At 72.0% G+C, this 54,999-nt stretch carries 53 protein-coding genes, 1 pseudogene and 1 riboswitch (2 of these 55 only partly in view); of the genes and pseudogenes, 22 read left to right on the top strand and 32 right to left on the bottom strand.

From position 1 onward, the window contains the following. Positions 1–720: the 5' portion of a magnesium chelatase subunit D family protein gene (locus ACTMTJ_RS36435; RefSeq protein ID WP_441223241.1), read on the bottom strand. Its footprint begins 1,101 nt before the window's first position; 720 of the gene's 1,821 nt are visible here — the first part of the coding sequence; its start codon is at positions 718–720; its stop codon lies off the left edge, out of view. A gap of 51 nt (positions 721–771) precedes the next feature. Beyond that, positions 772–944: riboswitch (cobalamin riboswitch) on the top strand. 34 nt (positions 945–978) lie between these two features. Here ACTMTJ_RS36435 and ACTMTJ_RS36440 point away from each other — a divergent pair. The 4 genes from ACTMTJ_RS36440 to ACTMTJ_RS36455 are packed head-to-tail and all read left to right on the top strand — an operon-like array spanning position 979 to position 2,638. Beyond that, the gene (locus ACTMTJ_RS36440; RefSeq protein WP_441223242.1) at positions 979–1,149 is read left to right on the top strand and encodes a CbtB domain-containing protein; all 171 of its coding nucleotides are present in this window, start codon (positions 979–981) and stop codon (positions 1,147–1,149) included. Between the two features lie 4 nt (positions 1,150–1,153). Then, a complete protein-coding gene (locus ACTMTJ_RS36445) occupies positions 1,154–1,879 on the top strand; it encodes a CbtA family protein (protein WP_441223243.1) in 726 nt (241 codons plus the stop codon). Beyond that, positions 1,876–2,232 (top strand): hypothetical protein, encoded by a 357-nt coding sequence (locus ACTMTJ_RS36450; protein WP_441223244.1) that lies wholly within the window; start codon positions 1,876–1,878, stop codon positions 2,230–2,232. The genes ACTMTJ_RS36445 and ACTMTJ_RS36450 overlap by 4 nt, the downstream gene beginning before the upstream one ends. A 4-nt stretch (positions 2,233–2,236) precedes the next feature. Further along, on the top strand, positions 2,237–2,638 hold the full coding sequence (locus ACTMTJ_RS36455) for a VOC family protein (protein ID WP_441223245.1): 402 nt from the start codon (positions 2,237–2,239) through the stop codon (positions 2,636–2,638). Here ACTMTJ_RS36455 and ACTMTJ_RS36460 read toward each other — a convergent pair. Further along, positions 2,627–2,974, bottom strand: a complete 348-nt coding sequence (locus tag ACTMTJ_RS36460) for an MmcQ/YjbR family DNA-binding protein (protein ID WP_441223246.1) — start codon at positions 2,972–2,974, stop codon at positions 2,627–2,629. The genes ACTMTJ_RS36455 and ACTMTJ_RS36460 overlap by 12 nt on opposite strands. Before the next feature lie 60 nt (positions 2,975–3,034). On the opposite strand from ACTMTJ_RS36460, the gene ACTMTJ_RS36465 reads away from it, so the two are divergent. The 3 genes from ACTMTJ_RS36465 to ACTMTJ_RS36475 are packed head-to-tail and all read left to right on the top strand — an operon-like array spanning position 3,035 to position 4,241. After that, positions 3,035–3,457: a hypothetical protein gene (locus ACTMTJ_RS36465; RefSeq protein ID WP_441223247.1), complete on the top strand. Its 423-nt coding sequence runs from the start codon at positions 3,035–3,037 to the stop codon at positions 3,455–3,457. Between the two features lie 5 nt (positions 3,458–3,462). Further along, a complete protein-coding gene (locus ACTMTJ_RS36470; RefSeq protein ID WP_441223248.1) occupies positions 3,463–3,807 on the top strand; it encodes an MmcQ/YjbR family DNA-binding protein in 345 nt (114 codons plus the stop codon). Between the two features lie 35 nt (positions 3,808–3,842). Next, positions 3,843–4,241, top strand: coding sequence for a DUF3224 domain-containing protein (locus tag ACTMTJ_RS36475; RefSeq protein WP_441223249.1), 399 nt, complete (start codon positions 3,843–3,845; stop codon positions 4,239–4,241). Positions 4,242–4,945: 704 nt separating this feature from the next. Here the strand turns inward: ACTMTJ_RS36475 and ACTMTJ_RS36480 are convergent. The 6 genes from ACTMTJ_RS36480 to ACTMTJ_RS36505 form a co-directional block, all read right to left on the bottom strand. Beyond that, positions 4,946–5,566, bottom strand: coding sequence for an SRPBCC family protein (locus tag ACTMTJ_RS36480; protein ID WP_441223250.1), 621 nt, complete (start codon positions 5,564–5,566; stop codon positions 4,946–4,948). Then, the gene (locus ACTMTJ_RS36485) at positions 5,563–6,420 is read right to left on the bottom strand and encodes an FAD binding domain-containing protein (RefSeq protein ID WP_441223251.1); all 858 of its coding nucleotides are present in this window, start codon (positions 6,418–6,420) and stop codon (positions 5,563–5,565) included. The genes ACTMTJ_RS36480 and ACTMTJ_RS36485 overlap by 4 nt, the downstream gene beginning before the upstream one ends. Further along, positions 6,417–8,804, bottom strand: coding sequence for a xanthine dehydrogenase family protein molybdopterin-binding subunit (locus ACTMTJ_RS36490; RefSeq protein WP_441223252.1), 2,388 nt, complete (start codon positions 8,802–8,804; stop codon positions 6,417–6,419). Before ACTMTJ_RS36490 ends, ACTMTJ_RS36485 begins: the two co-directional genes overlap by 4 nt. 11 nt (positions 8,805–8,815) lie before the next feature. Further along, on the bottom strand, positions 8,816–9,409 hold the full coding sequence (locus tag ACTMTJ_RS36495; protein WP_441223253.1) for a (2Fe-2S)-binding protein: 594 nt from the start codon (positions 9,407–9,409) through the stop codon (positions 8,816–8,818). A gap of 91 nt (positions 9,410–9,500) precedes the next feature. Continuing rightward, positions 9,501–10,679 carry a vWA domain-containing protein gene (locus ACTMTJ_RS36500; protein WP_441223254.1) on the bottom strand — a complete coding sequence of 393 codons (1,179 nt, stop codon included), beginning with the start codon at positions 10,677–10,679 and terminating at the stop codon, positions 9,501–9,503. Between the two features lie 28 nt (positions 10,680–10,707). Beyond that, entirely contained in the window at positions 10,708–11,586 is an 879-nt protein-coding gene (locus ACTMTJ_RS36505) for an AAA family ATPase (protein ID WP_441223255.1), read from the bottom strand. A gap of 96 nt (positions 11,587–11,682) precedes the next feature. Between ACTMTJ_RS36505 and ACTMTJ_RS36510 the strand changes: the two genes are divergently transcribed. Continuing rightward, positions 11,683–11,868: a hypothetical protein gene (locus tag ACTMTJ_RS36510; protein ID WP_441223256.1), complete on the top strand. Its 186-nt coding sequence runs from the start codon at positions 11,683–11,685 to the stop codon at positions 11,866–11,868. A gap of 45 nt (positions 11,869–11,913) precedes the next feature. Here ACTMTJ_RS36510 and ACTMTJ_RS36515 read toward each other — a convergent pair whose 3' ends face one another. Both ACTMTJ_RS36515 and ACTMTJ_RS36520 read right to left on the bottom strand, forming a co-directional pair. After that, positions 11,914–13,458: an LPXTG cell wall anchor domain-containing protein gene (locus ACTMTJ_RS36515; RefSeq protein ID WP_441223257.1), complete on the bottom strand. Its 1,545-nt coding sequence runs from the start codon at positions 13,456–13,458 to the stop codon at positions 11,914–11,916. Positions 13,459–13,623: 165 nt separating this feature from the next. Further along, positions 13,624–13,776: a hypothetical protein gene (locus tag ACTMTJ_RS36520; RefSeq protein ID WP_441223258.1), complete on the bottom strand. Its 153-nt coding sequence runs from the start codon at positions 13,774–13,776 to the stop codon at positions 13,624–13,626. A 148-nt stretch (positions 13,777–13,924) separates the two neighbouring features. Between ACTMTJ_RS36520 and ACTMTJ_RS36525 the strand changes: the two genes are divergently transcribed. Next, positions 13,925–17,347 carry an ATP-binding protein gene (locus ACTMTJ_RS36525; protein WP_441223259.1) on the top strand — a complete coding sequence of 1,141 codons (3,423 nt, stop codon included), beginning with the start codon at positions 13,925–13,927 and terminating at the stop codon, positions 17,345–17,347. A gap of 73 nt (positions 17,348–17,420) precedes the next feature. Next, on the top strand, positions 17,421–17,777 hold the full coding sequence (locus ACTMTJ_RS36530; protein ID WP_441223260.1) for a hypothetical protein: 357 nt from the start codon (positions 17,421–17,423) through the stop codon (positions 17,775–17,777). A 425-nt stretch (positions 17,778–18,202) separates the two neighbouring features. On the opposite strand, the gene ACTMTJ_RS36535 is transcribed toward ACTMTJ_RS36530, so the two are convergent. Genes ACTMTJ_RS36535 through ACTMTJ_RS36585 form a run of 11 tightly spaced genes read right to left on the bottom strand, consistent with a single transcriptional unit; the run spans position 18,203 to position 29,005 of the window. Continuing rightward, entirely contained in the window at positions 18,203–18,946 is a 744-nt protein-coding gene (locus tag ACTMTJ_RS36535) for a GntR family transcriptional regulator (RefSeq protein WP_441223261.1), read from the bottom strand. Beyond that, positions 18,943–19,950, bottom strand: coding sequence for a Gfo/Idh/MocA family oxidoreductase (locus ACTMTJ_RS36540; RefSeq protein ID WP_441223262.1), 1,008 nt, complete (start codon positions 19,948–19,950; stop codon positions 18,943–18,945). Before ACTMTJ_RS36540 ends, ACTMTJ_RS36535 begins: the two co-directional genes overlap by 4 nt. A gap of 11 nt (positions 19,951–19,961) precedes the next feature. Then, on the bottom strand, positions 19,962–20,732 hold the full coding sequence (locus tag ACTMTJ_RS36545) for an ATP-binding cassette domain-containing protein (RefSeq protein WP_441223263.1): 771 nt from the start codon (positions 20,730–20,732) through the stop codon (positions 19,962–19,964). A 2-nt stretch (positions 20,733–20,734) separates the two neighbouring features. Continuing rightward, positions 20,735–21,751 (bottom strand): ABC transporter permease, encoded by a 1,017-nt coding sequence (locus tag ACTMTJ_RS36550; RefSeq protein ID WP_441223264.1) that lies wholly within the window; start codon positions 21,749–21,751, stop codon positions 20,735–20,737. Further along, complete coding sequence (locus tag ACTMTJ_RS36555) at positions 21,748–22,752, bottom strand: sugar ABC transporter substrate-binding protein (RefSeq protein ID WP_441223265.1); 1,005 nt, start codon at positions 22,750–22,752, stop codon at positions 21,748–21,750. The genes ACTMTJ_RS36550 and ACTMTJ_RS36555 overlap by 4 nt, the downstream gene beginning before the upstream one ends. A 12-nt stretch (positions 22,753–22,764) precedes the next feature. Continuing rightward, complete coding sequence (gene iolD / locus ACTMTJ_RS36560) at positions 22,765–24,645, bottom strand: 3D-(3,5/4)-trihydroxycyclohexane-1,2-dione acylhydrolase (decyclizing) (RefSeq protein ID WP_441223266.1); 1,881 nt, start codon at positions 24,643–24,645, stop codon at positions 22,765–22,767. A 4-nt stretch (positions 24,646–24,649) separates the two neighbouring features. Beyond that, positions 24,650–25,420 (bottom strand): 5-deoxy-glucuronate isomerase, encoded by a 771-nt coding sequence (iolB, locus tag ACTMTJ_RS36565; protein ID WP_441223267.1) that lies wholly within the window; start codon positions 25,418–25,420, stop codon positions 24,650–24,652. 59 nt (positions 25,421–25,479) lie between these two features. Then, the gene (locus ACTMTJ_RS36570; protein ID WP_441223268.1) at positions 25,480–26,343 is read right to left on the bottom strand and encodes a Cgl0159 family (beta/alpha)8-fold protein; all 864 of its coding nucleotides are present in this window, start codon (positions 26,341–26,343) and stop codon (positions 25,480–25,482) included. Beyond that, the gene (iolC, locus tag ACTMTJ_RS36575; protein ID WP_441223269.1) at positions 26,333–27,328 is read right to left on the bottom strand and encodes a 5-dehydro-2-deoxygluconokinase; all 996 of its coding nucleotides are present in this window, start codon (positions 27,326–27,328) and stop codon (positions 26,333–26,335) included. Before iolC ends, ACTMTJ_RS36570 begins: the two co-directional genes overlap by 11 nt. Then, a complete protein-coding gene (locus tag ACTMTJ_RS36580; RefSeq protein ID WP_441223270.1) occupies positions 27,328–28,173 on the bottom strand; it encodes a TIM barrel protein in 846 nt (281 codons plus the stop codon). The genes iolC and ACTMTJ_RS36580 overlap by 1 nt, the downstream gene beginning before the upstream one ends. A 58-nt stretch (positions 28,174–28,231) precedes the next feature. Continuing rightward, complete coding sequence (locus ACTMTJ_RS36585) at positions 28,232–29,005, bottom strand: phosphatase PAP2 family protein (RefSeq protein ID WP_441223271.1); 774 nt, start codon at positions 29,003–29,005, stop codon at positions 28,232–28,234. A 120-nt stretch (positions 29,006–29,125) separates the two neighbouring features. Here ACTMTJ_RS36585 and ACTMTJ_RS36590 point away from each other — a divergent pair, with 120 nt between their 5' ends. After that, positions 29,126–30,313 (top strand): GNAT family N-acetyltransferase, encoded by a 1,188-nt coding sequence (locus ACTMTJ_RS36590; protein WP_441223272.1) that lies wholly within the window; start codon positions 29,126–29,128, stop codon positions 30,311–30,313. Here ACTMTJ_RS36590 and ACTMTJ_RS36595 read toward each other — a convergent pair. After that, the gene (locus ACTMTJ_RS36595; RefSeq protein ID WP_441223273.1) at positions 30,221–31,141 is read right to left on the bottom strand and encodes a cytochrome c biogenesis CcdA family protein; all 921 of its coding nucleotides are present in this window, start codon (positions 31,139–31,141) and stop codon (positions 30,221–30,223) included. The genes ACTMTJ_RS36590 and ACTMTJ_RS36595 overlap by 93 nt on opposite strands. A gap of 3 nt (positions 31,142–31,144) precedes the next feature. Further along, positions 31,145–31,702, bottom strand: coding sequence for a redoxin family protein (locus ACTMTJ_RS36600; protein WP_441223274.1), 558 nt, complete (start codon positions 31,700–31,702; stop codon positions 31,145–31,147). Between the two features lie 85 nt (positions 31,703–31,787). Here ACTMTJ_RS36600 and ACTMTJ_RS36605 point away from each other — a divergent pair, with 85 nt between their 5' ends. Both ACTMTJ_RS36605 and ACTMTJ_RS36610 read left to right on the top strand, forming a co-directional pair. Continuing rightward, positions 31,788–32,696 carry an aminoglycoside phosphotransferase family protein gene (locus ACTMTJ_RS36605; protein ID WP_441223275.1) on the top strand — a complete coding sequence of 303 codons (909 nt, stop codon included), beginning with the start codon at positions 31,788–31,790 and terminating at the stop codon, positions 32,694–32,696. A 27-nt stretch (positions 32,697–32,723) separates the two neighbouring features. Then, positions 32,724–33,527 (top strand): class I SAM-dependent methyltransferase, encoded by an 804-nt coding sequence (locus tag ACTMTJ_RS36610; protein WP_441223276.1) that lies wholly within the window; start codon positions 32,724–32,726, stop codon positions 33,525–33,527. 1,096 nt (positions 33,528–34,623) lie between these two features. Here the strand turns inward: ACTMTJ_RS36610 and gsmA are convergent. The 3 genes from gsmA to ACTMTJ_RS36625 form a co-directional block, all read right to left on the bottom strand. Then, positions 34,624–35,694, bottom strand: coding sequence for a sporangiospore maturation cell wall hydrolase GsmA (gene gsmA, locus ACTMTJ_RS36615; protein ID WP_441223277.1), 1,071 nt, complete (start codon positions 35,692–35,694; stop codon positions 34,624–34,626). Positions 35,695–35,750: 56 nt separating this feature from the next. Then, on the bottom strand, positions 35,751–36,533 hold the full coding sequence (locus ACTMTJ_RS36620) for a lytic transglycosylase domain-containing protein (RefSeq protein WP_441223278.1): 783 nt from the start codon (positions 36,531–36,533) through the stop codon (positions 35,751–35,753). Positions 36,534–36,686: 153 nt separating this feature from the next. After that, complete coding sequence (locus tag ACTMTJ_RS36625) at positions 36,687–38,054, bottom strand: DedA family protein (RefSeq protein WP_441223279.1); 1,368 nt, start codon at positions 38,052–38,054, stop codon at positions 36,687–36,689. 144 nt (positions 38,055–38,198) lie between these two features. Here ACTMTJ_RS36625 and typA point away from each other — a divergent pair, with 144 nt between their 5' ends. From typA to ACTMTJ_RS36645, 4 genes are read left to right on the top strand one after another with little or no spacing between them, the layout of a single operon-like run. Beyond that, a complete protein-coding gene (typA, locus tag ACTMTJ_RS36630) occupies positions 38,199–40,058 on the top strand; it encodes a translational GTPase TypA (RefSeq protein WP_441223280.1) in 1,860 nt (619 codons plus the stop codon). Further along, complete coding sequence (locus tag ACTMTJ_RS36635) at positions 40,048–40,806, top strand: serine hydrolase (protein ID WP_441223281.1); 759 nt, start codon at positions 40,048–40,050, stop codon at positions 40,804–40,806. The genes typA and ACTMTJ_RS36635 overlap by 11 nt, the downstream gene beginning before the upstream one ends. Continuing rightward, positions 40,803–41,885: a mandelate racemase/muconate lactonizing enzyme family protein gene (locus tag ACTMTJ_RS36640; protein ID WP_441223282.1), complete on the top strand. Its 1,083-nt coding sequence runs from the start codon at positions 40,803–40,805 to the stop codon at positions 41,883–41,885. Before ACTMTJ_RS36635 ends, ACTMTJ_RS36640 begins: the two co-directional genes overlap by 4 nt. After that, positions 41,875–42,777 carry a C40 family peptidase gene (locus tag ACTMTJ_RS36645; protein WP_441223283.1) on the top strand — a complete coding sequence of 301 codons (903 nt, stop codon included), beginning with the start codon at positions 41,875–41,877 and terminating at the stop codon, positions 42,775–42,777. Before ACTMTJ_RS36640 ends, ACTMTJ_RS36645 begins: the two co-directional genes overlap by 11 nt. On the opposite strand, the gene ACTMTJ_RS36650 is transcribed toward ACTMTJ_RS36645, so the two are convergent. Beyond that, on the bottom strand, positions 42,761–43,762 hold the full coding sequence (locus ACTMTJ_RS36650; RefSeq protein ID WP_441223284.1) for a TerC family protein: 1,002 nt from the start codon (positions 43,760–43,762) through the stop codon (positions 42,761–42,763). The two genes, ACTMTJ_RS36645 and ACTMTJ_RS36650, sit on opposite strands and share 17 nt — an antisense overlap. Positions 43,763–44,066: 304 nt before the next feature. On the opposite strand from ACTMTJ_RS36650, the gene ACTMTJ_RS36655 reads away from it, so the two are divergent. After that, positions 44,067–44,360: an antibiotic biosynthesis monooxygenase family protein gene (locus tag ACTMTJ_RS36655; RefSeq protein ID WP_441223285.1), complete on the top strand. Its 294-nt coding sequence runs from the start codon at positions 44,067–44,069 to the stop codon at positions 44,358–44,360. 83 nt (positions 44,361–44,443) lie between these two features. On the opposite strand, the gene ACTMTJ_RS36660 is transcribed toward ACTMTJ_RS36655, so the two are convergent. Next, positions 44,444–44,890: an SRPBCC family protein gene (locus ACTMTJ_RS36660; protein WP_441223286.1), complete on the bottom strand. Its 447-nt coding sequence runs from the start codon at positions 44,888–44,890 to the stop codon at positions 44,444–44,446. Positions 44,891–44,904: 14 nt separating this feature from the next. On the opposite strand from ACTMTJ_RS36660, the gene ACTMTJ_RS36665 reads away from it, so the two are divergent. Further along, positions 44,905–45,624 (top strand): TetR/AcrR family transcriptional regulator, encoded by a 720-nt coding sequence (locus ACTMTJ_RS36665; protein ID WP_441223287.1) that lies wholly within the window; start codon positions 44,905–44,907, stop codon positions 45,622–45,624. On the opposite strand, the gene ACTMTJ_RS36670 is transcribed toward ACTMTJ_RS36665, so the two are convergent. Together ACTMTJ_RS36670 and uvrB are read right to left on the bottom strand one after the other, a co-directional pair. Then, entirely contained in the window at positions 45,587–46,456 is an 870-nt protein-coding gene (locus ACTMTJ_RS36670; RefSeq protein WP_441223288.1) for a GNAT family N-acetyltransferase, read from the bottom strand. The two genes, ACTMTJ_RS36665 and ACTMTJ_RS36670, sit on opposite strands and share 38 nt — an antisense overlap. Before the next feature lie 66 nt (positions 46,457–46,522). Then, positions 46,523–48,652 (bottom strand): excinuclease ABC subunit UvrB, encoded by a 2,130-nt coding sequence (gene uvrB, locus ACTMTJ_RS36675; RefSeq protein WP_441223289.1) that lies wholly within the window; start codon positions 48,650–48,652, stop codon positions 46,523–46,525. Between the two features lie 206 nt (positions 48,653–48,858). Here uvrB and ACTMTJ_RS36680 point away from each other — a divergent pair, with 206 nt between their 5' ends. Continuing rightward, positions 48,859–50,469, top strand: coding sequence for a hypothetical protein (locus ACTMTJ_RS36680; protein ID WP_441223290.1), 1,611 nt, complete (start codon positions 48,859–48,861; stop codon positions 50,467–50,469). Positions 50,470–50,476: 7 nt separating this feature from the next. On the opposite strand, the pseudogene coaE reads toward ACTMTJ_RS36680, so the two are convergent. Next, positions 50,477–51,295 (bottom strand): annotated as a pseudogene (gene coaE / locus ACTMTJ_RS36685) (dephospho-CoA kinase); the annotation flags it as partial. Between the two features lie 467 nt (positions 51,296–51,762). Beyond that, positions 51,763–53,340 (bottom strand): 30S ribosomal protein S1, encoded by a 1,578-nt coding sequence (gene rpsA, locus ACTMTJ_RS36690; protein WP_441223291.1) that lies wholly within the window; start codon positions 53,338–53,340, stop codon positions 51,763–51,765. A gap of 264 nt (positions 53,341–53,604) precedes the next feature. On the opposite strand from rpsA, the gene ACTMTJ_RS36695 reads away from it, so the two are divergent. Together ACTMTJ_RS36695 and ACTMTJ_RS36700 are read left to right on the top strand one after the other, a co-directional pair. Continuing rightward, a complete protein-coding gene (locus ACTMTJ_RS36695; protein WP_441223292.1) occupies positions 53,605–54,693 on the top strand; it encodes a sigma-70 family RNA polymerase sigma factor in 1,089 nt (362 codons plus the stop codon). A 64-nt stretch (positions 54,694–54,757) separates the two neighbouring features. Further along, positions 54,758–54,999 carry the beginning of a methyltransferase gene (locus tag ACTMTJ_RS36700; RefSeq protein WP_441223293.1) on the top strand. 448 nt of this gene lie beyond the right edge of the window, so only the first 242 of its 690 coding nucleotides appear in the window; the start codon lies at positions 54,758–54,760; the stop codon falls past the right edge of the window.

The raw sequence follows: 54,999 nt of genomic DNA on the forward strand, positions 1-54,999 counted from the left end.
CGCCAGCAATGCGTCCTCGGCTGCCCACCGGGCCGCGAATCCGTCCGGGTCGGCGTCGTAGGCGAGGCGGCGCCGCACCACCTCGGCCCGAGGCGCGGGCTCGTCCGGCGACGACACGGACACGACCAGCCCGAAGCGGTCGACGAGCTGCGGCCGAGGCTCACCCTCCTCCGGGTTCATCGTGCCGACGAGCAGGAAGCGCGCCGCGTGTTTGACCGACACCCCGTCCCGCTCCACGTGCGCCCGGCCCATCGCGGCCGCGTCGAGCAGCAGGTCGACGAGGTGGTCGGGGAGCAGGTTGACCTCGTCCACATAGAGCAGTCCACGGTGGGCGGTGGCCAGAAGCCCCGGCTCGTAAGCCTTTACGCCCTCGGCCAGCGCCCGCTGGATGTCGAGCGTGCCCACCACCCGGTCCTCGGTCGCGCCCACCGGAAGCTCCACAAGGGACGATCGTCGATGGATCACCGCCGCACCGCGGGTGTGCGGGCCGTCGGGACACTCCGGGTCGGGAGCCGCCGGGTCACAGGCGAAGCGGCACCCGCCGACGGCGTCGAGCTCGGGCAGCAGGGCGGCGAGCGCACGCACGACCGTCGATTTCGCCGTGCCCTTCTCACCCCGCACGAGTACGCCGCCGATCGCCGGGTTGACGGCTGTGAGCAGGAGCGCGAGCCGCAGATCGGCGAGGCCGACGACGGCGGAGAACGGATAGGGCGCGGGCATGCGGGCCATGCTGACCCAGCCGGAGGGCTGGCGTCAAACACCAGTCCGGCGCTAGGCTCCTAACGCCACGGTGCTCGGGAAGCCGGTGAGATTCCGGCGTGGTCCTCGCCACTGTGACCGGGGAGTGCTCCCCCGCTGCACCACTGGGCCGGCGACGGTCTGGGAAGGTCGAGGGAGCGTGTCGATCCGGGAGCCAGGAGACCGGCCGTGGCAGTTCGACCGTATCGCCACGAGGCATGGACGAGAGAGGACCGCGCTGTGGAAGCGTCCGTCAAACAAATCCGTGTGCCCGCCGTCGCCTGGCTGCTCGCCGCCGCGGCGCTGGTCGCGGTCTTTGTGCTGCTCCAGCTCAATGGCACGGCCTTCGCGGAGCAGATCCACGAGTTCACCCACGACGGGCGGCACGCGCTCGGCGTTCCCTGCCACTAGCGCGATGACTCCGCTCACGCTCGGCGCGGTGCTGCGCCGGGCGGCGCTGGCTGGCGTCTTCGCCGGGCTGGCCGCCGCCATCGTCGCACTACTCGTCGTCGAGCCGCAGATCGACAAGGCGCTCCTCGTCGAAGAAGCACGCTCCACTTCGGACGACGAGCCGATTTTCGGCCGCCCGACACAGGTTTTCGGCGGCATGGTCGCGGCCGTCGCCGTCGCCGTCTGCCTCGCGCTCGTCGTGGGTGTGGTCTTCGCGCGCGTACGCCACCGGCTCCCGGGTGCCACCGACTTCGGCCGCGCGGTGGTCCTCGCGTCGCTCGGGTTCGCGACCGTGGCGCTGCTGCCCGCGCTCAAATACCCCGCCAGCCCGCCCGGCGTCGGCGATCCGGACACCGTGACCGAGCGCACCGTGCAGTACCTGACACTCATCGCCGCCGCGATCGCGGTGACCTGGCTGACGTTCCTCGTGCACGACCGGCTGGCCGCCCGCCCGTGGCCGCCGGCATACCGCGCGGCGATCGCCGCCGGGGTCGTGTTCGTCGGATACACCGCGCTGCTGACGACCTGGCCGGCCACCCCCGACAGCGTGCCCGCGGACATCCCGGCCGCGCTGCTGTGGGACTTCCGGCTGGCGTCACTGGCCGAGCTGGCGACACTGTGGACAGTGCTCGGGCTGGGCTTCGGCCTGCTGCTGACACCGCGCCGGGTCGCCACGGCCACGGTGGTGTGAGCACCGTCACGGTCACGGTGTGCCGCGGCTGCTGCTGCGGCACCGCCCGCAAGCACCCCGGCGTCGACCACGAAGGCCAGGTGGGTCGCCTCCGCACCGCGGCCGGCCACCAGCACCGGGTGCGGGTGAGCGGATGCCTCAACGTCTGCGGCGAGTCCAATGTGGTCGTCGTGCAGCCGACACCCGACGCCCGGCGCGGTGGCGCCCGCCCGGTGTGGCTGGGCAGCGTCCTCGACGGCGACGTCGAGGCGCGCATAGCCGCCTGGGTGACGGCGGGCGGTCCCGGCGTGGCCCCGATCCCGGCGACACTTCAGGCACACGCCTTCCCCGCGCCCCGGTGGAAGGCACACTGAGGCCATGACAGTTCGACAGCTGCGCCTCGCCGTGACCGCCGACGACTACGAGACCGCGCTCCGCTTCTACCGCGACGTGCTGGGCCTGACCGAGCAGGCGACCTACTACCGGCCCGACGGCACCGGCCGGGTGACGATCCTGGAGGCCGGGCGCGCCACGTTCGAGCTGATCGAGCCCTCCTACGCGGAGTACATCGACGAGGTCGAGGTGGGCCGCCGGGTGGCCGGGCACATCCGGGTGGCGTTCGAGGTGGACGACTCGGCGGCAGCGACCGCACGAGCGGCCGAGGCGGGCCTGGAGGTCGTGGCCGAGCCGCGCCGCACGCCGTGGGACTCGCTCAACGCCCGCGTCGAGGGCCCGGCCCACCTTCAGCTGACGATCTTCCAGGAGCTGTCAGCCGAGTGACGCCTCGTACTCCGCGATGACCTTCTTGGGCACGCACATCCGCCACGCGTCGACGACGAGCTCGCGCATCTCTTCCTCGTCGATCTTCGCCAGCCACACCTGCACCCAGTTGTAGCGCTCGTCCGACTTGCTCGGCATGAAGAACTTGTCGGGCTCGGCGGCGATTAGCGCGGCCCGCCCGTCCTTCGGATAGCCGAAGCCCATCGTCGTCTCGTCGCGGGAGAGCGCCACGAACACGATCTGGCCGACCCGAAACTTGACCCGGTCGCGCACGAGGGCCTCGTAGGCGCGCGGGAGGGAGAGCGCCACCCGGCGGATGTGGTCCGCGGTCACCATCGGCCTACCGTACCCCCGGCGTGCGTGCTATGGTCGGCCCGTAACTAGACACTGACTAGATTGCGGGAAACGACCATGGTGCTGAGCGACGAGAGCCGGTACGTCGCCGGCGTGATGCTGCTGACCATCGTGACGATCGAGTTCGGCGGCTGGTTCATGACGAAGATCGTGCGCGGCCAGGTGCCGATGACCGACTTCCAGAAGGCGTTCGCGCGGGCCGGCCACGCCCACGCCGGCGTGCTGGTCACGCTCGGCCTGGTCTGCCAGCTGCTGGCCGACGCCACCACCCTCACCGGCGTGGCCGACTGGGTGGCGCGGCTCGGCGTGCCCGCGGCCGCGATCCTCATGTCCGGCGGCTTCTTCGCGTCGTCCGCCGGCCGCGGCCTGGCCCAGCCCAACCGCTTCTTCTGGGTACTCTGGCTCGGCGCGGCCGCCCTTGCCGCCGGGACGCTCACACTCGGGGTCGGTCTTCTCATAGCCTGATGGTCATGACGTGGGATGAGCTGCTGGCATACTGCCTGGCAAAGCCCGGCGCGTGGCAGGACGAGCCCTGGGAGGGCGACGTCGTGGTGAAGGTCGGTAGCAAGATCTTCGCGTTCCTCGGCTCCGAGGGCCCCGGCGTCGGCCTGAAATGCGGCCCCAACCGCGAGGCCGCCGACGAGTGGCTGGCCCGCTACCCCGAAGACGCGTCGGTGATGCCCTACATAGGACGCTCCGGCTGGAACACCCTCCGCGTCGCCGGCAAAATCCCCGACGACGAGGTCCGCGAGGCGGTGGACGCCTCCTACGACGCGGTCGTCGCCAAGCTCCCCAAGCGCGAGCGCCCTACCTGACACGGGTTGTCAGCCTCGTGCGGCAAGCTGTGCTCATGACCGAGTACGCCAAGGGCACGTTCGCCATCGACGGCTGGGACCAGGAGACCTTCGACGAGGCGGAGGGCGCGACGCTGGCGCAGGCGAAGGTGACGAAGACCTTCACCGGTGACCTCACCGGCACCAGCGCCACCCGCATCCTCATCTGCACGACGCGGGTCGAGACCTCCGCGGCATACGTGGGCTTCGAGCGCTTCAGCGGCACCGTCGGCGGCCGGCCCGGCACGTTCGTGCTGCACCACAGCGCCACCGCCGACGCCGACGCGGGCCAGGCACTCCACTGGGCCATCGTGCCCGACTCCGGCACCGGCGAGCTGCGCACGATCCGCGGCACCGGCCAGATCACCGTCGACGCCGACGGCGGCCACACCTACACCCTGGAGTACACGATCTAACTCATCGCCCGGGTCCGCGTCACCTGCGGACCGCCGCTCCCGCCGGAGACCGCGCAGGCCGGCGGCTCGCTGACGCGAGCCGAAATCCCCGGCCTCCGCTGCCAGCTCCGCGGCGCAAGCCCACGGGCAAGACCTTGACCGGCGCTGACCCGGCGGGGCTTGTTTGTGGTTGCGGTTACTGCGCCTCCGGCGGGGCCTCGGGCTCCGGCCGGGCCGTCCCCGCCTTGCTTCACGTTGTTGGTGGGTGGTTGCGGTACTCGCCGTGCCGTATGCCGTCGTCCAGGCTGAGCCGAGGCTCGCCGGCCCCTCTTTCCCAGTGGTTAGGGATGTGGCTCGGCATGTGGGCGGCGTCATGATCGTTCGCCCGATATGGCTGTGACACGCCGATGACCACGCCCCTGTTGGGCTGACAATCATGGAAGCTTGCCGCCGCAGCCCTGCATCTCCCACGTGACGAGACAATCGGGTCAGGATTTGGAAGGCGTGGTGATCGTTAGCCCGGAAACCGGACGACACGCCGGAGATACTCCGGGTGTTGGGCTAACGATCATTGAAGCGCGGTGGGCGAGGCCGCGGGAGCGACGGTCTGGACCACGACGGGCCGCGGTAGCCCATCTCTATCTTCGATCGGGGATTTGACCGTGGACGGGCGGGCGAGGGCTCTGGACCTCCTGGACCGGATGGATCTCGAGGGATCCGTTGCGTCAGCGGCGGAGGGCGCGGATCACCAGCCAGGTGAGGACGGCGGCGCCGGCGCTAACGGCGATCAGCCCCGCGTAGCGGGCGGCGGCCGTGCCCACCGACAGCTTGAGCACGTCGATCGGCTCGACCTCGGCCTCCGGCTGGGTCTGCGGGGCCGGCGACACTTCCTCCACGGGTGGTGGCGTGGCCAGCTCGGCCGCCAGGCAGTCGGCGAACTGACCGATCAGTCGGCCGCCCACATCGGACAGCATGCCCCGGCCGAACTGTGCCGGCTTGCCGGTCACCGTCAGGTCGGTCGTCACCTCCACCCTCGTGGCGTCGCCCTCGGGCTCGAGCGTGGCGGTGACGGTCGCGGCAGCGGTGCCCGACGCGCGGGTGTCGCGGCCGGAGGCCTCCACCACCACGCGGCGGGCCGCCTCGTCGCGCTCGACGAAGCGGCCCTTTCCGGTGTAGGTCAGCACGATCGGCCCGACCTTCACCTTGACCGTGCCCGTGAACGCCTCGCCGTCGAAGTCGGTGAGCGTGGCGCCCGGCATGCACGGCGCGACCCGTGGCACGTCGAGCAGCACCCTCCACGCCTCGTCGACGGGGACCGGCACGGTGAAGGAGTGGTCCAGCTTCACGAAATACCTCCGGCGGCGAGCACCGCTCGCTTGGTCAGCACCGTCACCAGGTGCCGGCGGTAGTCGGCGGAGGCGAAGGCGTCGGACGGTGGATCCGTGCCCTCGCCGGCCCGCCCAGCCGCCGACGCCACCGCGTCCACTGTGGCCGGTCCGCCGGCAAGCGCCGCTTCGACCGCGCCGGCCCGCAGTGGGGTGTTGCCCATGTTGGTGAGCGCCACCCGGGCCTCGGCGATACCGCCGTTTTCCCGGCGCACCACCGCGGCGACCCCGGCGATCGCCCACGCCTGCGCCACCCGGACGAACTTCTCGTAGTGCGCCGTCCACCCCGGCAGCTTCGGCACGCGCACCGACACCAGCACCTCGTCCGGCGCCAGCGCAGTGGTGAGGAAGTCGACGAAGAACTCCGACGCGCTCACCGTGCGGCGGCCGCCCGGACCGGCGATCTCGAACGACGCGTCCAGCGCCAGCGCCGCGCCGGGCAGGTCGCCGGCGGGGTCGGCGTGCGAGAGCGAACCGCCGATCGTGCCCAGGTGACGCACCTGGCGGTCGCCGACCTTCGCGGCCGCCTGGGCCAGCAGCGGCGCGTGCTCGGCGACGAGCGGGTCGCGCAACAGGTCGGCGTGGCGGGTGGTGGCGCCGATGACCAGCGCGTCGCCGTCGTCGCGTACGCCACGCAGCTCGCCCACGCCGCCCACGTCGACCAGCACGGTCGGCGCGGCCATGCGCAGCCGCAGCACGGGGATCAGGCTCTGCCCGCCGGCGAGCACCTTGGCGTCCTCGCCGCCGTCGGCGAGCGCGCGCACCGCTTCGTCCACGGTGGACGGTCTGGTGTAGTCGAACGCGGCCGGGATCACGACCGGTCACCCCCTTGGATGGCCCGCCACACGCGCTCCGGCGTGCAGGGCATGCGGATGTCGCTCACCCCGTAGGGCCGCAGCGCGTCGACGATCGCGTTGACCACGGCCGGCGTGGAGGCGATCGTGCCGGCCTCGCCGACACCCTTGACGCCGAGCGGGTGGTCCGGCGCGGGCGTCTCGGTGCGGTCGGTCACGATGTCCGGCAGGTCGGCCGAGCTCGGCGGCGTGTAGTCGACGAACGTGCCGGTGAGCAGGTTGCCCTCCTCGTCGTACACGGCCTCCTCGAAGAGCGCCTGCGCGATGCCCTGCACCACGCCGCCGTGCACCTGGCCCTCGACGATCAGCGGGTTGATCACCTTGCCGACGTCGTCGACGGCCACATAGGACCGGATCGTCACCTGCCCGGTCTCGGTGTCCACTTCGGTCGCGCAGAGGTGGGTGCCGTGCGGGAACGAGAAGTCCGTCGGGTCGTACGTCGCCTCGGAGTCGAGCGTGGGCTCGGTGCCGCCGGGCATGTCGTGTGCCGCGAAGACCGCGAACGCGCAGTCGGCGAGCCCCTTGCCCTCGGCGTCGGACGGCGCACCCCGTACCCGGAAGCGGCCGCCGGTGAACTCGAGGTCGGCGACGTCGCACTCCAGCAGGTGCGCGGCGATCGGCTTGGCTTTCTCGACGACCTTCTGGCAGGCGTTGACGAGGGCGATGCCGCCCACCGCGAGCGACCGCGAGCCGTAGGTGTCGAGTCCTTTGTGGGAGGTGCGGGTGTCGCCGTGCAGCACCTCCACGTCTTCGAACGGCACGCCGAGCTGGTCGGCGGCGATCTGGCTCCAGGCCGTCTCGTGCCCCTGCCCGTGCGGCGACGTGCCGGTGAGCACCTCGACCTTGCCGGTGGGCAGCATGCGCACGCTCGCCGACTCCCAACCGCCGGCCGCGTAGCCGAGCGAACCCAGCCACCGGCTCGGCGCCAGGCCGCACATCTCGGTGTACGTGGAGACGCCGATCCCCAGCTGCACCGGGTCGCCGGACGAACGCCGGGCGGCCTGCTCGCGGCGCAGCTCGTCGTATCCGAGCAGGCTCATCGCCTTGTCGGTCGCGGCCTCGTAGTTGCCTGAGTCGTAGGTCAGCCCCGCCACGGTGTCGAACGGGAACTCGCCGTGCCCGATCCAGTTGCGCCGGCGCAGCTCGATCGGGTCCATGTCGAGCTCGGCGGCCAGGTCGTCCATCGCCCGCTCGATCGCGTAGGTCGCCTCGGGCCGCCCGGCGCCGCGGTAGGCGTCGGTGGGCGTGGTGTTGGTGAACACGCCCGTGCACTCGAACCGGTACGCGGGGAGCTTGTAGATGCCGTTGTACATGTAGCGACCGAGCAGCGGGATCGCCGGTGTGATCAGCGACAGGTAGGCGCCCATGTTGGCGATCAGCCGCACCCGCAGGCCGAGCAGCGTGCCGTCGCGGCGGGCGGCCAGCTCGACGTCCTGGTACATGTCGCGGCCGTGGTGCGCGGCGGCGAGGCTCTCCGACCGGGTCTCGGTGTACTTGACCGGCTTGCCGACCCGCCGGGCGGTCATGAACGCGAGCAGCTCCTCCGCGGTGAACGCCAGCTTGCCACCGAAACCGCCGCCGACGTCGGGCGCGATCACCCGGATCTTGTGCTCCGGCACACCGGTGATCAGCGTGAGGAAGATGCGCACGAAGTGCGGCACCTGCGTCGACGACCAGACGGTGATCTGGTCGGCGGTCGGGTCGACCACGACGCTGCGCGGCTCCATGAACGCGGGGATCAGGCGCTGCTGCACGTATCGCCGCTTGAGGACGACCTCGGCCCCCGCGAACGCGGGGTCGATCGGCTGCCCGGTGCCCGCCTCGGCGGAGTCGTAGACCCAGGTGTACGACTTGTTGGTGCCCTTGTCCGCGTGGACGAGCGCGGCGCCCTCTCCGAGCGCCTCGTCCATCTCCATCACCACCGGCAGCGGCTCGTAGTCGACGTCGATCGCGGCGAGGGCGTCGGCCGCGCTCGCCGCGTCACGGGCCACCACGACGGCGACCGGCTCGCCCACGTGCCGCACCTCGTCGACGGCGAGCGGCGGGCGGTCGGGGTGCACCATGTCCTCGGTGACGGTCCAGGCGCACGGGAGGGTGCCCTGGGTGTCGGCGACGTCTCGCCCGCTGAAGGCGGCCACCACACCCGGCTGCGACAGCGCCGGTGCGGTGTCGACACGGGTGATCCGGGCGTGTGCCATCGGGCTGCGGAGGATCGCTATGTGCAGCATGCCCGGGAGCACCAGGTTGTCCGTCCACATCGTCCGGCCGGTGATCAGCCGGGCGTCTTCCTTGCGCTTTCGCGGGGCGCCGATCTCGGCGGCCGGTCGCTCGTCCACAGTGGTCATCGATGCACCTCCTACGGGACCGGCCGCGGCACGGCGTCGGCGGGCAGGGACTCGGGCTCGGACGGCACGGCCGGCGGCGCCTGGGGCGTGCCGGGCATCGCCTCGTCGGCGACCGGCGACGGCTCGGGTGTCCCGGAGCCGCGGATGGCGCCGGCCGCGTCGTGCACGGCCCGGACGATGTTCTGGTAACCCGTGCAGCGGCACAGGTTTCCCTCCAGCCCCTCCCGTATCTCCTCGTCGGTGGGGTCCGGGTTTTCGGCGAGCAGGTCGACCGCCGCCATGATCATGCCGGGTGTGCAGAAGCCGCACTGGAGCGCGTGGCGGTCGTGGAAGGCCTGCTGCACCGGGTGCAGCTGCCCGTCCGAGCCGGCCAGGCCCTCGACCGTGGTGACCTCGAGGCCGTCGGCCTGTACCGCCAGCACGGTGCAGCTCTTCACGGACTCGCCGGCCATGAGCACGGTGCATGAGCCGCAGTTGCTCGTGTCGCAGCCGACCACGGTGCCCACCTTGCCTAGCCGCTCGCGCAGGTGGTGGACGAGCAGGGTGCGGGGTTGGACGTCGTCGTCGTAGCGGACGCCATCGACGGTAATGCTGATACGGGTCATCATCCCTCCCGTGCAGGAGCGGGAACCTCCCCCCAAGACAAGTCCTCCGCGCGCCCCGCCGCAAGAGGTTCGGCGTAACACGCCAGAAACATCATGATCGGCTGTGCCTACCGCGCTCCGCCGCTCGGCGCTCGTCCGCCGTCGTGGTGGCTGCCCGCAGCCTCACGGCTCCGCTTATGACGCGGACCAGATCCTCCAGGGCGGCGAGGCTGTGCCCCGCCACGAAGTCGTCCAGGTAGGGCAGGGCGGCCGCCATCCCGGCGACCAGCGGCTCGTACCCCGGCTTGCCGCGGTGCGGGTTGACCCAGACCACCCGGTGCGCCAGCCGCGCGAGGCGGGCCATCTGCGCGGCGAGCAGGGCCGGGTCGCCCCGCTCCCAGCCGTCGCTGAAGAGCACCACCACCGCACCGCGGGCGGTGCCCCGCTGGCCCCACCGGTCCAGGAACGCCTTGAGCGAGTCGGCCAGCCGGGTGCCGCCGTGCCAGTCCGGGATCGCCTCGCCGGCCGCGCGCAGGGCGCCGTCCGGGTCGCGGTGGCGCAGCGCCCGGGTCACCCGGGTCAGCCGGGTGCCGAGCGTGAACGCCTCGGTCCGCGTCGGCCGCCGCCGCACCGCCGCGTGCGCGAAGCGCAGGAGCGAGTCCGCGTACGGCGCCATCGAGCCGGACACGTCCAGCAGCAGCACCAGCCGGCGCGGCTTGTGCCGCCGCTCCCGCAGGGCCAGCCGGGCCGGCTCGCCGAGGTGGCGGAGCATCCGCCGGACGGTGCGGGGCGGGTCGACGGCGCCGCCCCGAGCCGGGCGGTGCCGGCGGCTGGGCCGGGCGGCGGTGGCCGGGGCCAGCAGCGCCACGAGGCGGCGTACCTCCTCCCGCTCGGCGGCGGAAAGCAGAGCGAGGTCGCGGCGGCGCAGGACCTCCGCGGTGCTGGCCGCGACCGCCAGGTCGTCGACTCCCGGCTCACCGCCGCGACCGTCGGGGTCGTCCCGCGCGAAGAGCGCCACCCCGCGCCGTTTCGCCGGTACCGACACGGGCGCCCGCGCGGGGTTGCGGCCACCGAAGTACGCGGCGAACGCGGCGTCGTAGACGGGCAGGTCGTCGGGCTCGCCGCAGAGCGTGAGGCGGCCCGCCCAGTAGGCGTCCTCGGGCCGGGTCACGTCGAGCGCGTCGACGGCCGCGACCATCGCCTCGACCCGCTCCCCCGTCGCCTGCACACCCGCGTTGCGCAGCGTGCGGGCGAAGCCGACCAGGACGCCGACGAGGTCGCCGGAAGTCATCCGCGGCGGCCGCCGGACAGCGGCCGGGTCAGGAGCGCCATGGCGCCGCCGCCTTGACCCGCTCCGCGTCCTCGCGGTACTTGAGCACCGCGCCGAGGGTGGCGGCGGCCAGGTCGGGGTCGAGCTCGCGGGCGCCGAGGGCGGCGAGCGCGCTGGTCCAGTCGAGCGCCTCGGCCACACCGGGCGACTTGATCAGGTCGAGCTCGCGCATCCGCTGCACCGCGCCGGCCACGTCCGCGGCCAGCCGGTCGGTCACCTCCGGCAGCCGCGACCGGATGATCGCCACCTCCCGGGCGAAGCTGGGGTGCTCGACCCAGTGGTACAGGCAGCGGCGCTTGAGCGCGTCGTGCACCTCGCGGGTGCGGTTGCTGGTCAGCACGGTCAACGGCGGTGTCTCGGCGGCGATCCGGCCGAGCTCGGGGATCGTGATCGCGGCGTCGGCGAGGATCTCCAGCAGGAACGCCTCGAACTCGTCGTCGGCCCGGTCGATCTCGTCGACGAGCAGCACGCACGGGCTCAGCTCCAGCGCCTGGAGCAACGGGCGGGCGACCAGGAAACGACGGTCGTACAGACTCGCCTCGAGCGCCGCGGTATCCGGTTTGTCCCCCGCTGCGGCAGCGGCCGCCTCCACCGTGCGCAGGTGCAGGATCTGCCGCGGGAAGTCCCAGTCGTAGAGCGCCTGCGCCGCGTCGAGCCCCTCGTAGCACTGCAACCGCACGAAGTGCGCTCCGGTCGCCGACGCCAGGGCCTGCGCGAACGCGGTCTTACCCACCCCCGCGTCGCCCTCCAGGAAGAGCGGACGGCCCAGCTTGAGCGCCAGGTGACCGGCGGTGGCGAGGCCGTCGTCGGCCAGGTAACCCACACCGGCGAGCGCCTCGGCCAGCGCGGCGGGAGTGGCGGGGATCACCTGGTCAACTATGCCACCGCCGCGGTGAGGGGTATCACGCCCGGTTGTAACTCCCTCGTAGCGAACACGCAGTGTCATGGGGGGTGGAGGTACCAGATGCTTTACGACTGCCCGGAGTGCGGGTTACCCGCGGAGGTGACCACGGTCGGTGACGCGCACGGGACGGACGGCCCGGTCGCCGTCGTGCGGGTGCGGTGCGCGGCCGCGCACTGGTTTCTCGGGCCGGACGAGACCCTGCGGCGGCTGCTGCCCGACCCACGATCGAGCAGCAGCCACCGCTGAGGTGCGGGCGCCGTCCGTTCGGGTCGAACGGCGCCCTTCGCCGGATCAAGCCACGAAGCGCATCCGGCGGCGCCGGGCGATCACGAAGCCGGCGGCGCCCGCGGCCAGCAGGAGCGCACCGGCGCCCGCGACAAGGCCGGTGGAGGCGCCGGTGACCGGCAGCCCGCCGCCGCCCCCGCCAGCGCCGTTGACCAGGATCTTCGCGACGTCGTTCGACTTGTCGAGGTCGTGCGGGAAGGTCGGGCACTGGCACGGGGCGTTGACCGTGATGGCGCCGGCGGCGTTCGCGATCACCTCGTCGATCCGGAACGCGAACGGGTACCTGAGCTTGTCGCCCGGTGCGAGGAAGAGTCCGGCGCCGCACAGATACGCACGGGCACCCGGCTTGCCGGGCTGGTCCCAGTCGGTGTCGTCCCCACTGGTCGGGAAGCAGTTTTCGGGCACCTCGACGGCGGTGGTGCCCGGCGGCACGTCGACCTTGATCCGGGTGATCTCCTCGCCGCTCCGGCCGCTGCTGAGCACCGCCGGGCCGTTGTTGACCACAGCGAGCTCGGCGTCATGGGTGCTGCCGGCGGCTCCGTCGAAGGTCGCGCCGACCGCCTCGAGGTCGACCCCGTTCGTGCCGGTGACCTTCACCTCCACGTGGCTCCAGTTGTTGAACGGGTCGGTGTCGGCCTGCGCGCCGCGCGCGGTGGCGCCGCCCATCTCGTTCAGCGCCAGCACCGCGCCGGTGCCCGGCTGCCCGAGCGAGAACCCGTTGTCCTTCAGGTATTTCGTGAAGTCCTCGAACTCAGCCGGCGTCATCCACGCGATCTCGGCGACCTCGACGCCCGGCGCGTACGTTGCCGGGTCGAGACGACTGGGGACCGACGCGCCGTACATGTCGCCCGGTGCCAGCTCGCGCGCGAACGTGCAGGCGTTGACGGCGTCACCGTCGTAGAGGCAGTTGCTGAAGCGCTCGGTGCCGGCCCGGATGCCGTAGTCGGTGAAGAACAGCGCGACCGCGCCCTTGGCGACGGTCTCGCCCGCGTTCCGCACCCGGGCGGGCGTGACGAAGGTGGCGCCGGGGGCCGCGGAGGCCGTCGCGTCCGGTCCGGCGGCGAGGTCGACGCCCTCGCCGACGCGCACTCGGGCCTGCGTGGTGGCGGAGTCGAATCCGGGCGCGCTCAGCGTGATCTTCAGGGTGCCCTCGGCGTCGACGTCCGCGCCCTGCGCCGCCGTCAGCTCGATGTCGAACGGGCCGTTCAGGCCGCCCTCGTCGATCCCGATCTCGTACGGCTTGTGGCAGACCAGGACCTGCTCGGACTCGGGCGTGCAGTCGTTGATTCCCTGGTCCTCGGCGATCGTGGCGACGTCCGCGAGGCCGGTCGCGTCGAACCTCATCGTCGCTTCCGGAAGGACGACCGGCTCCGACGCGTGCATGATCACGGCGTCGGTCTTGCCGGGACCGTCCGCGGCGATCGTGATGTCGCCGAAGTAGATGCTGAGCTCCGCGGCCGCGCGGGCGGCGGCCGGTATGGCGGTCGTGGCGACGAGCGCGCCGGCGACGCCGAGCCCCGCGACCAGGCGCAGAGCACTCTTGGCGTGCATGTGAGGGAAGCCCTCCCCGTGAGGATGCTGGCAAAAACCAGCGGAGGCTAGGACTGCCCCATGCCTGTGCGCGACCCCGTCCTGCGATAAGTCCGGGTTGCCCCAAACATTCGTACGCATGGGCGGGGATCCATACCTCTCGGCGTGGATCCCCGCCCGTACGCGCTACTCGTTGTCGTCGGCGGGCGGGGCGCTGACGCCCTTGCCCTTGCTCGGCGCGCTCACGCCCTTGCCCTCGGTGGTCGAGCTGACGCCCTTGCCGTGCGGGTCGGAGCTGACGCCCTTGCCCTGCGTGCCGGTCTCCGCCGGATCGGTCATGATGATCCCCCCTTGTGGACGAGAAACAGCTCTTCGCACCTTAGTGTCCAAAGTCGTTACTGGGCTGTCTCCCTTTGGACAGGCAAGGCTACCGTGTGACTGAATCCCCCTTGGCCCAATGGGCCGGAGCTGCGAGGATGGTCGCGGGATGGTCGACGTACCGGAGCGGCGCGGCACACAGCGAGTGTGTCTGAAGTGTGACGCCCCGGCCCACCCCGACCACCACTTCTGCGGCCGGTGCGGTGCGCCGCTGCACATCCGTTGCGGTTCCTGCCTCTCGCTCGTCGCGCCCGAGTTCACGTTCTGCACCAGCTGCGGCAGCCCGCTCACCCGCGACCTGCCGAGCGCGAGCGCACCGCGGGAGGAGCGGCGCACGGTCAACGTGCTCTTCGTGGATCTCAAGGGCTTCACGGCGATGGCCGAGCGGCTCGACCCGGAAGACCTGCGCCGCCTCCAGATGGACTACTTCAACACCGCGCGCGAGGTGATTCGGCGGTACGGCGGGGTGGTGGAGAAGTTCATCGGCGACGCGGTGATGGCCGTCTTCGGGGTCCCGGTGGAGACCGAGCACGACGGCTACCGGGCGGTGCTCGCCGGCCTCGACATGCAGCGGGCGCTCGACGGCAAGGCGCTCGCCGGGCGCTACACCATGCGGGCGCGGGTGGGCATCGCCACCGGCGAGGCGCTGGTCGACCTGGCCGCCTCCCGCAACGGCGGTGAGGCGCTGCTCTCCGGCGACGTGGTGGCCACCGCCTCGCGGCTACAGACGCACGCGCCGCCGGGCGGCGTGCTCGTCTCGGCCGCCACCCACCGCGCCACCGCCGGCTCCATCCGCTACGCGGACGAGCCCCTCCAGCTCGACCTCGCCGGCAAGTCACGGTCCGTCGAGGCCTGGCTGGCCCAGGCGTCGGTACGGCGTCCGCCGGTCGTCGACGACGAAGGCACCCCGCTGGTCGGGCGGGCCGCCGAGCTCGACCTGCTGATGGCGGCGGTACGGCGGTGCGTGTCCGAGCGGCGGGCCCACCTGGTGTCGGTGGTCGGCGCGCACGGCATGGGCAAGAGCCGCGTCATGCGCGAACTGTCCCGCCGCATCCGCGACGACGGCGACCTGTTGGTGCGGTGGCGGGTCGGCCGCTGCCTGCCGTACGGCGCGGGCGGCACCTACGACGCGCTCGCCGAGATCGTCAAGGCCGAGGCGGACGTGCTCGACACCGACGACCCGGCCAGCACCCGCGAGCGGCTCACCGTCGCGCTCGCCGAGGTGCTGCCCGCGCCGGAGGTGTACCGCCTGGCGGGCCTGCTGGGGCCGCTCGCCGGCCTGCCCGGGCGCCCGGTGCGCCCCGGCGAGATCGAGGCCGCCTGGCGCGACGCGCTGCTCGCGCTGGCCCGTCACATCCCCACCGTGCTGGTGATCGAGGATCTGCACTTCGCCGACCCGGCCATGCTCCGCTTCCTGGCCGACCTCGTCGAGGCCGGCGGCGACGTGCCGCTGCTGGTGCTCTGCACCTACCGCCCGGAGCTGCTCGACGAGCAGCCCACCTGGCCCTCCGCGCTGCCCGGCATGCTCACCGTCTCGCTGGCCCGGCTGCGCGGCGCGGAGATGCGCGGGCTGCTGTCCACACTCCTTGCCCGGCAGCACATGTCCACCGACCACACCGACCGCCTCACCCGGCTCACCGGCGGCAACCCGATGTACGCCGTGGAGTACGTACGCATGCTCGCCGAGCGCGGCGGCGCGGCGCTGGAGGCGGAGGGCGACGTCGACGTGCCGGAGAGCGTGCATGGCGTGATCGCCAACCGCATCGACCTGCTCGACAACGCCGAGCGCACCGTCCTCAACGCCGCCGCCGTCCTCGGCGACCGCCTCTGGCCCGGCGCGATCGCCGACATGCTCGCGCTCGACACGATCGGCGTGGCCGGCGTGCTGCGCCGCCTCCAGCGCCGCGACCTCCTCGTCGCCGGCACGGTGTCCACTGTGGCTGGTGAAGCGGAGCTGGCGTTCCAGCACCAGCTGGTACGCGACGTGGCATACCGCAGACTGCCCAGGGCGACCCGCGCGGCGCTGCACCGGCGCGCGGCGACCTGGCTGCTGCGCGTCTCCATCGACGGCCGCAACGACCTCGCCACCGCCGTCGCCCGCCACCGCATCCAGGCCCTCACCCTCGCCGAGAGCCTCGGCGAGGACACCGCCACCGACGCCGAGGCCGCGCGCACCGCACTGCTCAGCGCGGCAGAGGCCGCCTTCGCCGTGTACGCCGTGGACTCCGCGCTCGGCTACACGGAGGGCGCGCTCAACGCCTGGCCGGCCGACCACGAGCCGGACGCGCGGCGGCGTACCGAGCTCTTCCACCACCGGCTCCAGTTCCTGGCCGACGCCGACGGCTTCTACCGCGACGGAGTCAAGCAGGTGGGCCGCCTCGCCGACCGCATGCGCGAGGCCGGCGACCGCACCGGCGAGGCCCGCGCCGAGACGCTGCTCGGGCTCACCGAGCTGATGCGCGCCGAGCGCGACAAGGCCCGCGAACACCTCGACCGCGCCATCGCCCTCTTCGCCGACCTGCCCGACGACGCGGCCAAGGTCGAGGCGTACGCCGAGCTGGCCCGCCTGCACCTGCTGGAGTTCCAGACCGGGCCGGCCCTGCCCGCCGCCCGCGCCGCCCGCGACCTGGCCCACCGCCTGGGCCTCGCCGACGCCGAGGTGCACGCGCTGGTCACCGAGCACGCCACGCGGTACGTCGCCGGCGACCCCAGCGCCCTCGACGACCTGGAACACGTCATCGAGACCTGCCGTGCACAGGGCCTGCCCACGCTGCGGCGCGCACTGCACAACCTGGCCACCTTCCGCCAGGAGGAGGGCGACCTGGCCGGCGCCGCCGACCTCGAGCGGGAGAGCCGCGGCGTCCACGGTGGACAGGTCAGCCTCGTGCTCAGCCACTCGGAGGAGGCGGAGCTGGCCTACTTCAGCGGCGACTGGGTGGCCCTGCTGCGCGCGGCCGACGAGTACCTCGACCACGAGGGCGCCGACACCACCGACTGGGACCTCCAGCTACGCGGCCGCCGCGCCTGGATCGGCGCCCTCTGCGGCCGCCCCGCCGGTGAGGACATCGCCCGCGGCCTCGACGTCGCCCACCGCTCCGGCTTCGTGCGCCTGCGCTACAACGCCTACGCACACGGCGCCCTCGCCCACGCCCTCGACGGCGATGTGGACGGTGCCGCGTCCCTGCTGGCCGACCTGGCCGCCCTGTGGCGCGAGGCCCCGACCGCACTGACCCTGGAGTGGCTGTCCGCCGCCGCCCACGCCACCGTCCTCACACCACCGGCCGCCCCCGCGATGGCCGAGGTGATCCGCACCAGCCTGCGCCGCACCCGCTGGGTCGAAGCGGCCGACGCCCTGATCGGCGGCGACCCGGCGGCGGCGGTCACCCTCTACGACGAGATCGGGTGCGCCAGCGACGCCGCACTCGCCGCGGTCTGGGCCGCCCGCACCGACCCCGCCCACCTCGACCGCGTCCGCACCTTCGCCACCCGCAACCAGGCCGAGCCGCTCGTCCAACTCGCCCTGACTCGCTGACAGGCGCGAAACGCTACCCAACGCCGGAAGTTGCGGCATGTGAGTCCCATTTGCGAGATCACCGCTTGGCAACGTGACGCCAAACCAGCGCGACGTTCCGCCAAATGCATCGCACCTGCTCAAACATACGACCACCAAGATCTTTATTGGCAATAGCCGAGCTGGAATGCGCCTACCAATGCGTTTCGGGATAGCGCACCAACACTTTGGCGGCACTACCCCAACCACTGAAAACGACCGCACCAAGCATCCGACGGTCGACATCTCAAGCGACCAGCACGAGGAGCCGGAGGTCCGGGCCGCACGGATCACCGCCAAGGCAACCGTCGCGGCAGCGGTCCTGGGAGTCGTGATCGCGATCCTGGCGGCGTTGGCCACCCTGGTAGGGGCCGTCGCGACTATCGCAGAGGCCTGGTTGGCCACCCGATGACGGCGGGTCAGGCACAGTGGATCTAGACGACTTCGGCTTACCCCGACCTTCGCTGCCGCCTCCGCGCCGCAATCCCACAGCTGTTACCGGACGCGAGTGTCCGTGGCGAAAACATGCCCCTCCAGGGGCCAGAAATCGCCACGGACGCGCAGAGGGTCAAATCCGAGGCAGATCCCCCCGGGTGAGTTCGCGGACAGCCTCGGCGTGGGCGTCGGCCGGCCGCAACAGACCGTGGTTGCCTACTGTCCCGATAGGGGCAGCTAAATACCACGATCGTCAGGCTGATCCGTCGGGTTGGGCTTGTCGCGCGGACGCGGTAGTGGAGGTCGGGGATTTCGGCGAGTGCTAGCGAGCCGCCGACCGGAGCGGTGCCCGCGGGAGCATACGGTCCGCAGGTGACGCGGACCGGGGCGTATCCAACAGCGTCAGCGGGCGACCAGGGTGAGCTCGAAGGAGTAGAGGGACGCGCGGTAGGCGTGTTGGCCGTACTCGACGGCGCGGCCGGCGTCGTCGTAGGCGGTGCGGGCCATCGTCAGCAGTGGCGCGCCGCGCGGCTCGCCGAGCGTCTTGGCTTCGGCGGCGGTGGCGCGGCGGGCGCCGATGGTCTGGTCGGCGAGGCGGAGGTTGACGCCGGCGGCGCGCATCAGCTGGTAGAGGCCGCGGCCGCGCAGGTCTTCGGCGGTGACGCGGAGCAGGCCGGCGGGCAGGTAGTTGCGCATGAGCGCGAGTGGCTCGCCCTGGGCGTAGCGGAGCCGCTCGATGGCGAGCACCGCGGCGCCGGCGGGCAGGGCCAGTGCGACCGCCACCTCGTCCGGCGCGGTCGCCGGCGCCAGCGACAGCACGTCGGTGCGGGGCTGCTGGTGTGTCCGGTCGAGGTCCTCGTACAGGCTGGTCAGCTCGACGGTGCGGCGAACCCGCGCGTGCACGACCTGCGTGCCCACCCCGCGCTTGCGCACCAGCAGGCCCTTGTCGACCAGGTACTGGATGGCTTGCCGCATGGTGGGGCGGGAGAGGCCGAGCTGGTCGGCGAGGGCGACCTCGTTTTCCAGGCGGGTGCCGGGCACCAGCTGGCCGGTCGCGATCAGCTCCTCCAGCCCTTGCGCCACCTGGAAGTAGAGCGGCACGGGGCTGGAGCGGTCTATCTTGATCAGCTCGCTCACCGGGTTCACGGGGACGATTGTCCTTCGTAGAGGGATGGCCGTTCGGCCAGGTCCACCCTCATCCGAGTGCCGCGCGACGCCACGGCGGCCTCGGTGACGGCGGTGGCGGCGTAGCCGTCCCAGGCGCTCGGGCCCTCCGCGGTGCCGCGGCGGACCGCGTCGGCCCAGGCTTGCAGTTCGTCCACATAGGCCTGTGCGAAGCGGGCCTGCCAGTCCATCGCCAGCGCCTGCACCCGCCCGCCGTCCAGGGCGACCGCGCCGGTGCTGGGTGCGTCGAGCGCGACGGTGCCGGTGGTGCCGACGACCTCGCACCGTACGTCGTAGCCGTAGCGGGCGTTGACGAAGACCTCCGCGTCGACGACGATCCCGCGCTCGGTCTCCAGCAGCACCAGCCGCGGGTCGCGCAGCTCCGGGCTGGCGAGAGGGCTGTGCGGCACGTCGACGACGGTGGCGGCGACGATCTCCTGGCCGAGCAGCCAGCGGCAGGCGTCGACCTCGTGCACGAGCGAGTCGGTCAGCGACATGTCGCCGGTGAAGGTGGGCGGCACGCTCACGTTGCGGTGTACACAGTGGACGAGGAGCGGGTCGCCGATCCGCCCGCCCGCGAGCGCCGCCTTGACCTGGCGGTAGCCGCCGTCGTAGCGGCGCATGAAGCCCACCTGCACGAGCCGGCGCCCGTAGGTGACCTCGGCTTCGACCACCTTGAGCGCGGCGCCGGACGTGGTGGCGAGCGGCTTTTCGCACAGCACCGGCTTGCCAGCCGCGACGCAGGCCAGCGCGAGGTCGGCGTGCGTGTCGCCGGGTGACGCGATGACCACGGCGTCGACGGCCGGATCGTCGACGACGTCGTGTGCCTCGCGGTGGACGGTGGCGCCGGCGATGGCGCCCACGGTGACGGCGCGCGTGGTGTCCACATCGAACACGGCGGTGACCCGCGCGCCCGCCACCCGGCTCGTCAACCGGCGGACGTGCTCGGTGCCGATCATGCCGGTGCCGATGACCCCAACGTTCATCAGGTGCTCCCTCAGGTCCGCTGCATTTCGTGCGTGAGCGCGGTCAGCTCGTCTCCCCCGGCCATCTCGCGGGTCAGGTCGTCGAGGCTGATCTCGTCGCGCTTGCGGTCCAGCCGCATCCGGCCCCGGTTGAGCAGGATGAAGTGGTCGCCGACCAGGTACGCGTGGTGAGGGTTGTGCGTGATGAAGACGACGCCGAGGCCGGCGTCACGCGCGGCGGCGACGTACTTCAGCACGACCCCCGACTGCTTCACGCCGAGCGCGGCGGTCGGCTCGTCGAGGATGAGCACCCGGGCGCCGAAGTAGATGGCCCGCGCGATGGCCACGCACTGCCGTTCGCCGCCGGAGAGCTGGCCGATGGGCTGCTCCACGTCGTTGAGGTGGATGCCCATCTTGGCCAGTTCTTCCTGGGTGGTGCGGCGCATCGCGTCGGCGTCGAGCACCCGCAGCGGGCCGAATCCCTTCGTGCGCTCCGAGCCGAGGAAGAAGTTGCGCCACACCGGCATCAGGGCCACGACCGCCAGATCCTGGTACACGGTGGCGATGCCCCGGTCGAGCGCGGCGCGCGGCGAGCCGAAGCGGGTCGGCTCGCCGTCGACGAGCAGCTCACCCTCGTCGTGCTGGTGCAGCCCGGACATTATCTTGATGAGCGTCGACTTGCCGGCGCCGTTGTCGCCGAGCACGCACGTGATCTCGCCGGCGTTGACCCGCAGCGACACGTCGTGCAGCGCCACGATCGTGCCGTACCGCTTGCCCACGCCGGTCATCTCGATGAGCGACATCGTCACCTCCGTACGGCCAGCCGCCGGACCCACATGTTGAGGACCGTGGCGAGGAGCAGCATCACGCCGAGGAAGAACTTGAACCAGTCGGCGTTCCAACCGGCGTAGACGATGCCCTGGTTGGTCATGCCGAAGATGAGCGCCCCGAACGCGGCGCCGATCGCCGACCCGTAGCCGCCGGTGAGCAGGCACCCGCCGATGACGGCCGCGATGATGTAGATGAACTCGTTGCCGACGCCCTCGCCCGACTGCACGGTGCTGAACGCGAACAGCCGGTGCATGCCGACGAACCAGGCGCAGAAGCCGACGCCCATGAAGAGCGCGATCTTCGTCTGCCGCACGGGCACGCCGACCGCGCGGGCACTGTCCACATTGCCGCCCACCGCGAAGATCCAGTTGCCGGCGCGGGTACGCAGCAGGATCCAGGTGCCGATCGCGACGAAGAGCAGCCACCACAGCACGGTGACCCGGATCGTCACGCTCCCCACGTCGAACGAGGACGCGAAGATCGCCTTCGCCGCGCCGAAGCCGTCCATGTCGGAGATGTTGTCGGTCGCCACCTGGCCGCTCACGTGCTTGGTGACCGCGATGTTGGCACCTTGGAGCATGAGGAACGTGCCGAGCGTGACGAGGAAGCTCGGGATCCGCGTGGTCATCACGAGGAACCCGTTGAGGAAGCCCACGCCCAACGCGAAGACGAGCGACACGACCACGCCGACCCACACGTTGAGGCTGAGCTGGTAGCTGAGCATCGACGCGGTAAGCGCGGACGCGGTCACGCTCACCCCGGCCGAGAGGTCGAACTCACCGCCGATCATCAGCAGCGCCACGGGCACGGCCATGATGCCGATCGTGGAGCTGACGTAGAGCACCGTGCCCATCGACGTCGCCTGGCGGAACGGGTCGGCGACGGCGAAGAAGAACACGAAGATGGCGACCATGCCCACCACCGAGCCGAGCTCCGGCCGCGCGAGCAGCCGGCGCCCGGTGGTGGGCCTGGTCGCCACTTCAGTGGTCATCGGGTGCCCTTCTCCGCGTACTGGGCGATGCTCTCGATGTTCTTCTGGTCCACGAAGGACGGTCCGGTGAGGACGGTCTGGCCGCCGCCGATGATGTTGCCGTTGCTCAGGTACAGCCACAGCGAGTCGATGGCCAGGTAGCCCTGGAGGTATGGCTGCTGGTCGACGGCCCACTGCACGTCACCGGACTTGATCGAGGTGACCAGCTCCTTGTTGGTGTCGAACGTGACGACCTTCGCCGAACTGCCCGCCTCCTTGACCGAGTCGACGGCGGTGATGGCGATCGGCGCACCCAGCCCGACGACCCGGTCGACGCTCTTGTCCTGCTGGAGCTTCGCGGTGAGGGTGGACTTCACCGACGGCATGTCCTTGCTGTTGACGTTGACGTTCTCGACCGTCGCGGCGCCGCCGAGGCCCTTCTTGACGCCGGCGCAGCGCGCCTCCAGCGAGACGTTGCCCTGTTCGTGGATGACGCAGAGCACCTTCTTGGCGCCCTCCTGGGCCAGACGCTGCCCGACCGCCTCGCCGGTGACCCCTTCGTCCTGGCCGAAGTACTCGAGCACGCCCATGCTCTTCCACTGCTCGATGCCGGAGTTGAGTGCCACCACGGGGATGCCGGCGGCGGTCGCCTTCTGCACGGCGCCCCGCATCGCGTCCGGCTTGGCGAGCGTGACGGCGATGCCGTTCACCTTGCTGTCGATGGCGGTCTGCACGAGGTTGGCCTGCTCCGGCCCGTCGGCGTTGTTGGAGTACTTGAGGTCGATGTTGTCCTTCTTGGCGGCGGCCTCGGCACCCTTGCGCACCAGGTCCCAGAACGTGTCGCCCTGCACCTCGTGCGTGATCATCGCGATCGTGTAGCGGGGCGTGTCGGCGACGCCGGTGTTGCCCGAGTTGCTCTGCTCCTCTTCCTGCTTTCCGCCCTCGCTGCTGCAACCGGCCGCGGCCAGGGTCAGGACGGCGGCGGCGGCGAGCAACCTGCTGGCGGTGCGGTGCGTGATCACGATGTGCCCTCCTCAGCGCTGGGGTGGGGGTGTGAGATACGGCCGCTGGTTCACCTTCGCGGCCTCGTACGACTTGCGGGCCTGGCGCGTGGCGTCCATGGTGGACACTTCGGCGACGGGCACGTCCCACCAGGCTCCGCCGTCCGGCGCGGGCACGAGCGGGTCGGTCTCGACGTGCACGAGGATGGGCCCGTCGTGCGCCTTCGCGTCCTGAAGTGCGGCGCGCAGCTCCTGGACGGTCCTGGCCCGCAGCACGGGCACGCCGAGGCTCGCCGCGTTGGCGGCGAGGTCGACGGGGAGCACGTCGCCGTCGAGCCGGCCGGTGTCCGCGTCGCGGTATCGGTAGCGGGTGCCGAAGCGGGGCGCGCCCACGGTCTCGGAGAGCGCGCCGATCGAGGCGAAGCCGTGGTTCTGCACCAGGACGACGATGAGCTTGACGCCCTCCTGCACGGCGGTCACCAGCTCCGACGACATCATCAGGTAGGAGCCGTCGCCGACCATCACGAACACGTCCCGATCCGGCGCGGCCATCTTCGCTCCCAGGCCGCCGGCGATCTCGTAGCCCATGCAGGAGTACCCGTACTCGACGTGGTAGCCCTTCGGGTCGCGGGTGCGCCACAGCTTGTGCAGCTCGCCGGGCATCGAGCCGGCCGCGCACACGACCACGTCGCGCGGGTCGGAGACGTCGTTGACCGCGCCGATCACCTCGGACTGGGCCGGCAGCGGGCCGTGGCCGAGGTGGTACGCCCGCTCCACCGTCTCGTCCCACTCGGCGGCGAGCCGGCGGGCCTCCTCCCGGTACCCGTCGCCGACTGACCAGCCGGTCAGCGCCTCGGCCAGCGCGCCGAGCCCTTCCCGGGCGTCCGCGACGACCGAGACGCCGGCGTGCTTGGCCGCGTCGAAGGCGGCCACGTTGAGGTTGACGAACACCGCGTCGCCGAACGCGCTGCGCGAGGCGGTGGTGAAGTCGCTGTACCGGGTGCCGACACCGATCACCACGTCGGCCTCGCGGCACATGTGGACGGCGGCGCTGGTGCCGGTCGCGCCGGTGGCGCCGAGGGCGAGCGGGTGGTCGTACGGCAGGGATCCCTTGCCCGCCTGCGTCTCGGCGACCGGGATGCCGGTCGCCTCGGCCAGGCGCCGCAGCGCCTCGGTGGCCTCGGAGTAGATGACCCCGCCACCGGCCACCAGCACCGGCCGCCGGGCACCGCGGATCGCGGCGACCGCGCGGGCCAGCGCCGCCGGCTCCGGCACCGGCCGTGGCACGTGCCAGACCCGGTGGGCGAAGAGCTCCTCCGGCCAGTCGAACGCCTCGGCCTGCACGTCCTGCGGCAGCGCGACCGTGACCGCGCCGGTCTCCGCCGGGTCGGTCAGCACCCGCATCGCGCCGAGCAGCGCGGAGGGCAGCTGCTCGGGCCGCCACACCCGGTCGAAGAAGCGGGACACCGGCCGGAACGCGTCGTTGACCGACACGTCGGCCGCGCGCGGGTCCTCCAGCTGCTGGAGCACCGGGTCGGCGACCCGGGTGGCGAAGACGTCGCCGGGCAGCAGCAGCACGGGCAGCCGGTTGACGGTGGCGAGCGCGGCGCCGGTCACCATGTTGGTGGCACCCGGGCCGATCGACGACGTGCAGGCGAGCGTGCTGAGCCTGTTGCGCATGCGCGCGAACGCGGCCGCCGCGTGCACCATCGCCTGCTCGTTGCGGGACTGGTGGTACGGCAGCGCGCCGGGCTCGCGCAGCTCGGCCTCGTAGAGCGCCTGCCCGATCCCGGCGACGTTGCCGTGGCCGAAGATGCCGAAGCAGCCGGCGAAGAGCTTGTGCTCCACTCCGTCCCGCTCGCTGTGCTGTGCGGCGAGGAACCGGACGAGCGCCTGCGCGACGGTGAGTCTCATGTGGTCACTCCTTCCCGAACGGCAGTCGCGGGTCGAGCTCCTGCGTGGCCCAGGTCTCCCGGATCCAGGCGTGCGCGGGGTCGTCACAGATCTCCCAGGCGCGGCGCGGGCCAGCCATCACGTTGAGGTAGTACAGGTCGTAGCCGGGCGCGGCCATCGACGGCCCGTGCCAGCCCCGCGGGATCAGCACGACGTCGCCGCCGCGCACCTCGGCGAGCACGTCGATGTCCGGCCCGTAGACCCGCTGGTACGCCATCCCGCCGTCACCGCGCACCTCGAAGTAGTAGATCTCCTCCAGCACCGACTCGCCGGGCCGGTCCTCGTCGTGTTTGTGCGGCGGGTAGGACGACCAGTTGCCGCCCGGCGTCAGCACCTCGCAGGCGATGAGCCGGTCCGCCTCGAAGACGCCGGGCGTGCAGAAGTTGTTGACCTGGCGGGAGCAGCTGCCGGCGCCGCGCAGCTCGACGGGCACCTGCGACGCCGGGCCGTAGCGGGGCTCCAGCCGCCGGGAGGCCCGCGCCGTGGGGATCGCGAAGCGGCCCTCTCCGGTAACCGTGACGGTGGCGTCGCGCGGCGCGTACGCGAAGTCGGTCACGCCCGCGAAGACGTCCTCGCGACCTACCAAGGTAAAGGTGGAACCGTCGCACTCCACAGTGCACGATCCGGCGAGCGGCAGCACCAGCACCTCGTCGTCGCCCGTGTCGAAGGAAGAAACACCGTCGAGGTCCAGCACGCGCAGGCCGGAAAACCGCCAGCCGGCCGACGATGGGGTCACGTGCGTCGCGGGGCCCCCGGGGAATCGTGGAGCGCAGCGGAGCGATTTTTTGGGGTGCATCACAGCAGGCTCACCGCCGTGTCCACCGCGCCGGCCACGTCGTCGTCGGCCGGGTAGAGCAGCGAGCGGCCCGCCACGATTCCCTTCACGGTGGGCAGTCGCAGCGCCTTCTGCCAGCCCTCGAAGGCGGCGTCGCGGTCGGCCGGCACCTCGCCGCCGAGCAGCAGCGCGGGCAGCGTCGAGGCGGCCATCACCCGCTCCATGTCCGGCACGACCGGCACCTTCAGCCACGTGTACGCCGACGTGCCGCCGAGCCCGGACGCGACCGAGATGGCCCGGACCATCGCGTCGGCCGTCAGCTCGTTGCGCACCCGCCCGTCGACGCGGTGGCTGATGAACGGCTCCACCATCGCCATGAGCCGCCGCCCGGCGAGCGCGTCGACCGCCCGCGCGCAGCCCTCCATCGTGGACACCGTGGCCAGGTCGTCGGGGTCGATGCGCAGCAGCATCTTGCCGCCGTCGAAGCCCATCGCGGCGACCGCTTCCGCGCCGTACCCGGTGAACCGGTCGTCGATCTCGAACGCGGTGCCGGCGAGGCCGCCCCGGTTCATCGAGCCGATCACGACCTTGCCGTCGAGCGCGCCGAGCAGCAGCAGGTCTTCCAGCACGTCGGCGGTGCCGAGGACGCCGTGGACGCCGGGCCGGGCGAGCGCGGCGCAGAGCCGCTCGAGCAGCTCGCCGCGGTCGGCCATGGCCGTCGGGCGGGAGCCGGCGGCGAGCGCCCCGCGGGCCGGGTGGTCGGCGGCGACGAGGAAGAGCCGGTCGCCGATCGCGCCGCGCGGCCGCGACCGCGCCAGCTCCACGATGGACTGTGGCCGGCGCACGCGCGCGTCGGTGACGACGGCGAGCCGCTCAGCGAACATAGGCTTGGACCTCTTCCAGCGTGGGCATCGCGTCGGAGCAGGCCAGCCGCCCGGCGACGATCGCACCGGCCGCGTTGGCGAAGCGCATGACGCGGGCGGTCTCCCAGCCGGCGAGCAGCCCGTGGCAGAGCGCCCCACCGAACGCGTCGCCCGCGCCCAGCCCGTTGACCACCTGTACCGGCACCGGCGGCACCTCGACGGCGCCGGAGGCGTCGACGGCGAGCACCCCGCGCGGGCCCTGCTTGACCACCGCGAGGTCGGCGCCCCGGTCGCGGAGCGCCTTGGCGGCGGCGGCCGGATCCCGCTCGGCGACGGCGGTGTAGCACTCGTCGAGGTTGCCGACCGCCACGGTGGCGTAGGGCAGGGCCTCCTGGACCCAGCGCCGCGCCTCCTCGCGGGACGGCCAGAACATCTCCCGGTAGTCGAGGTCGAGCACGGTGATGCCGGCGCGATCGCGCACGCGGAGCGCGGCGAGCGTGGCGGAGCGGCTGGGCTCCTCGCACAGCCCGGTGCCGGTCACCCAGAGGACGCCCGCGGACCGGATCGCCTCGACGTCCAGGTCTTCCGCCCTGATCTGGAGGTCGGGCGCCGTGGGATAGCGGTAGAAGTAGAGCGGGAAGTCGTCCGGCGGGAAGATCTCGCAGAACGTCACCGGTGTCGGCAGGTGCTCCACCGCCGTCACGTACCGGTCGTCGACCCCGTAGCCGCGCAGCGCGCTGTGGACGAAGTCGCCGAACGGGTCGGCACCGGTGCGGGTGACGACCGCGACCCGGCGGCCGTAGCGGGCGGCGGCGACCGCGACGTTGGTCGGGCTGCCGCCCAGGTACTTGCCGAACGTCTCCACCTCGGCCAGCCCGACGCCCACCTGGAGCGGGTAGATGTCCACACCGACCCGGCCCATGGTGAGCACGTCGAAGTTTTCTGGGCGCTGCTCGTGGCTTCGCGGGCCCGCGAAGCCACGAGCAGCGCTGGGAGGGCTGGCCATCAGAGGCTCCGCAGGTAGTCGACGCTCGCCGCCACGTCGGGCAGCGGGTCGGCGCCCGGGCCGGTGAGCATGACGTCCTGCTCCAGCACGTACCACCCGGTGTAGCCGGCCGCGTCGAGCGTGCGCACGATGCCGGCGATGTCGACGTCGCCCTTGCCGAGCGGGCGGAACATGCCCGCGCGCACCGCCTCCGCGTACGTCACGTCGCGGCCCCGCACGCGCGCGGCGAGCCCGGCGTCGACGTCCTTGAGGTGCACGTGCGCGACGCGGCCGGGGTGCTCGGCGGCGATGCGGGCCGGGTCGGCGCCGCCCACCGCCAGGTGGCCGGTGTCGAGGCAGAGCGGGACCGTGCTGCCGGCGAGCACGCGGTCGACGTCGTCAGCGGTCTCCACCATCGTGCCCACGTGCGGGTGCAGCGTGGGCGTCAGGCCGGCCGCGGCGACCGCGGCAGCGGCACCGTCCAGATTGGACAGCAGGGTGGCCCAGCCGGCCGCGTCGAGCTCGGGACGCGCGTCGTATCCGTGCCCTCCGGTGTCGGCGGCGAGCACGACCGTGCCGGCGCCGGCGGCGGCGTAGCGCGCGGCGACGGCCCCCACCTCCGGCCGCGGGTCGCGGCCGGGCTCGTGCAGGACCGCCGGGACGAAGCCGCCGACCGCGCGCAGACCGTGGGCCGCGAGCACGCCGGCGGGGTCGTCGGGAAGGTATCCCACCGGCCCGAACTCGGTGGCCGCGAGGCCCAGCGAGCGCATCTCGCCGAGCACCCGGTCGGCCGGCAACTGGAAGCCCCAGCCGGGGACCTCACACACTCCCCACGAGATGGGCGCTCCCGCGATCCGCACGTCCATGCCGTCCCTCCCAGGGCTACCTTCCGCCCCGGTTCAGGACTTTGTCAATACATTCTGACTAAGTGGTCGCGACCTGGAGGCGTAGCTCGCGCCGCCTCGCCCACCAGCGGACCGCGAACCAGCAACTCGTGGTGAGCGCGGCGCCGGCGATCGCGTCGACGATGTAGTGGTTGGCCGTGAGCACGACCGCGATCGTCATCGCGATCGGCATCAGCACCCCGATCACCTTGACCCACAGCCGCCGGGCGGCGATCGCGATCGCGATGCCCATCAGCAGGTCCCAGCCCACGTGCAGGCTCGGCACCGCGGCGTACTGGTTGGTGAACATGGGTGGCTGGAGCACCCGGTACGCGTGCGAGCTGACCGTCACCGTGTCGACCATGTCCAGGTGCGCGAGCCGGGGCGGCGCCACCGGAAAGGTCGCGAAGATCACCATGCCGATCGCGCCGGACATGATCATCGCGTTGCGCGTGCGCAGGTAGATGACCTGGTGCTTGCGGGCCAGCCAGATCAGCGTGACCGCGATGACCGGCCAGTGGCCCCAGATGTAGATCCAGTTGAATACCGTGCTGACCCGGGACGAGCTGGCGAAGGTGTCCTGTAGCCACTGCTCGTGGTGCAGCCCGAGCGCCCTCTCCAGGTCGACCACCCGCGCGGCGTTCGCGACCGCCGAGCTGACTGAACCCTCCGTCAGATGGCGTACGCCGAAGTAGATGACGATGGCACCGAGCAGGATGAAGATCTGCTGCCCGAGCCGCACTGACTGCATGGTCTTGATGGCCGGCGTGCCGCTGCCCTGCCGGACGTGCCCAGTCCCCGTTATGACCGCCATAAGCACAGCCTCCAACCTGATCTTCACACTTCCATCCGGGCCGGGCACCGACTTCTCCCTGATTCCCGGATCGGACCGGAGGGTGAGAACGCCCTAGGGGTCGCATGGTTTGCTGTGCGGATGGAGATCCGGCGGATCAGCTCAGAGGAGCGGCTCACGCACGCGTTCCCCCTTCAGGCGTACGCCTTCGAGGCGAGCCCGGCTCCCCTTGAGGAGGCAGAAAAGCTCCGCGAGTACCTCCCCTTCCAGGAGGACAACCTCACCCTCGTGGCGGAGGAGGGCGGCACCTCGCTCGCCGCCGTCTCCGCCGTGCCGATGCGGCAGAACGTGCGCGGTGTGCTACACCCGATGGCCGGCGTCGCGGGAGTGGCGGTGCACCCGCTCGCCCGCCGCCGTGGCCACGTCCGCACGTTGCTTACCCGCCTGCTGGGCGACATGCGTGACGATGGCCACCCGGTCAGCGCGCTGTACCCGTTCCGGGCCTCGTTCTACGAGCGCTTCGGCTACGTGGGGCTGCCCAAGCGGCGCCACGTCACGTTCGCCCCCGCCGACCTCGGCCACCTCGTCCGCGCCGACCTGCCCGGCGAGCTCATCTGGGAGCGGAGCGGATCCGGGTACGACGCGTACCGCGCGTTCACGCTGCGGCTGGCCGCCGAGCGGCACGGCTTCGCGGTCTTCCCCGACTACCGGGCCGAGCGGCTGCGCGCCGACGACGCCCGCTGGATCGTCACCGCCCGGGTGGGCGGCGAGGTGGCGGCGGCGGCCGCGTACCGCCTCAGCGGCTACGGCGCCGAGCTGGTGGTGGACGACCTGCTCACCACCACGCCGCTGAGCCGCGCGCTGCTGCTCCAGTTCTTCGCCCGGCACGTCGACCAGGTCGAGCGCGTGGTCGCCGGCATCGCGGCGGACGAGCTTCCCGAGCTGTGGGCCACCGACCTGGGCACCGTCACCGAGTCGCGCACCCGCGTCCCCAACGCGAACGCGCCGATGGCCCGCGTGCTCGCGGTGCCGGCGCTGGCCGGCGCGCGGGTCGGACCGGGCCGGGCGGTGGTGGAGGTGGTCGACGACCCGTTCATCGCCGGCACGTACCTGCTGGACGGGCGCGGCGGCCAGCTGGAGGTGGGTGGCGACGAGCCGGGCGTACCCCGGGCGACGCTGAACGCGGCCGGCTTCTCCGCGCTCGTGTACGGCGTGCTGGACCCGGACGACCTGCCCCTACGCGGGTTCGGTGCCGTGCCCGCCGACGCCGGCGCTCAGCTGCGGACGCTCTTCCCCCGCGCCGTCCCGTACCTGTTCGCGGACTTCTGAGCGACCGGTCAGGCGCCGGGCGAGGAGCGCGGCGGCGAGCAGCACCGCGAACACCGCCGCCACCACCTCGACACCCGCGGAGCTGAGCGCGGCGGAGAGCGAGTGCTGGATCTGGCCGGCGGCGGCCACGACCGGATCGTCCACGGCCGACCGGTCGGCGCTGAGCCGGATCTCGTACCAGCCGTAGTACGCCACGTAGGCGCCGGCGAGCAGCAGCAGCGCCCCACCCAGCCGGGAGATCGCCGAGCCGGCCCGGCGCACCGCGCGGATCAGCGAGGTGCGCAGCAGCCCCACGGCGAGGGCGGCGGCGCCGACGGCGAGGCCCATGCCGGCGGCGTACGCGAGGAAGAGCCCGACCCCGGCGCCGGTGGAGCCGGCCCGCATGCTCGCCACGACGATGGCCAGGAAGGGCCCGATGGTGCAGCTGAGCGACGCGGCGGCGTAGGCGGCGCCGAAGAGGGCCATCGACGGGAGCGTGCGGCGCAGCTCCGGTGCCCGCGGGCCGCGCCAGGGTGCGGGCAGTGACCGGCCGGCGGCGAGCCACCCGCCCACGGCGATCAGCAGCACGCCGAGACCGACGGTCACCCACGGCAACCGCTCCTGGATCCAGCCGGCGGCCGGCGCCACCGCGAGCCCGAACGCGCCGAACACCGCGACGAACCCCGCGGTCATGGCCGCCGTCGAGGCCAGGGCCCGCCGGACGGTGTCGCCCGTGGACTCACCGGCGACGAGCAGGGACAGGTACGCGGGCAGCAGCGCGAAGCCGCACGGGTTGACCGCCGCGAGCATGCCCGCGGTCAGCGCCAGCACCAGCGTGGTCTGTGTCATCGCTCAGCCGGCCAGCTCGGCGACCTTGCCCTCGAACGTGACGCTGTCCATCCACCCCTGGCTCAGGACCTTGCCGTCGCGGTCGAGGAAGACGTACGTGCTCTGCTCGGTGATCTTGAACTTCTTCCACACCGCGCCGGCCTGGTCGTTGAGGTGGGTGACGTCCCCGACCTCCCCGTCGGTGACGAACTCCTTCATCTCGCCGGCGTCACCGAGGCCGGCGACGCCCAGCAGGTTGACCTTCGTGCCGAACTCGTCCTGCATGTCCGATACCGAGGCGGCCTGCCCGAAGCAGGTGGCGCACCACGGCGCCCAGAACCACAGCACCGTCGGCCGCCCCGCGAGCCTTGCCGCGTCGAACGCCTTGCCGTCGAGCGTGGTGCCGGTGAACGTGAGCGTGGCCGGCACCGGTGCCTGCTTCTTGTCGCCGGCGGGCTGGGCGTCGGCGGCGGCCGGCTGCTGGCCCGCGTTCCAGTCCGCGCCCGGTGTCGTCCCTCCGGCGCAGCCGCCGGCCACCAGCGTTGTGGCGAGCAGGGCTGCCGCGACCAGCCGGACACGCATGCGGGACCTCCAAGGTGTGGCGCTGCGCCCCTGAGTACGGCACGCGGACGCCCGCGGTTCAACGCTCGCGTGGCACCCTTGGTCGATGTCGACCACCGCGCTGACCCGCAACGTCCTGGGCGTCTGGGGTGCGGACGGCGCGCGCTGGCTGGCCGGCCTACCCGCAACTCGGGCCGAGGTGGCGCGCGCCTGGGACCTGCGCCTGGGCGATCCCTACCCGCTCAGCTACCACTGGGTGGAGGCGGTGACCCGGGCGGACGGCACGCCGGCCGTGCTCAAGCTCGGCGTGCCCGGCGCCGACCACCTGCCGGTCGAGGCGGCCACGCTGGAGTGCTGGGCCGGCGCGGGCGCCGTGCGGCTGCTCGCCTACGAGCCGGCGTGGGGCGCGCTGCTGCTGGAGCGGGCGGAGCCGGGCACGCTGGCGCGGACGCTGGTCCCGGCGCGGGACACCGAGGCGACCGCGGCGATCCTGGCCGTGATGCGGCGGCTGCACGCGGCGCCGGTACCCGATGGGGTCCTGCCCGACCTGGAGTCGCAGGGTGCGGCCTTCGCCGCGCACCTGCGGGCCTATCCCGGCGACGACCCGCTCCCCCGCGACCTGGTCGAGCGCGCGGGCCGGCTCTTCGACGAGCTGTGCGCGTCCGCGCCGGCGCGGGTGGTGCTACACGGCGACCTGCACCACGACAACGTGCTGCGCGCGGAGCGCGAGCCGTGGCTGGCGATCGACCCGCACGGCGTGGTCGGCGACCCCGGCTACGAGGCCGGCTCGCTGGTCCACAACCCCGACCCGGAACGCCACGACGACGCGCTGCTCGCGCTGGTGCCGGCCCGGATCGAGCAGCTCGCCGACGGGATGGGGCAGCCGGTGGAACGCGTCCTCGCGTGGGCGTTCGTCAAGTCGGTGCTCTCCGAGGTGTGGACCGCCGAGGGCGACGGCAGCGAGGTCGGCGGCCGCGCGCTCGACGTCGCGCTCGCGTTATTGCCGCGACTGTGACGTGGCCGGCCGCTATGGTCGGGCGTCATGGGCGAGGAGTGGCTCAGCACCAACCAGGCCTACTGGGACGAGCGCGCACCGCTACACACCACGAGCGACTTCTACGACGTGCCGAAGTTCAAGGCCGGCGCCACGTCGCTGCGGCCGTTCGAGATCGCCGAGATGGGCGACGTGACCGGGAAACGGCTGCTGCACCTGCAATGCCACTTCGGCCAGGACACGCTCTCCTGGGCCCGGCTCGGCGCCCGCGTCACCGGCCTGGATTTCGCGGAGTCGGCCATCGAGGCGGCCCGCACGCTGGCCACTGAGATCGGCGTGCGCGGCGCCCGCTTCGTCCAGTCCAATGTGTACGACGCGCCGGCCGCCCTCGGCGAGCGCTTCGACATCGTCTACACCGGGCTCGGCGCGCTCGGCTGGCTGCCCGACATGGCGGCGTGGGCCCGGGTGGTCGCCGACCTGCTGGAGCCGGGTGGGGTCTTCTACCTGGCGGAGTTCCACCCGTTCGCCGGCGTGCTCGACGCCGAGACCGGCACCACGGTCACAAACGACTACTTCCCGGCCGCCCCGACGACGTTCGACGAGCCCGGCAGCTACGTCGACTGGGCCCTGCCGACCGTCCACAATCGAGCGACGCTCTGGCGGCACCAGATGGGCACCATCGTGAGCGCGATCTGCGCGGCGGGGCTGCGGCTAGAGTTCCTGCACGAGCACGACTGGACGCTCTTCGACAACTTCTACAACCTGGTCCGCCACGACGACGGCACCTTCCACCGCCCGGACGGCTCCCCCAGCCTCCCGATGATGTACTCCCTCCGCGCCACCAGGTCCTGAAGGACGACGGTGGGCCGGCGATCCGCGGGCACCGCTCCCGGCCGGCGGCTCGCCAGGGCGAGCCGAAATCCCCGGCCGTCCACTGCCGGCTCCGCGGGACAAGCCCCGGTCTGGTGACCGTCGCCTCGGCACAGGGCATTGTGGACAAACGAACCACGCGCTGGGTGAGCGTGATCAGCGGCGGACGGGTGCGGCCGCGGGAGCAGCGGTCTGGACCACGACGGACATCGCGGTAGCTCAAATCTGCTTGAATCGAGCCCGAGACCGCGGCGACCCTGATCCCGAAAGGTCTCTAGAGACCTTTCGGATTCGGGGTGTTTCCCCTTCGTGAGCTTCTGGAGATAGATTTGCCCACGTCTGTCAGCTGTAGACCGTTTGGTGGTTGCGGTGAGAGCCGTGCCGGGGCTTGGCACGCCGGCTGCGGCTTCCGGGGGTCGGCCAGACCGCGAAACACGATGATCAACGGATCGCCGGGGCACCTTTGCACTGCTCGGGAGAATCTGCTCAGCCATGGGGCGGCGTCATGATCGTTAGCCCGAAAAGGCTGTGACACGCCGTTATCGGGGCTAACGATCATGCGGAGCGGCCGCGGTGGTCCCGCATCTCCCACGTGACGGGACGATCGGGTCGGGATCTGGCAGGCGCCGTGATCGTTAGCCCGGAACCCGCGTGACACGCGGGCGAGAACGCGGGATCCGGGCTAACGATCATCGAAACGCGGTGAGCGCCCAGGGCCGCGGAGCCCTTGCTCGGCCCCGCCACAAGCGGCCAAGATCGCGAAAGTCGACTGGCCCACGTCCCAGCAGCGGACGGGTGAGGCTGCGGCAGCAGCGGTCCGGACCACGACGAACATCGCGGGAGTCCAAATCCTCGTCCCAACAGGGATTCAGCGGCCAAACACCTCCATCTGTGACGCAGCGTCAGGCTGGCTCAGCTGAAACTCGAGCGACGAAGCCCTGCTTTTGATCTCCCACCGCCCTGGTCGGCAACAGGCATTGTGGACAAACACCGCCGCACCGCGTGGCGCGGGCCGCGCATCCGGACCAGACCACGACAAATATCGCGGTAGCTCAAAACCCAGTCCTAAGTGGCTCTGTTACTTGTCGTACTTGTAGAGGTTGTACTTCTTCATCAGGTTGATGAGGCTCTGCGCGTACGTGGGCGACGTGGCGTAACCCGCCTTGTGGATCTCGATGGCGAAGCGGTTGGGGTCGCGGCTGTACGCGAACGCCTTCTTGTACCTGGGGTTGACCGTCAGGAAGCGCCCGTGGTCGGCGAATGAGCCGGTCGCGTTGCGGTACGCGCGGAACGACGCCGTGGTGCGGTAGCACTTCTTGCCGTCGCACTCGGTCGTGGCGTACGTACGGCAGCCCACCGCGATCCCACCCGGGCTGCCGAAGCACTTGATGCCGAAGTAGCTGTGGTCGCGGCGGGTCAGCCAGCTGCCGCCCCATCCGGACTCCAGGATCGCCTGCGCGATGGTGACCGAGGCGGGCACCTTGTACTGCCGGAAGCCCGCCCGCGCGGGGCCGGCGGTCCGGGTGACGAACTGGCCCGCGTTGGCCGGCGGCACGGTGGGCGCCATCTGGCCGCACCACGGGAGCGTGGGCGGGTTGCCGCGCCAGTCCACGTTGGAGTCCGCGACGAAGCGGCTGCCGGGCAGCTTGTTCCAGGCGGCGGTGCGGCGCATCTTGCCGCTGACGAGCTCACCCCAGACCTGGCACTCGACGTGCAGTACGGTCCCCTCGGCCAGACCCCCGACGCGGCCGAAGCGGGTGCTCGGGCCACGGCGCACGTTGACCGGGCCGGTGCCGGTGCGCACGGTGGGCAGCGCGGCGCCTTTCGGGCCGCACCAGTGCACCCAGGGGCGCCGGGGGCTCCAGCGCACGTAGGCGTCGGAGATGTAGCGGCCGTTGGACAGGCGGTCCCAGCCCGGGGTACGGCGCTGGGTTCCGGCGATGAACTGCCCGTACACCTGGCACACCACCGCCACGCGGCTGCCTTCGGCGATGCGGCCGACGTGGGCGTCCGCGGTGGAGGGGCCGGCGCGCAGGTTGAGGCCGGTGCCACCGGAACGCACGGTGGCGGTGGGACCGCCGGCGGCGGCCGCCGCGGGGCTCGGCACGAGGAGGGACACGACCACGAACGCTTCAAGGGCGTACCTCATGCACTACACGGTATTTGCCCGAATTGCGACTGAAGAGGAAATTGTGAAAAAAGTCCTCAGAACGAGAGACACTCGCACTCGGTCATCAGCGCCCGCACGTTCCGCACGTACCTCGGATTGGGGATGACGAGCCCGTTCGGGGTGTCGACGGCGCCGAAACCGAAGTTGTACGACGCGATCACCGCGTTGAGGAGGCAGAGCTCCGTGACGCCGCACGCGGTGAGCGTGTAGTCGCCCTCGAAGTACACGTCGCCGAAGTACTTGACAAGCCAGGCCAGGTAGTTGGCGCCGAGCGTCGCGTTGTCCTTGTGGTCGCGGACGTCGTACGACTGGCCGAAGCGCTGGTTGACGAACGTGGCCGTGTCCGGCATCACCTGCATGAGCCCGATGCCGCCGTCACACGCGATGATGTTCGACTGCCAGCCGCTCTCCTGCCAGGCGGTCGCCTTGACGAGGTTGAGCGGCACCTTGATGCTCGGCGCCGACGTCGGCCAGTAGGTGCGGCCGGCTGCCGCGGTCAGCGCCTCCTTCACCTGCGCGCGGGTGGCCGCGGTGCCCTCACGCTTGGCCACGCAGCCCTCCGGCGCCGGCTTCGGCGGCGCCGGCGGCAGCTGGGTCTCCACCGGCGGCTTGCGCTTCGGCTTCGGCTTCGGCTTGGCCGGCGGGCGCGTGGTGGGCGACTTCTTCGGCGTGGGCTTCGGGGTGGCGCTCGGCGTCGCCGCGGCACCCCACTCCTGCGCCAGCGGCTCGACCTCCGGAGTCTCGTCGGCCACGACGGCGGAATCCGACGGCGGCTCGTCACGCGTCCGCTCCAGACACCCCGTCAAGCCGAACAACATAACGACCGCCAAAACCCCCGCGCGCACCTTCACCGTGCCTGCCTTTCGTTTGCGACCGCGGGGCTCGCATGTCACCACAGCGTCGGCCCGTCCAGGCCGCGGGAGCTCACTCCTCGCGCTTCACGGTGCGCACCATAACAGCTCGTCAACGGCCTATCGGGGGGCTGAACCCGACATGTCTGGCACATCCGGCGACGGGTTTTGGATCCGCGCCCGGGTCGCCCACGCCACCATGAAGACCGCCGTCCACATCACGCCGAGCAGCACCGACGTGACGAGCTGGCTCGCGGTGTTCCACCCGACGTAGAGACGGGCCCCGCTCACCGTCACCACGCCCACGACCGCCACGGTCCACACAGCCACGCCGGCCATCCACGGGGTACGCCGCGCGATGAGCCACGCGAGCGTGCAGAGGCTGGCGGTGACGACCGCGTGCTGGGTCAGGATAAAGCGCTCCGACACCAGCGCGCGCTCCGCCACGGCCAGCAGCACCAGCGGCAGGAACGCACCCGCGGTGGCCACGAGCGTGACGAGGTCGCGGCGCCACGCCCGGCTGCGCCACCCGAGCACGACCGCGGCCAGCGCGACGACGACCACGAGGCTCTTGGGCCCCATGACGTCGACGACCACGTCGGCCGCGTGGGCGAAGCCCTCCGTGCGCCGGGCGGCGAACCAGTCCGCGATGACGTCGTCCACCACCGACAGTCCACTGTGGCGCACGACGAAGTTGACCACGAACGCCATCGCGAGCGCGAAGAGCAGCAGCAGCCCGAGCCCGAAGACGAGGTTGGCCACGAACGCCCACGCCGGCCCGAAGCGCATGGAGAGCAGGAAGAACAGCAGCCCGTACCGCTGGTGGACCCACCGCAGCGGCGGGAGCGCCGCCGCCCGCCGGGCCAGCGCGAGCGCGGGGTCGGGGTTGCGGCCCAGCCACCGTCCAAGAAGGACGATCGCGATGACCGCGATGAGCAGGACCAGCACGGCGCCGGTGGCCTTGCCGAGGTAGCGGGAGACCGTCTCGTACGACTCGCCGGCCAGGTAGCCGACGAGGACGGAGGCGCCGACCCAGGTGACCACGCCCAGCGCGTTCCACGGGGCGAAGCGGCGGTAGGGCATGCCGGCGCCACCGGCCAGCCGCGGCGCGAGCGTGCGCACGAAGGCTAGCCACCGGGCGCCGAACATCGCCCGGCCACCCAGCCGGTCGAGCATGGCATCGGCCTTCTGCCAGCGCTCGTAACCGATCCGCGCGCCCCACCGCCCGGACCGCAGGCGGGGACCGTAGCGGCGGCCGCTGCGGAACGCGAGCGTGTCACCGACCAGCGCGGCGGCGATCATCACGATCACGGCCGGGGTCAGGCGGAGCGTGCCGAGGTAGGCGAGGAAGCCGACGGTGAGCAGCGTCGCCTCGGCCGGCACGACCAGCCCCACGATGACGGCCGTCTCGCCCGCGACGAGGATCGCCGCCACCGCGTAGACCAGCAGCGGCGGCAGGTCCGTCAGGAGATTCACCAGGTCTTGCACGCCCGCCCCCACACGTACGACAGCATGCCAGGCCAATGTGACAGGCCCTAGGGCCTGTCTTGATCTCGGCCCGTTCGGAGATGTGCGCGACAGGCCCTTGCCCCGGCGCTGGCCGATGATCACAGGTTCGGGACAATGGACGGCATGCAGACCCGCTCGGACCTCCGCAACGTCGCGATCATCGCCCACGTCGACCACGGCAAGACGACCCTGGTCGACGCCATGCTGCGGCAGGCCGGCGCCCTCCATCGCGGCGACGTCGCCGACCGGATCATGGACTCGATGGATCTGGAGCGGGAAAAGGGCATCACGATCCTGGCCAAGAACACCGCTGTCCGCTACGTCCCCGCGGCCGGCGAGCCGGTCACCATCAACATCATCGACACCCCTGGTCACGCCGACTTCGGTGGCGAGGTGGAGCGTGGGCTCACCATGGTCGACGGCGTGCTGCTGCTCGTCGACGCGAGCGAGGGGCCGCTGCCCCAGACCCGGTTCGTGCTGCGCAAGGCGCTCAAGGCCCGCCTGCCGATCATCCTGGTGATCAACAAGGTCGACCGCCCCGACGCGCGGATCAAGGAGGTCGTCGACGACACCTACGAGCTCTTCCTCGACCTCGACGCCGACGAGAGCCAGATCGACTTCCCCATCGTGTACGCGTGCGCCCGCGACGGCCTCGCCTCGCTCGCCCAGCCGGCCGACGGCGGGATGCCCGACTCGCCCGACCTCCAGCCGCTCTTCCAGACGCTGCTCGACACGATCCCCGCCCCGTCGTACGACGAGGGGGCGCCGCTCCAGGCACACGTCACCAACCTCGACGCCTCTCCGTTCCTGGGCCGGCTCGCGCTCTGCCGGGTCCGGCAGGGCACGATCCGCAAGGGGCAGACGGTGGTCTGGTGCCGCGAGAGCGGTGCCGAGGAGCGGGTGCGCATCTCCGAGCTGCTGATGACCGACGGGCTGGAGCGCAAGCCGGCCGACGCGGCCGGGCCGGGCGACATCATCGCGGTCGCCGGCATCCCCGAGATCATGATCGGCGACACGCTCGCCGACGCGGAAAACCCGATCGCGCTGCCCCGCATCACCGTCGACGAGCCGGCCATCTCGATGACGATCGGCACCAACACCTCGCCGCTCGTCGGCCGCGTCAAGGGCGCCAAGGTCACCGCCCGCATGGTCAAGGACCGCCTCGAGCGCGAGCTGGTCGGCAACGTCTCGCTCCGCGTCCTGCCCACCGAGCGGCCGGACACCTGGGAGGTGCAGGGCCGCGGCGAGCTCGCCCTCGCCATCCTGGTCGAGCAGATGCGCCGCGAGCAGTACGAGCTGACCGTCGGCAAGCCGCAGGTGGTGACCCGGGTGGTCGACGGCAAGATCTACGAGCCGATGGAGCGCCTCACGATCGACGCGCCCGACGAGTACCTCGGCGCGATCACCCAGCTCCTCGCCACCCGCAAGGGCCGCATGGAGCAGCTGGTCAACCACGGCACCGGCTGGATCCGGATGGAGTGGCTGGTGCCGGCGCGCGGGCTGATCGGCTTCCGCACCGAGTTCCTCACCGACACCCGGGGCACCGGCATCCTGCACCACGTCTTCGAGTCGTACGAGCCGTGGGCGGGCGAGCTGCGCACCCGCAACACCGGTTCGCTGGTGGCCGACCGCACCGGCGCGGTCACCGCGTTCGCGATGCTCAACCTCCAGGAGCGGGGCACGCTCTTCGTCGAGCCGTCCACCGAGGTGTACGAGGGCATGATCGTCGGGGAAAACTCCCGCTCCGACGACATGGACGTCAACATCACCAAGGAGAAGAAGCTCACCAACATGCGCGCCTCCACCTCCGAGGAGACGGAGAAGGTGATCCCGCCGCGCAAGCTCTCGCTGGAGCAGGCGCTGGAGTTCTGCCGCGAAGACGAGTGCGTGGAGGTGACGCCGGCCGCCGTGCGCCTGCGCAAGGTGACGCTCGACGCCACCCAGCGCGCCCGCGACACCGCCCGGCGCAAGCATGCTGGATGACCTGCCTCCGGGCGTGTCCGTCTACATCGGACCGCTGGACGGGCCGGCGCGCCACACCCGCCTGCCGGAGCAGACCCACTACGCCGCCAGCACGATGAAGGTCGCCGTGCTGGCGGCGCTGCACCGCTCCGGCGCCGACCTCGACGCCGAGGTGCCGGTGCACAACGTCTTCGCCTCGGCGGCCGGCGGGATGTTCGGCTGCACCCGCGACTACGACAGCGACAGGGGCGTGTGGGAGCGGCTGGGCGGCACGGTCCCGCTGGGCTGGCTGGCCGAACGCATGATCACCAAGTCGAGCAACCTGGCCACCAACATCGTGCTCGGCCACGTGGGGCTCGACGCGGTCGCCGAGGTGTGGGCCCTCGCCGGCGCGCGACACAGCGTGACCCGGCGCGGCATCGAAGACTACGCCGCCCGCGACGCCGGCCTCGACAGCCTGGTCACGGCCGCCGACCTGGCCGCGCTCTTCACCGCGATCGTCACCGGGCGGCTCGGCCCGCCGGACGCCATGGTGGCGACGCTCCTGCGCCAGGAACGCACCGAGGACCTCGCCGCCGGACTCCCGGAGGGCACCCGCGTCGCGCACAAGAACGGCTGGGTCGACGGCGTGCGCCACGGGGCCGGCGTGGTCTTCCCGGACGACGCGCCGCCGTACGCGATCGCCGTCTGCACCACCACGGACCTGGCCGACGCCGACGCGTGCGGGCTGATCGCGCGCGTGTCGGCGGCCGCTTGGGAGCGACGATGATCAGCCAGATCCACACCCACCGCGTGTCCGCGCCGCTGCACACGCCGTTCGTGACCGCGCTGCGCCGGGCCACCACCGTCGAGACGCTGGTCGTGGAGATCGTCGATAGCGACGGGCGCTCCGGCTTCGGCGAGGCGCCGCAGGTGTGGCAGGTGACCGGCGCCTCCGTGGCCGGCAGCGAGGCCTGCGTCCGCGAGATCCTCGCGCCGCTGCTCACCGGCCGCGACCCCGACGACCTGCACGCACGGCTGGCCGAGACGCGGCGCGCGGTCGCCGGCAACGAGGCCGCCAAGGCCGCCGTCGACACCGCGCTGCACGACCTTGCCGCGCGCCGGCTCGGCGTACCCCTGGCGCGCCTCCTGGGTGGGACGGCGTCGCGGGTTCCCACGGACGTCACGCTCTCCGCCGGCGCGGCCGGCGCCCTGGCCGCGGCGGCCCAGGACCGGGTGGCGGAGGGTTTCGCGGTGCTCAAGCTCAAGGTGGCGCTCGATGCCGCGGGTGACATCTCCCGGGTACGCGAGGTGCGCGCGGCGGTCGGCGACGGGCCCCGCATCCGGCTGGACGCCAACCAGGGCTGGACGCCGCGCGAAGCGGTGCGGGTGATCCGGGGCATCGAGGACGCGGGGCTCGACGTCGAGCTCGTTGAGCAGCCGGTGCCGGCGTGGGACCTCGACGGGCTGGCCTGGGTGAGCGAGCGGGTGTCGCTGCCGATCTTGGCCGACGAGGCCGTCTACGGCGTACGCGACCTCGTCGAGGTGATCCGCCGGCGGGCCGCCGACATGGTCAACGTCAAGCTCGCCAAGTGCGGCGGCCTCGGCCCGGCGCGCACGCTGCTGGAGCTCGCCGCCGCGCACGGGATGGGCACCGTGGTCGGCTCGATGATGGAGACCCAGGTCGGCATCGGCGCCGCGGCGAGCCTCGTCGCCGCCTACGGCACGACGGCGGTCTGCGACCTCGACGCCGCCTGGTGGCTCGCGTCGTCTCCGGTCGAGGGCGGCATCCGGTACGCGGAGGCGCACGTCGTGCTGCCGGACGACCCCGGGCTCGGCGTGAAGATAATATCCAAGGATGGCGACTGAGCCGGCAGTTGGTTTCGTAGCGACCCCGGTGGCGACGCTGTGGTCCGACCCGGCGGCGGTCCGCCCCGTCGACGCGCCCGCACTCGCCCCCCGCGCCGACATCGCGGCCTGGGTGTCCAGGATGGACCACGACCAGCGGGTTGGTGAGTGCGTCGTCAGTCAGCTGCTGCTCGGCGAGCGGGTGCTCGTCGACGAGCTGCGTCCGGACGGCTGGGCCCGGGTCGTGGCCGTGGAGCAGCCGGCGGCGCGGCTGGACCCGCGGGGGTACCCGGGCTGGATGCCGGCGGCCCAGCTCGCCTTCACCGCCGGCCCGGAGCCCTCGCTGGTGGTGGACGCGGTCACGACGGGCCTGCGCGACCGCCCCGGCGGGCGGGTCGTGCTGCCCGGCGTGGTCCTCGGCACCCGGCTCGCGCCGGCCGGCCCGCCGGTCGACGGCTTCCAGCCGGTACACGTGCCGGGGCTCGAGCGTCCGCTGTGGGCGTCAGGCGGAGCGGTGGCGCCGTGGCCGTCGCCGGCGACCGGCGTGCTCGCCCTGGCCCGCCGGCTCGTCGACCGCGTGTACGTGTGGGGCGGCATGTCCGGCGACGGCATCGACTGCTCCGGGCTCGTACACCTGGCGTGGCGGCGCCTCGGCGTACGGCTCCCCCGCGACGCGAGCGACCAGGCGGACGCCACCGCACCGCTCCCGCCCGGCGAGGAGCGCCCTGGCGACCTGTACTTTTTCGCCCGTCCCGGGCGCCCCGTCCACCATGTGGGCTTCGTGTCCGACCGGGGCCCGGGTCACCTGCTGCACGCCTGTTACCGGCAGCGGCTCGTGGTCGAGGAGCCGATGCCCGCGGAGCGCGCCGCCACGTTGGTGGCGGCGCACCGCGTCGTCAGTGGTCCGCGCTGACTAATTCCTTCTTGCTGTCGCGGGACGACTTGATGAGGCTCGCCACGGTGGCGACGATCAGCGTGCCGATGATGACGGTCAGCGACAGCCAGATCGGGATGTGCGGCGCCCAGCCGACGTGCTCGCCGCCGTTGATGAACGGCACATTGTTGTCCGCGAGCGCCTCGAGCACCAGCTTGACCCCGATGAAGCCGAGGATGACCGACAGGCCGAGCGACAGGTAGACGAGCCGCTCCAGCAGGCCGCCGAGCAGGAAGTAGAGCTGGCGCAGGCCCATCAGCGCGAACACGTTGGCGGTGAAGACGAGGTAGGGCTCGTCGGTGATGCCGAAGATCGCCGGGATCGAGTCGAGCGCGAAGATGAGGTCGGTCGTGCCGATCGCGATCATCACGATCAGCAGCGGCGTGAACATGCGCCGGCCCTTGGTGTCGACCGTCGTGAAGCGCCCGTTGCCGTAGTCGTTGGAGACCCGCAGGGCGCGCCGCGCGTACCGGATGACGACGTTTTCCTTGTAGTCCTCGGCGTCCATTTCGCCCTGGCGGGCGAGGTTGATCGCCGTGTAGATCAGGAACGCGCCGAAGATGTAGAACACCCAGGCGAACTGGGAGATCAGCGCCGCACCCGCCGCGATGAAGCCGCCCCGCATCACCAGCGCCAGGATGATGCCGATGAGCAGCACCTCCTGCTGAAACTTACGGGGCACCGCGAAGCGGCTCATGATGATCACGAAGACGAAGAGGTTGTCGACCGACAGGCTGTACTCCGTGAGCCAGCCGGCGTAGAACTCACCCGCGATCGTGCCACCGCTCGTGACCCAGACGCCGACACCGAAGACCAGCGCGAGGGCGATGTAGAAGCTCACCCAGAGACTGGACTCTTTGATGCTCGGCTCGTGGGGGCGCCGGCCGATGATCAGCAAGTCGACGGCGAGCACCGCGATGAGAACGACGAGGGTGACGACCCACACCCCTGTGGACACGTCCAATGAAACCTCCGGCAGACACGCGACATCGCCCCGTCATGGACGAAGCGATGTGGACTCTGTCGGAGGTCTCTTCCGCCGCCCTCGGACCGTGCCTCGTGGGACTGGCGACCGACGATGCCGGGTCGACGACCAAACGAGCTGGTGACGACCGTGTTGACGACAACGTCGCGGGGGAATACTCCCCTCCTACGTCCACCATCATCCACCATCGGCACCCGTTTTGGCACATCCGCGGACTGTGTAATGCGACTCCTAGCACAGTCACTCAATCTTCCTAGGAGGCTAGGCACGGTAAGCTGCCGGCATGGTGCTCGAAGTCGCGCTGATCGACGTCAATCCAGGTCAGGAGGACGACTTCGCGGCCGCGTACGCGAAGGGTCACCCCGTCCTGGTCACCACTCCGGGCTGCCGCTCGGTCCGCATGACCCGCGGCATCGAGTCGCCGTCGCGCTTCGTGCTCCTCGTGGAGTGGGACTCGGTCGAGGCCCACGTGCGAAACTTCCGCGACAGCGAGCGCTTCACGACGTGGCGCTCCCACATCGGCCCCTACTTCGCGGCGCCCCCGCGGGTCGAGCACTTCACGGATGTCCCCGCCTGACGCTCCCGCGCCTTCGGGCCACGGCGGGTCCTTCGCCCCGGCCCGCCTTCAGGCCGCGGCCTGGTCCTTCGCCGCGCCCGCCGTCAGGCCGCGGCCTGGTCCTTCGCCGCCGCTTTCGCCAGGCCCTCGGCGCATTCCTTGATGAAGCGACCGAGAAACCAGCGGTAGAACCCACCCATCCACGGGCGCTTCGCCGTGAACGTGGAGTGCCACCGGATCAGCGTGCCCCCGCCGTCCGGGGTGAGGTCGACGTCGGCGCGGTAGCCGTCGAGCGCCATGCCCGACACGAGCCGGTAGCTGAACCGGCGGCCCGGCACCGCCTCGACGATCTCCTCGTGGGTGGTGAACGGCCAGGTCCGGAAGATCCGGATGGCCCCGACGCCCTCGCCACCGGCCGGGCTCTCCCGCTCCAGCTCGAACGAGCCCAGCCCCGACCAGGTGGGCCAGGTCGCGCCGTCTACGAGCAGGCGGTAGACCGCATCGGCGTCCGCCCGCGAGCGCGCCGTCACATCGATGTCCTGCACACGCATGTACCATATGGTACATGCCCGATCCCCGGCAGCGCCTCCTCGACGCCGCCATCGACCACCTCGCCGCGCACGGCCTCAGCGACCTGAGCCTGCGCCAGCTCGCGGCCGCGCTCGGCACGAGTCACCGCATGCTCATCTACCACTTCGGCTCCAAGGAGGGGCTGCTCGTCGAGGTGATCCGGGCGGTCGAGCGGCGCCAGCGGGAGGCCTTCGCCGATCTGGGACTCGACGACGCGGTCACGCCGGGCGACGCGATCCGCCGGATGTGGCGGCGCTTCGCCGACCCGGCGCTGGCCCCGCACGAGCGGCTGTTCTTCGAGGTCTACGGGCAGGCGCTCCAGGGCCGCGCCCACGCGCTCCCCCTGCTCGACGGCATCGTGGAGTCGTGGCTGGCGCCGGCGGTGGAGTTCGCCCGCGCCCGCGGCGTGCCGGAGGACGTGGCCCGCGCCGACGCGCGACTGGGCGTGGCCGTGATGCGCGGGCTGCTGCTCGACCTGCTGGCGACGGGCGACCGCACCGCGGTCGACGCCGCCGCCGAACGCTTCGCCGCCGCCTACGAGGCCCTGACGGCGCAGCCCACACCCGGCGGCCCGCCGCCCACGCGGCCCACACCCGGCGGCCCGCCGCCCACGCGGCCCACACCCGGCGGCCCGCCACCCACGGAGCCCGCGGCCAGCGGCCCGCGGCCCGGCGCGGTCAGGGCTGAAACTTCGCGCGGCGGCCCAGCTTCGTAAACCCGAGCCGCGTGTAGAGGCGGGCGGCGGGGTTGTCCACGTTGACGTCGAGGAGGACCTGCTCGGCGCCCTCCTCCCGCATCCGCCGGAGCGACTCGGTCACCAGCGCGCCGCCGACACCCCGGCCGCGCCACGCGGGCACCACGCCGACCTGGATGACCCAGCCCTCCGCGCACGTGATGAAGCCGGCGTCGCCCGCGCCGTCCGGGCCGGCCGCCAGCAGTGACCACTGTGGACGAAACTCCTCGTCGCCGGCGGTCCACGCCACCCACCGCTCGGCGGGCCAGCCGGGAAAGCCGGGCCGGTCGCGGAAGGCGGCGTCGTACGCGGCGAAGAACCGGGCGGCCAGGTCAGGCGTCCACTCGCGCAGGGTAAGGCCGGGCGGGAGCGGCACGGCCGGCGGCTCGGCGGCCGCGAGGTCGAAGCGCATCACGTCTTCGGCGAACACCTGCCGCAGCCCCCGGCTGGCGAACAGCCGCTCGCTCGCCTCGGTCAGCGCCTCGGTCTCCACGGTCACCGCGGGATCGACGCTGGTCGCGACCGCCAGCCCCCGGTCGAGCAGCACGCCGCCGATGCCGCGACCGCGGTGGGCCGGGTCGACGAGTCCGATGACCGCCGCGCCCGGCGAGAGGCGGCGGACCGCCGCCGCCGCGACGAGCTCGCCCGCCGCCGTGCGGGCGCCGGTCGTGATCACGCCGTCGGCCCCGAAGCGGCTGACGGTGACCTCCGTCATGCCGCCGTCTGTCGCATGGCACCGCGCGGCCAGGGCGGCCACCGCCTCCTGGTCGCGCTCACCGTCGAGCGGGCTCCAGGTCAACTCCCCGTCACGCACCCCACGACCCTAAGGCCCATCGATCGATAGCGCTCCCGCGTTTTTCCGCAACAGGGCGGCGACGCGCTACTTCACGCCGGCCGCGTCCATGCCGCGCAGCTCCTTCTTGAGCTCGTGGACCTCGTCGCGGATGCGGGCCGCCAGCTCGAACTGAAGCTCGCGCGCCGCGGCCAGCATCTGGTCGTTGAGATCCTGGATGAGCTGGGCCAGGTCGGCGCGGGCCATGCCCTCGCGGGACGGGGTCGCCGCCTTGCCCCGCGAACGGGTCTGCGGCACCGGCGCCTTGCCCCGCGACATCTGCCGGCCCGAGCCGCCGATCACGTGCCCGCCCGGGCCGTGGCCGCCCAGCGCGCCCTCGGTGTCGTCGGCCTCGCGGTAGATGTCGTCGAGGATGTCGTGGATCTTCTTGCGGAGCGGCTCGGGCGAGATGCCGTTGGCCTCGTTGTACGCCACCTGCTTGGCCCGCCGCCGGTTGGTCTCGTCGATCGCCGTGGCCATCGACGGCGTGATCTTGTCGGCGTACATGTGGACCTGACCGGACACGTTTCGCGCGGCGCGGCCGATGGTCTGGATCAGCGAGGTGCCGCTGCGCAGGAAGCCCTCCTTGTCGGCGTCGAGGATCGCCACCAGCGACACCTCGGGCAGATCGAGGCCCTCGCGCAGCAGGTTGATGCCGACGAGCACGTCGTAGTCGCCCTTGCGCAGCTCGCGCAGCAGCTCGATCCGGCGCAGCGTGTCCACTTCGGAATGCAGGTAGCGCACGCGGATGCCGTGCTCCAGCAGGTAGTCGGTGAGGTCTTCGGCCATCTTCTTGGTGAGCGTGGTGACCAGCACCCGCTCGTCGCGCTCGGTGCGCAGCTGGATCTCGTGCATGAGGTCGTCGATCTGGCCCTTGGTCGGCTTGATCATCACCTCGGGGTCGACCAGGCCGGTCGGCCGGATGACCTGCTCGACGAACTCGCCACCGGAGTGCTGGAGCTCCCACGGCCCCGGCGTCGCGGACAGGAACACCATCTGCCCCACCCGCTCCAGGAACTCGTCGAACCGCAGCGGCCTGTTGTCAGCCGCGCTGGGCAGCCGGAAGCCGTGCTCGATCAGCAGCCGCTTGCGCGAGGCGTCCCCCTCGTACATGGCGCCGATCTGCGGGATCGTCTGGTGTGACTCGTCGATCACCGTCATGAAGTCGTCGGGGAAGTAGTCGAGCAGGCAGTGCGGCGGGTCGCCGTGGCTCCGGCCGTCGATATGCATCGAGTAGTTTTCGATGCCGTTGCAGAAGCCGACCTGGCGCATCATCTCGATGTCGTAGGTGGTGCGCATGCGCAGCCGCTGCGCCTCCAGCAGCTTGTTTTGCCGCTCCAGCTCGGCCAGCCGCTCGCCGAGCTCGGCCTCGATGCCGCGCAGCGCCCGCTCCATCCGCTCCGGCCCGGCCGCGTAGTGGGTGGCCGGGAAGATGAGCAGCTGGTCGACCTCCTTGACCACGTCGCCGGTGAGCGGGTGGAGGTAGTAGAGCTTTTCCACCTCGTCGCCGAACAGCTCGACGCGGACGGCCAGCTCCTCGTATGCCGGGATGATCTCGAGGGTGTCGCCGCGCACCCGGAACGTGCCGCGGCTGAACGACATGTCGTTGCGCGTGTACTGGATCTCGACGAGGCGGCGCAGCAGCTTGTCACGGTCGATCTCCTCGCCGACGCGGACGCGCACGGACCGGTCGAGGTATTCCGACGGGGTGCCCAGGCCGTAGATCGCGGACACGGTGGCCACCACGATCACGTCGCGCCGGGTCAGCAGCGACATCGTGGCGGAGTGGCGCAGCCGCTCGACCTCCTCGTTGACCGAGGAGTCCTTTTCGATGTACGTGTCCGTCTGCGGGATATACGCCTCGGGCTGGTAGTAGTCGTAGTACGAGACGAAGTACTCCACCGCGTTGTTGGGCATCAGCTCCCGAAACTCCTTGGCGAGCTGCGCACACAGCGTCTTGTTGTGAGCGAGCACCAACGTGGGGCGCTGCATCCGCTCGACCAGCCAGGCGGTGGTCGCGCTCTTGCCCGTGCCGGTGGCGCCCATGAGCACCGTGTGGCGATCGCCACGGCGCACTCGACGCTCAAGGTCGTCGATGGCTGCCGGCTGGTCGCCGGAAGGCTTGTAGTCGCTGACGACCTGGAAGCGACCGTCGAGCCGCGGGATGTCGAGACCCATGCGCTAAACCGTACGCCGCGGGTGTGACAACCCGCTCCGGACTCGGTTCCACCTGCGATCAACTTCGATATTGGCGTTGTGTGCGAAAGATCACCGCACTACCCTCTTAGGAGTAGGCCGCTCGCGGCGGCCGACCGGAGACACGATCGGGCCTCCACACCGGCCGGTCTGTCCCGGCGCAGGGTCGCAGCCCCGGCAGCTCGCCGGTGAGCGCACCCGACGCGGTCGCGCAGGACGCGCTGACCGGCCGCCGCGAGCGCCCCATCTTTTCCCGGCCTGCCCGCGACCCATCCGACCCGCAGCGCGTTCAACCTCGCGTGAAGGCAAGCTTCGAACGGCGACGGATCATCGCACTCGCCGCCCTGGTCTGCGTGGCGGCCGGCTCGGCCGCCGGGCTCACCACCGGTCTCGTCTCGTGTACGCCCGCCGACAAGCCGGTGGAGGCGAGGCCGCTCTCTTCGACCGAGGCGCAGCGGCTGGCCGGCATGCGCGCCCGAAACTTCAAGGACGGGCGGGTCGGCGTGCGGGCCACGCTGGGCAAGCCGGGCGCCGAGATCAAGCTGGCGGGCTGGATCGACTGGCGGCGCCAGCTCACCTACCTCGCGGCCACCGCGCCGGCGCCCGGGCCGGACGACGGACTGCTCCAGGCGGTACCCGGAATCATCGCGACCCGGCCGGGACGCGCGGACGGCGGCCTGCCCCCGGCGACGCCGCCGGCGAAGGACTGGCGGGTGCGGCCCTCGACCGCGACCAGCGCGCACCCGGCGCCGATCGACTCGTTCGTGGCGCTGCTGTTCGCGATCGCCAGCGACAAGCCGGACCAGGCCGACCTGCTGGCGCGCAGCGACTCCCGCTGGCTCGGCACCGACCGGATCGCCGACAAGACGGTGGACGTGCTGCTCGGCCCGGCCGTACCGCCGCAGCCCAAGCCGACCGTGACAGCCAGCCCCAGCCCCAGCGCCTCACCGACCAAGCCCGGCGCGGCCGGGCCGGCCTCCCCCACGCCCGCCCCGAACTCGCTGGCCGCGATGGGCGGCGCGGTGCGGTACTGGCTGGACGGTGACGCGCGGCTGCACCGGTTCGAGGCGCTGCTGAGCAAGGACCTGCCGGTCAAGGTCGACCTCACCCGCGAGGAGCGGCCGGAGCTGGTGGCGATCGACGCGCTCGGCGGGCGCACCGGCAAGCCGCGCCAGGTGACCGCCGAGGAGGCGCGGGCGCTCGCCCTCATGCGGCAGCGCAACCGCGCGGCGGGCGGCGGCAGGATCACGCTGACCGTGCCGATGCTGCCCGCCGGCATGCTGCTCGCGACCGGGTGGCTGGACTGGCGCGAGACGGTGGCGTACCTGGGCGCGTACGACATGGACAAGAAGGACGAACGCGTCCTCATGCGGGCCACCCGCACCGGCGTGACCGTGCGAAACGACGGCTTCACCGCCGGGAAGCCGCCGCCGCTCCCCCCACCTGCCGGCGAATGGCGGACGATCCCGTGGGCGGCCCGCGGCGACGCGCTCGGCGGGCTCGACCTCGACCTGCTGCTCAACGAGGCGCTCGCGGTGAGCGGCACCGGCAAGGACGACGCGGCGGCGCTCCGCGACGTGGCACTGTGGCTGCGCAAGGACACGCTCGCCGGCGGCCCGGTCAACGTGTACGAGATCGCCAAGGGCGCCGACCTCGGCGGCGCGCGGGGCGCGGCCCGCATCCGCTACTGGATGGACCGCACCGGGGTGCTGCGCCGGCTGGAGCTGCGCACCCGCACCGGGGCGTTCGCCCAGCTCGACATCACCCCGGAGAAGGTGCCGACGCTCAGCCGGCCGTGACGCGCGCCGGCCGCCCAGGGTCGGCGCTCCCCCACCCGCGGCCCTCGGGCAGCGGCGGGAAGCCGGCCGGGCCGAGCGCGTCCAGCCGGTCGCTCTCCACATGCACTACGCCGCCGTCGAGGGCCACCTTGTCGGTGTCGAGCACGTGGCTCAGCCGCGCCGCGATCCGCGGGTAGTCCTCCACCGACGTCGACGCGCCCGGGCAGGGGACGCGCTGGTGGCGGACGTTTTCCTCGTAGGGCACGAGCCGCTCGTGCCACAGCGCGTCGACCCGGGCGTGCAGGTCGTCCAGGTCGGCGTCGTTGCGCAGCAGCGAGTCGGCGGCGGCCCGCCGCTCGGCCGCGCCGGCCTGCGCGCGGATGCGGGCGTGCGCCTGCTCGGGCGCCATCCCCCGGTCGCGCACGAGGCGCTCCACGCGGGTGGCCTCGTCCGCGTCGACCACGATCACGAGGTGGTACGTCGGCGCGAGCCCCACCTCGACGAGTAGCGGCACGTCGTTGACGACGACCGCGTCGGGTGCGGCGGAGGCGACGAGCTCGGCTGTGCGGCGGCGCACCCGCGGGTGGATGATCGCCTCCAGCCGCCGGCGGGCCACGTCGTCGCCGAACACCCGGGCGCCGAGCGCGGGCCGGTCGAGCGCGCCGTCCGCCCCGAGCACACCCTCACCGAACTCCGCGACGACCTCCGCCAGCCCCTCGGTGCCCGGCGCGACGACCTCCCGAGCCAGCCGGTCGGAGTCGACGACGGTGGCCCCTCGCGCGGCCAGGCGCGCGGCGACGGCGCTCTTGCCCGCCCCGATCCCCCCGGTCAACCCGATCAGCAGCACAGCCCCAGTCTTCCACCCCGCCCCGCGCGGCCTCGAAACCCTCGAGCGCAAGAGATTTGATATCTGGGCTACCGCGATGTCCGCCGTGGTCCAGACCGCTGCGCGGGCCCCCCGGGGAAACGTGGAACGCGGCGGAGCGTTTTCTTGGGGTGCATTTCCCGCGGCCTCACCCGTCCGCCGCTGGTCACGGTCACCCGGCGCTTCGCTCCCGGCCGCTCCCGACCGGCTTTCCGAACGCCGACGCCGCCGGCCGCGGAGTGCGACGCCCCAGCGGGATCGGGCTTGTCGCGCGGAGGTGGCAGCGGGGGTCGGAGGTCTCGGCGAGCGCTGCGAGCCGCCGGCCGCCGCGGTCTCCGGCGGGAGCGGCGGTCCGCAGCTGACGCGGACCCGGGAAATCTGCTCGAAAGCAAGCAAAGACAAGGCCCCGCCGCGCTCGCGCGCGACGGGGCCTGTCTACCGGTCGATCCTTACTTGCCGCCGGCCAGCTTTTCGCGCAGCGCGGCGAGCGCCTCGTCGGTGGCCAGGGTGCCCGCGGGCTCCTCGGCCTGGCGGGCCGGCGCGGCCGAAGCCTGCGGGGCACCGCCACCGCTCGCGCCACCCGCCGAAGGGGGTGCCGCGGCGGCCTCGACGTCGGCGGCACGCGCCGTCTGGACCTGCTTGGTGTGGGCCTCCCAGCGCTGGCGGGCCTCGGCGTACTGCCGCTCCCACTCCTCACGCTGCTTGTCGAAGCCCTCGAGCCACTCGCCCGTCTCCGGGTCGAAGCCCTCGGGGTAGATGTAGTTGCCCTCGGTGTCGTACGTCGCGGCCATGCCGTACTGCGTCGGGTCGAAGTGCTCCTCGCCCTCGACGAAGCCCTCGTTGGCCTGCTTGAGCGACAGCGAGATCCGGCGACGCTCGAGGTCGATGTCAATGACCTTGACCATCACGTCGGAGCCGACCTGCACCACCTGCTCCGGGATCTCCACGTGGCGCTCGGCCAGCTCGGAGATGTGGACCAGGCCCTCGATGCCGTCGTCGACCCGCACGAACGCGCCGAACGGCACCAGCTTGGTCACCTTGCCCGGCACGATCTGCTGGATCGCGTGGGTGCGGGCGAACTGCCGCCACGGGTCCTCCTGCGTCGCCTTCAGCGACAGCGAGACCCGCTCGCGGTCGAGGTCGACGTCGAGGACCTCGACCTCCACCTCCTGGCCCACCTCGACGACCTCGGACGGGTGGTCGATGTGCTTCCAGGACAGCTCGGAGACGTGCACCAGGCCGTCGACGCCACCAAGGTCGACAAACGCGCCGAAGTTGACGATCGAGGACACGACGCCCTTGCGGACCTGGCCCTTCTGAAGCTTGTTGAGGAACTCGGTGCGCACCTCGGACTGGGTCTGCTCCAGCCACGCCCGGCGGGACAGAACCACGTTGTTACGGTTTTTGTCCAGCTCGATGATCTTCGCCTCGAGCTCGCGACCCACATACGGCTGGAGGTCGCGCACGCGCCGCATCTCCACCAGCGAGGCGGGCAGGAAGCCGCGCAGCCCGATGTCGAGGATCAGACCGCCCTTGACCACTTCGATGACGGAGCCACGCACGACACCGTCCTCGTCCTTGATCTTCTCGATCGTGCCCCAGGCGCGCTCGTACTGCGCCCGCTTCTTCGAGAGGATCAGGCGGCCCTCCTTGTCCTCCTTCTGGAGAACCAGGGCCTCGATGTGATCACCGACCGACACCACCTCAGCGGGGTCCACGTCATGCTTGATCGACAACTCGCGCGAGGGGATGACGCCCTCGGTCTTGTAGCCGATGTCGAGCAGGACCTCGTCCCGATCGACCTTGACGACGGTGCCTTCGACAATGTCGCCGTCGTTGAAGTACTTGATGGTCTCGTCGATGGCGGCGAGGAACGCCTCCTCGGACCCGAGGTCGTCGACGGTGACCTTGTTGGCGCTCGAGGTGGCCTCGATGCTGCTCGTCATGTGGACTGTTGCTCCGAACGGATGGTGTCGCGGGGACCTGCTGCGCCCACGGACCCGCCGCCGGGCACAACTCAGCGTCATTGGTGATCAGCGCGATGTGTCCGTCGACCGCGGACCTGCTCCCTGCCGAGGTCACGATCCGCGAGTGCATCGACTAGCTTACCGTGCGCATTACCACAGCGTGCAAGCCCTACCGGGGCGAGATGTGCGCGTGTCGCCAATCGCCCGAAATGTCCCACTCGCGGGAACGACCAGTCGCGGCCGGAACCCCCCGATGCCGCAGGCGTGGCCGGCTCGACAGGTGGGTAGAAGGTAGCCGCCAATCGGATCCACGAGGAGGCGGTGTTGCGTACGGACGTGGCCGATGCCCGGCTCGACCTCGACCGTGAGGCGCAGCTGTACGCCACACGCGCGGAGGCTGATCCGTCCGCGCGGGCCGAGTTCGTCGAAGCCTGCCTGCCGCTCGCCCGCCGGCTCGCACAGCGCTACGTCGGCCGGGGAGAGCCGTTCGACGACCTGGAACAGGCCGCCCGGCTCGGCCTCGTCAACGCGGTGGACCGGTACGACCCCGGGCGCGGCTCGTTCACCGCCTTCGCGGTCATCACCATGCTGGGCGAGCTGCGAAAACACTTCCGCGACCGCACCTGGGGCGTGCGCGCGCCGCGGCGCCTCCAGGACCTGCTGCTCCAGATCCGGCACACCGACGCCGACCTCTCCAACGCCGGCGACCGCGCCGAGCTGGCCGACCGCCTGGACACCTCCGTCGACGAGGTCGACCGGGCCGTGCTGTCCGCCGCCGGGTACACGCCGCGGTCGTTGAACGCACCGATCACCGGCGGCGACTCCGGCGACGCCGCCGAGTACGGCGACCTGATCGGCGAGATCGACGCCGACCTCGCGGCGGTCGACGACCGGCTGACCCTGCTCACCTTGCTGGAACGGCTCCCCGAGCGCGAACGCCAGATCCTGGTCCTGCGGTTCTACGGCGATCTCACCCAGGTGCAGATCGCGGAACGCTGCGGCATCTCGCAGATGCACGTCTCCCGGCTGCTGTCCCGGACGTTGACCTGGCTGCGCCACGCCATGCTCTCGGACACCACGCCACCGTGGGGTGCCGAGAGCCCGATGGACCAGCCCCGGCTGGCGCTGACCACCACCCGCGCCCGCGGCGGCGTCGTGACCGTCGCCGTCGGCGGGGAGGTCGACCGGGACAGCGCCGACCAGCTGCGCCGGGCGGTCCTGGACGCCGTCGCCAGCCACGCCGCCGAGGTGCGCGTCGACCTGTCCGGTGTGCCGTTCGTCGACGCCGCCGGCGTGGCCGCGCTGGTCGCCTGCTATCAGGAGGCCACCCGCGCCGCGGTCGAGCTGCGGGTGCGCGGCGCCCAGCCGTACGTACGGCGCGTGCTGTCGCTGTCCCGGTTCCACCGGCTGTAGCCGGTTTGCCCCTGGATTACCGGGGAATCAACGCGGCTCACCTCGTCCGGTCTTTGGGGGGTACATGACGGCGACGGCTGCCGCCTACGCGAGCGTGGGTGCGATCGACTTCCCGGTGTTTCGGCTGCCCGGCGTGTACCCGCCGCAGGCCGACACGGCGCTTCTGGCCGAGGCGGCCGCCTCCGCGCCCATCCCGCGCGGCGCCCGGGTGCTCGACGCGTACACCGGCAGCGGCGTGCTCGCGGTGACGGCCGCCCGGCTCGGCGCGGGTGACGTCACCGCCGTCGACGTCTCCCGCCGGGCCGT

The organism is Phytohabitans sp. LJ34 (genome assembly GCF_052068095.1).
Lineage (GTDB): Bacteria > Actinomycetota > Actinomycetes > Mycobacteriales > Micromonosporaceae > Phytohabitans.

What these genes read in the sequence shown, in the direction of transcription:
- ACTMTJ_RS36445 (WP_441223243.1), top strand. Translation starts at nt 1,154, where the DNA reads ATGACTCCGCTCACGCTCGGCGCGGTGCTGCGCCGGGCGGCGCTGGCT.
- ACTMTJ_RS36455 (WP_441223245.1), top strand. Translation starts at nt 2,237, where the DNA reads ATGACAGTTCGACAGCTGCGCCTCGCCGTGACCGCCGACGACTACGAG.
- ACTMTJ_RS36460 (WP_441223246.1), bottom strand. Translation starts at nt 2,974, where the DNA reads ATGGTGACCGCGGACCACATCCGCCGGGTGGCGCTCTCCCTCCCGCGC.
- ACTMTJ_RS36470 (WP_441223248.1), top strand. Translation starts at nt 3,463, where the DNA reads ATGACGTGGGATGAGCTGCTGGCATACTGCCTGGCAAAGCCCGGCGCG.
- ACTMTJ_RS36475 (WP_441223249.1), top strand. Translation starts at nt 3,843, where the DNA reads ATGACCGAGTACGCCAAGGGCACGTTCGCCATCGACGGCTGGGACCAG.
- ACTMTJ_RS36490 (WP_441223252.1), bottom strand. Translation starts at nt 8,804, where the DNA reads ATGACCACTGTGGACGAGCGACCGGCCGCCGAGATCGGCGCCCCGCGA.
- ACTMTJ_RS36495 (WP_441223253.1), bottom strand. Translation starts at nt 9,409, where the DNA reads ATGACCCGTATCAGCATTACCGTCGATGGCGTCCGCTACGACGACGAC.
- ACTMTJ_RS36500 (WP_441223254.1), bottom strand. Translation starts at nt 10,679, where the DNA reads ATGACTTCCGGCGACCTCGTCGGCGTCCTGGTCGGCTTCGCCCGCACG.
- ACTMTJ_RS36510 (WP_441223256.1), top strand. Translation starts at nt 11,683, where the DNA reads ATGCTTTACGACTGCCCGGAGTGCGGGTTACCCGCGGAGGTGACCACG.
- ACTMTJ_RS36515 (WP_441223257.1), bottom strand. Translation starts at nt 13,458, where the DNA reads ATGCACGCCAAGAGTGCTCTGCGCCTGGTCGCGGGGCTCGGCGTCGCC.
- ACTMTJ_RS36520 (WP_441223258.1), bottom strand. Translation starts at nt 13,776, where the DNA reads ATGACCGATCCGGCGGAGACCGGCACGCAGGGCAAGGGCGTCAGCTCC.
- ACTMTJ_RS36525 (WP_441223259.1), top strand. Translation starts at nt 13,925, where the DNA reads ATGGTCGACGTACCGGAGCGGCGCGGCACACAGCGAGTGTGTCTGAAG.
- ACTMTJ_RS36540 (WP_441223262.1), bottom strand. Translation starts at nt 19,950, where the DNA reads ATGAACGTTGGGGTCATCGGCACCGGCATGATCGGCACCGAGCACGTC.
- ACTMTJ_RS36545 (WP_441223263.1), bottom strand. Translation starts at nt 20,732, where the DNA reads ATGTCGCTCATCGAGATGACCGGCGTGGGCAAGCGGTACGGCACGATC.
- ACTMTJ_RS36550 (WP_441223264.1), bottom strand. Translation starts at nt 21,751, where the DNA reads ATGACCACTGAAGTGGCGACCAGGCCCACCACCGGGCGCCGGCTGCTC.
- iolD (WP_441223266.1), bottom strand. Translation starts at nt 24,645, where the DNA reads ATGAGACTCACCGTCGCGCAGGCGCTCGTCCGGTTCCTCGCCGCACAG.
- ACTMTJ_RS36570 (WP_441223268.1), bottom strand. Translation starts at nt 26,343, where the DNA reads ATGTTCGCTGAGCGGCTCGCCGTCGTCACCGACGCGCGCGTGCGCCGG.
- iolC (WP_441223269.1), bottom strand. Translation starts at nt 27,328, where the DNA reads ATGGCCAGCCCTCCCAGCGCTGCTCGTGGCTTCGCGGGCCCGCGAAGC.
- ACTMTJ_RS36580 (WP_441223270.1), bottom strand. Translation starts at nt 28,173, where the DNA reads ATGGACGTGCGGATCGCGGGAGCGCCCATCTCGTGGGGAGTGTGTGAG.
- ACTMTJ_RS36585 (WP_441223271.1), bottom strand. Translation starts at nt 29,005, where the DNA reads ATGGCGGTCATAACGGGGACTGGGCACGTCCGGCAGGGCAGCGGCACG.
- ACTMTJ_RS36590 (WP_441223272.1), top strand. Translation starts at nt 29,126, where the DNA reads ATGGAGATCCGGCGGATCAGCTCAGAGGAGCGGCTCACGCACGCGTTC.
- ACTMTJ_RS36595 (WP_441223273.1), bottom strand. Translation starts at nt 31,141, where the DNA reads ATGACACAGACCACGCTGGTGCTGGCGCTGACCGCGGGCATGCTCGCG.
- ACTMTJ_RS36600 (WP_441223274.1), bottom strand. Translation starts at nt 31,702, where the DNA reads ATGCGTGTCCGGCTGGTCGCGGCAGCCCTGCTCGCCACAACGCTGGTG.
- ACTMTJ_RS36605 (WP_441223275.1), top strand. Translation starts at nt 31,788, where the DNA reads ATGTCGACCACCGCGCTGACCCGCAACGTCCTGGGCGTCTGGGGTGCG.
- ACTMTJ_RS36610 (WP_441223276.1), top strand. Translation starts at nt 32,724, where the DNA reads ATGGGCGAGGAGTGGCTCAGCACCAACCAGGCCTACTGGGACGAGCGC.
- gsmA (WP_441223277.1), bottom strand. Translation starts at nt 35,694, where the DNA reads ATGAGGTACGCCCTTGAAGCGTTCGTGGTCGTGTCCCTCCTCGTGCCG.
- ACTMTJ_RS36620 (WP_441223278.1), bottom strand. Translation starts at nt 36,533, where the DNA reads ATGTTGTTCGGCTTGACGGGGTGTCTGGAGCGGACGCGTGACGAGCCG.
- typA (WP_441223280.1), top strand. Translation starts at nt 38,199, where the DNA reads ATGCAGACCCGCTCGGACCTCCGCAACGTCGCGATCATCGCCCACGTC.
- ACTMTJ_RS36635 (WP_441223281.1), top strand. Translation starts at nt 40,048, where the DNA reads ATGCTGGATGACCTGCCTCCGGGCGTGTCCGTCTACATCGGACCGCTG.
- ACTMTJ_RS36640 (WP_441223282.1), top strand. Translation starts at nt 40,803, where the DNA reads ATGATCAGCCAGATCCACACCCACCGCGTGTCCGCGCCGCTGCACACG.
- ACTMTJ_RS36645 (WP_441223283.1), top strand. Translation starts at nt 41,875, where the DNA reads ATGGCGACTGAGCCGGCAGTTGGTTTCGTAGCGACCCCGGTGGCGACG.
- ACTMTJ_RS36655 (WP_441223285.1), top strand. Translation starts at nt 44,067, where the DNA reads ATGGTGCTCGAAGTCGCGCTGATCGACGTCAATCCAGGTCAGGAGGAC.
- ACTMTJ_RS36660 (WP_441223286.1), bottom strand. Translation starts at nt 44,890, where the DNA reads ATGCGTGTGCAGGACATCGATGTGACGGCGCGCTCGCGGGCGGACGCC.
- ACTMTJ_RS36665 (WP_441223287.1), top strand. Translation starts at nt 44,905, where the DNA reads ATGCCCGATCCCCGGCAGCGCCTCCTCGACGCCGCCATCGACCACCTC.
- uvrB (WP_441223289.1), bottom strand. Translation starts at nt 48,652, where the DNA reads ATGGGTCTCGACATCCCGCGGCTCGACGGTCGCTTCCAGGTCGTCAGC.
- rpsA (WP_441223291.1), bottom strand. Translation starts at nt 53,340, where the DNA reads ATGACGCTGAGTTGTGCCCGGCGGCGGGTCCGTGGGCGCAGCAGGTCC.